The organism is Paenibacillus silvae (genome assembly GCF_014639235.1).
In the GTDB taxonomy this organism is placed as follows: Bacteria; Bacillota; Bacilli; order Paenibacillales; family Paenibacillaceae; genus Paenibacillus; species Paenibacillus silvae.
The window spans coordinates 346029-403699 of record NZ_BMFU01000003.1 but is presented as its reverse complement, the minus strand read 5'-3'; the positions used below and the strand labels follow the sequence as shown (position 1 = coordinate 403699).

The window sequence follows — 57671 nt, the reverse complement described above, 5'->3', positions numbered from 1 at the left end:
CTATATAGTCATTCACACATCAACTAATAATATTAGAAAGTGAGGATTGGCATGTATGGATTAACGAGAGATTTTGTACGAAACGGCGGGGCATTTATGACTTTGGAAAAAGAAAACGGACTTCGCATGCAGGAGCTTAGCAGGGTACAGCTCGGGATGTTATCCTCGAACCGAATCCCGCGTATACTGCCTGTGCACACACGGGAGATCGATCAAAATGTGACGCTTCATTATGACATCTCAGGTTATAAGATGTTATCCCAGATGTTGAGGTCTGGTCAGATTGCTCTACCCGTACTGTACAATCTTTTATTTCAGTTGGCTGATGCACTTGAAGAATGCAGACAGTATATGCTTGAGCCGCAAAATTTGTGGCTTCATGAAGAGTATATCTTTATTCAAGGGTCCATGGAGCAAGGGGAACTAGGTTTGATCTATGTGCCTATGATGGATGCCCGGCAAAAGGATCATACACCGATGTTATTCCGTGAACTGGTCATAAGACTTATGGCGTATGTCCAGGAGCTGCAGGGAGAAGGGATACAACGTGTTTTACAGCTTTGTGCTGACGGACGTTGGGATGTTCGGCAGTTACGTGAGCTGCTGCTGGAATTGTGCACAGGAAGTGCAGCAGATTCAGGAATCGGGGCTGCAGCTCTGATGGATTCAAAAAATGAGTTCAGCTACGGGGTGAATAAATCAGATGTCTTGGAATTACAGGCTCGGCGTCAGCCATGGATGAGGGAGAATGCAGAGATTACGGAGGATGCAAATCCAAATCTGCGTTCAAAGTCTTTTTTACATAGAAGAGCAGCTGAGCCGCCTGTTTCGAACAACTCAATCTCAGACTCTAATGCTATGAATGAGAAACAAAATGCTTCACAAATACAGCAAACCTCGTTTGCTGTGGATTGGGAGGAGAATACGAAAGAAAAACAGAGTGGGTCAACATCTGGCTCTTCAAGAACGACGTACATCTGGCTCGGCTGTATGGTCTCAATAGCATTAGTCTGGAGATTCATCTACATGGAGCAGCCAGGGCAGAACGAAATGATTCTCTCGAGTTCTCTAAGTGTCGGGCTTGCTGCAGCTGCATGCTGGATGTGGAAGCGAAAGGCAGGCTCTCACAGTGAATCAGGCATTCATAAGTCGTTTCTTGTTCCCGGCCTGGGCAGACGAAAAAATCAGCAATCGAGACATGAAGAGGGCATGTATCAGGAGAGCTGGCGCTGGAATGCACCCGAGAAGTCTGGTGAAGCCGCAAAGCTGCATCGAGACTTGTCATCTGCCAGTTCTGAAGCTGAAGCCTCTACATCTTCTCGCCTACGCAATGTGCCTGCCGGGGTCGAAACCGCGATGCCTGCCGACATACCTGCTGGAAACAAGAGTGACACTTTATCTGTTCAGGAATATAAAGCAGGAACAGCTGCGGGTACAAGAGCAGGTATAAATGCAATTGAAAATGCAGGTGTCAGTGAAACTTCAGAATGGAATCGCACGACTGCAGCAGCGGATGCAACCGTGAATCTGCAGCAGTTGACCGCCTCAGGTGCTGAAAGGAATAACGCGGATGTATCCGTATATTATCTGGAACGGATTTCGAAAGAAGGTGCAAGAAGCGAGCGTGTAGATGTGAAGGGGGCTTCTTTTATAATTGGAAGAGCTTTGGATATGGTTCAATGTGTAGATAACTCTAATGGGGTCTCACGTGCACATGTGGAATTGAGCCGAAACCAATCGGGTGGATACGTAATCAAGGACCTGGGTTCGGTCAATGGAACGATGCTTCAAGGGAACCTGCTGGCTCCATACAAGGAATATCCACTGGCGGACGGAGACACATTCATTCTTGCTGAATCGGTTTATGTATACCGAGTGGCAGGATGAATGTATCTGTTCCGTTTACTCAATGGAAATTCAGACTAGAGCGGATGTAAGGTGAGATGGCGTTAGCTTGGTCCAGCCATGTTAGTCAGACAAGCCGCGATGCTTCAGATCCTCGAGAGCTTCAGTCAATGTGGGGAAGGTGAATTGGAACCCGTGATCCAGCGATTTCTGCGGAATGACCCGCTGTCCTTCAAGCAGGACAACAGACAATTCACCAACCAGTGTTTTAATCAAAAACCCAGGAACAGGGAACCAGTGAGGGCGGTGATAGACTTTGCCTACTGTACGTCCAAATTCATCATTTGTCACCGGATGAGGTGAAGATGCATTCACTGGACCTGAGATTTCTTTGTTGTGAATGGTAAAGTCAATTAACCGAACGATGTCCATAATATGAATCCAGCTGGTCCACTGCTTGCCACTGCCGATTTTGCCGCCGAACCCCAGCATATACGGAAGTTTCATCAACGGAAATGCGCCTTTTTTATGCCCTAAAACGAGACTGACCCGGATTTTGACCAATCTCACACCCTGGATCGCATCAGCAGCGATTTCCCACTGTTCCGACACCCGGGAAGGGAAGTTCATCGATTTTTGAGGACTGCTCTCATCAAAGGTTTCATCTGGAGAGGTTCCATAGATTGCCATAGCTGATGCCTGAACCACGACTTCAGGCTTTTGCTTCAGCGCTTCGACAAGCCGGGCAACCCGTGCAACGGTTGTCACCCGTGATTCCACAATCTCAAGCTTGGCCTTGGTGGTCCAGCGCTGGTTCAGCGTTTCACCCGCAAGGTTCACGAGAGCATCGAAACCTTCAAGCTCGTGCGGTGTTTCTTCGAGCTGCTCCCACGATATATATGAGAGATTTTTACTCGGATTATGCAGATCAGGCAGCTTGCGAGTGATTACTTTCACATGGTGTCCCGCTTGAAGCCAATAATCAACAAGAGCGCCTCCGACAAAACCGGTTCCCCCACAAATGGCAATTTTCATAAATAGAACATCCTCTCTAATAGGTCAAAAAGCTCCGCAGGGTAAGTTAAGTGTGTAACAAGACTTACCCGAACGGAGCTGATCTGTATTTAATTTAACCAATTTGGCCTTTCGTCTAACTGCTATTTATTTATTGCTTCCTCCGCCATTGGTTTGATTATTATATCATCTTCACGATGGTTTATCATTTCATCAGGTGGCGATATGGAGTATAGTCGATTTTATTTTTTTCCAAAAACTTCACCAGAAACTTATTGTCCCGTTTGGGTGTTGCAATGATATACCCTTTGATGCAATGATCTCTGGACACTTCGGTGGCATTATCCTCCACTGCAATTTTTCCAATCTCGGCTGCGATGGAATGTTTAGCAATATCACGGAATGGGCCGGGTACAGGCTCAACGAGTTGATCGAGAAATGCTTTGGCCTCATCCGTCCATAAATGACGGCTTGTCTCCACCCAGTAGTTCTGCCAATCCAGCTTGGACTTTCCGTCTGCCTTTGGCAGCACTTTGAGGAATTTGCGCATCATGAAAAATCCACCTATACACATGCTGCCCAGCAGCAAAACTGTCCAGAATGCAATCGTATTCATAAACCAGTTGCTGGGTGCATTGCTCGTCAGAATATGGGTGTATGCATTAACAATCATTGCGGAGTCACCTCGGTTTATTGATTTTTACGGGATAACGAAAAACGCTGCCCGGCAGGGTATAATCAGCTGTCAAAAATAGCCTCTCACCTGAATTATAGCGCATTTCTAGATTTATTTCGATAATCGCGTTATGATAAGGGATAATTCAGAAAAAGGGGGATCAATGATGCTGAAAATCGGCTCCCACGTGTCCTTTTCGGACAAGGGATTATTGAGTGCAACGAAGGAAGCGTCCTCGTACGGTTCCAGTTCGTTTATGATATATACGGGTGCACCGCAGAATACTCGCCGCAAGCCTATTGAATCCATGTTTATTGAGGAAGGCAAGCAGGCGATGCAGGCAGGCGGGTTCGAGGAAATTGTTGTCCACGCTCCCTATATCATCAATCTGGGCTCTTATAAGGACAGCACGTACAGACTCGCCGTGGATTTCCTTCAGGAGGAGATTCGCCGTACCCATGCCATCGGTGTGAAAAATATTGTACTGCATCCCGGTGCGTTTACGGACAAGGATGCTCATTATGGTATTGAGCGTATTGCGCAGGGCTTGAATGAAGTGCTGGATGGCATTCAGGAGACGGATGTGAACATTGCTCTGGAGACGATGGCTGGTAAAGGGACCGAGATGGGCCGCAGCTTTGAGGAAATTGCGCAAATCATTGAGAAGGTAACACATAACGAACGTCTGACGGTGTGTATGGATACATGCCACATTCATGATGCGGGTTATGACATCGTTAATGATCTGGATGGTGTGCTGGATGAGTTCGATCGTACGGTTGGACTAGACCGCATTGCCGTAATGCACATCAACGACAGTAAAAATACTGCGGGTGCACGCAAGGACCGTCATACCCCTATCGGATCTGGCTGGATCGGTTTCGAAGCGATCAATCGCATTGTGAACCATGAAAAATTAAGCAATCGTCCATTCATTCTGGAGACACCTTGGATTGGTAAAGATGCCAAGACACAGCGTCCGATGTATGAGATTGAAATTGCTTTGCTGCGAGGAGACGTAGAGGGCCGCTTCGGTCAGGAATTCCTTACCGACGTTGAACAGCTTCAGCACTTCTTCAAAGGCAAGGACGTGCAATCTCGTTCCTATGTGCTTGATGTGTGGACGCTGCTCAAAAATGATGCCAAAGCCAAAAAAGCCGACCCGCGTGAACCGCTGGAACGTTTGTATGACATGGTAACCGAAGCGGCATTGTTCCCGCATTTGAATGAAGAACAAGTGAATCATCGCTTGATTGCTTGGCTTGCAGGTTAATCCTGCAAGTCTTGCCTTAATTAAAGGAGGAAGATTAACCCGATGGAGATTCATGCAAAACAAGCACGACCAGATAATCAAAACCGCGCCAATCGTGCGCGTATGCTTATTTCCTGTCCGGATGGTCCAGGAATTGTAGCGGCAGTATCCCACTTCCTGCATCAGCATGGAGCCAACATTGTACAGTCTGACCAGTATACGATGGACCCGTCTGGCGGAATGTTCTTTATGCGGATCGAGTTCTATCTTCCGCAGCTGGAGAATAATCTGGAGAAGCTGAAAACGGATTTCGCAGAAGTTGCAGGGCGTTTCCAGATGGAATGGACACTTTCCGCGGTGAGCCGCAAAAAGAGACTGGCTATTTTTGTATCCAAAGAGGATCACTGTCTTGTAGAGCTGCTGTGGCAGTGGCAAGCTGGCGATCTCGATGCCGATATTGCGCTTGTTGTCAGCAATCACCTGGATATGAAGGACTACGTGGAATCATTCGGCATCCCGTATCATCATATTCCGGTTACAGCAGATACCAAAAAAGAAGCGGAGCAGCGTCAGCTGGAAGTGATCGGAAACGATGTGGATGTGATTATTCTCGCACGTTATATGCAAATTATCTCTCCAATGTTTATCGAGCACTACCGCAATCGCATTATCAATATTCATCACTCCTTCCTGCCGGCTTTTGTTGGAGGTAAACCGTATGCCCAGGCTTATAATCGCGGCGTCAAAATCATTGGTGCAACGGCGCACTATGTTACGGAAGAGCTGGACGGCGGTCCGATTATCGAACAGGACGTTCAGCGTGTAAGTCACGGGGATGATGTAACGGAGCTGAAACGGATCGGACGTACCATTGAGCGTGTTGTGCTTGCGCGTGCAGTAAAGTGGCATGTTGAGGATCGTGTGCTGGTTCATGAAAATAAAACGGTTGTATTTTAAGCTTGCGCTTTAATGCTGTGCAAGGTTGATCCGTAACCTTGCGAGAGAATTACTTTCCAGTAAGCCTGTGACATATCGTTAGACCCGTAACCGTAATAGATATCGTTAGACCAGGCGGCACCTGTTCCATTATTGAACCAGGGGCCGCTTTTTGGCGTGCACATATTTTCCGCATAGACCGAGCACTACACCAAACACGATATGTCCGGCACTCCAATAAAGAACGGCTCCTACATCATTAAGGTCAGGAACTCTTGTGGATAAGGGAGCCAGGGGAATATAGAGCAGGGAGGAGACGGCACCGAGACATATCCCTCGACTGAGCGGATGTCCTGAACGATTGATCCACCAGATGTAGAAAATGCCAATGACAACAGACACGCCAAGATGCAGAGAAAATTCAAACCATTCCGGCAGATGTGCGGGAAGACCGGGTACAAAATCAATATTCAGTAGCAGGGTGTATACCTTTTCGCCTGTTAATGCCTGAACAGCCTTGAGAAAGAACCCTAGAAAAACACCGCTAATTAATCCGGTTATGATCCCGGACAACCAGGGTAATGATGATTTTAACGAACGAGACGGGTGCTGTGCGGCATCGTGCATCGCAAATCCTCCTTGGAATGAAGTTGGTTCTGTCATCTGCTTTTGAATCGAGCGGTACAAGTTTAACATGCAAATTTCGCTGTAACCTCTAAAAAGTGTATGGTTTTCGAGTTAAAGGTTATACTTCATGCGATGGATTAGCAAGGTTCAGCCAGACATCAGCCGAATTTTCCGTAACTTTCTAAAAGAAGGTTATGGAAAAGCTTCACGCCAAGTGATACAATACAAAAGTGAATAAGTCAAAATGAAACATTCAAGCGGATTCACTTATTGTTTATGCGGTTTGCTTGTATGATGAGAGGGATTCGCTTGCGCACCCGACTTATCTAAAGACATGAGGAGGACAAACCATGACTGACAAGAACGAAGCGATTCAAAAGGACGAGAACACCACAATCGACAATCTGTCGATTACAACCGTACGTACTTTGGCGATTGATGCAATTGAGAAGGCAAATTCCGGACATCCGGGCATGCCGATGGGCTCCGCTCCAATGGGGTACCAGCTTTTTGCAAAAACGATGACTCATAACCCGGACCACCCGACTTGGATTAACCGGGACCGCTTTGTGCTGTCCGCAGGACATGGTTCCATGCTTCTGTACAGCTTGCTGCACTTGAGCGGCTACGATCTTCCGATGGAAGAATTGAAGCAATTCCGTCAATGGGGAAGCAAAACTCCGGGCCACCCGGAATTCGGACATACAGCAGGTGTTGATGCGACAACCGGACCACTGGGCCAAGGTATTGCAATGGCTGTTGGTATGGCTATGGCTGAAGCTCAACTGGGCGCAACTTACAACAAAGACAACTTCAACGTTGTTGATCACTACACATATGCAATCTGCGGTGATGGCGACCTGATGGAAGGCGTATCTCATGAATCTGCTTCCCTGGCTGGACGTTTGGGCCTTGGCAAACTGATCATGCTGTTCGATTCCAACGACATTACACTTGATGGTAAACTGGATCTGTCTTCTTCCGAAAGCATCGCCAAACGTTTTGATGCGTATGGCTGGCAAGTGCTTCGCGTTGAAGATGGTAACGATCTGCCTGCAATTGAAAAAGCAATCAAAGAAGGTCAAGCAGACACTGCACGCCCTACATTGATTGAAGTGAAAACCGTTATCGGTTACGGAAGCCCGAACAAACAAGGTAAAGGCGGCCACGGCGGTACTCACGGTTCCCCACTGGGTGCAGAAGAAGCTAAACTGACTAAAGAATATTACAAATGGGTGTACGAAGAAAACTTCCACGTACCAGCTGAAGTACGCGACCACTTTGCTCAAGTTAAAGAGAAAGGTATCGCTGCAAACAAAGCTTGGGACGAGAAATTTGCAGAGTACAAAAAAGCATATCCAGAACTGGCTGCTCAGTTCGAAACAGCGATCAACGGCGATCTTCCGGAAGGCTGGGATCGTGATCTGCCTAAATATGCAGCAACAGACAAAGCTTTGTCTACACGTGTAGCATCCGGTAATGCTCTGAACGGTCTGGCGCACAATGTGCCACATCTGACAGGTGGTTCTGCTGACCTGGAAAGCTCCACTATGACTCACCTGAATAACCTGACTAACTTTACTCCAGAAGATTATTCCGGTCGCAATATCTACTTCGGTATCCGTGAATTCGGTATGGCTGGAGCAATGAACGGTATGGCTCTGCACAGCGGTGTGAAAGTATTCGGCGGTACGTTCTTCGTATTTACGGACTACCTGCGTCCGGCTGTTCGTCTTGCTGCTCTGATGAGCCTGCCTGTAACGTACGTCCTGACACACGACAGTATCGCTGTTGGTGAAGATGGTCCTACACACGAACCAATTGAGCAATTGGCATCCCTGCGTATCATCCCGAACCTGACGGTTATTCGTCCGGCAGACGGTAATGAAACTTCCGCAGCTTGGGCTTATGCGCTGGAAAACAAAAAAAATCCGGTTGCGTTGGTACTGACTCGTCAAAACCTGCCGATCCTTGAAGGAACCGTAGAAGGTGCACGCGAGAACGTAAAACGCGGTGCTTATGTGGTGTCCGATGCCAAAGACGGCAAACCGGTTGCACAAATCATCGCTACAGGTTCTGAAGTACAGCTGGCTGTTAAAGCTCAAGCAGCACTGGCTGAGCAAGGCATTCAAGTTCGCGTCATCAGCATGCCAAGCTGGGATCTGTTTGAGAAACAAGACAAAGCTTACAAAGAGTCCGTGCTTCTGCCGGATGTTAAAGCTCGTCTTGCAATCGAAATGGCTCACCCAATGGGCTGGGAAAAATATGTTGGAGATCAAGGTGACATTCTCGGGATCAGCACATTTGGTGCTTCCGCGCCTGGCGACCGTGTAATCCAGGAATATGGCTTCACTGTAGATAACGTAGTTAGCCGCGTAAAAGCGCTGCTGTAATCGCATTGCTATACTAGGCTGTCATGGGCGGAGTGGCTTACGGCTGTTCTGGCCCATGACAGTTGTTATTTCCACAGAGCAAGGGGCGGCATGGCTGCCCTGATCTGTGTTGCCTTTTGTTTTGATTAACTTCAGGGGAGCGGGTACGCATGTCACAATTCGATCAAGTCAGTGTAGTGAAAAAGGCCAACATTTATTATGATGGTCAGGTAACCAGCAGAACGGTTATTTTGGGGGATGGCAGCAAAGTGACGCTGGGCATCATGCTTCCAGGCAGTTATGAATTCGGAACGGACTCTCGTGAAATTATGGAGATTCTGTCCGGAGATCTGAAAGTATTGCTTCCTGGCGAAGAAGAGTGGCAAGAGATTCAAGGCCAAGCTACATTTCATGTGCCTGCCGAATCCAAATTCAAACTGGAGATACGCAGCGTTACCGACTACGTCTGCTCGTACCCGGCGGAATAACACAAGAAGGGGAACCAGAACCGCATCCCTGCGGATTCGGTTTGCCCTTTTTGCTTCTTGCCTGCTAACAGTCAAGTTCGTGCTGCAAGCTTGTCAGCCCGGTGGATTTGAAGTATCCTTAGGCTAAGTTGTTTAGCGTCGAAAACGGAAATAGTATACCGATATCAGGAGGTTTTTGAGATCATGGCAAAAAAAGTGACATTCGATTATAGTACAGCATTGCAATTTGTGAATCAGCATGAAGTGGATTATTTCGCTGAACCGATCCGTCTCGCTCACGAGCAGCTTCATAACGGTACAGGAACAGGCTCCGACTACCTGGGCTGGATTGACCTGCCAACAGCGTACGATAAAGAAGAATTTGCCCGTATTCAAAAAGCGGCTGCCAAAATCCAAAGTGATTCCGAAGTGTTGATCGTTATCGGTATTGGTGGATCATACCTTGGAGCACGTGCAGCGATCGAAATGCTGACACACTCTTTCTATAACAACTTGCCGAAAGACAAACGCAAAACGCCAGAAATTTATTTTGCAGGCAACAACATCAGCTCTACGTATGTAACACATTTGCTGGATCTGGTAGAAGGCAAAGACTTCTCCGTAAACGTGATTTCCAAATCCGGTACAACAACGGAGCCGGCCATTGCATTCCGTATTTTCCGTGCAGCACTGGAGAAAAAATACGGGAAAGAAGAAGCTCGCAAACGTATCTATGCAACAACAGACAAAGAGCGCGGCGCACTCAAAAAGCTGGCGAATGAAGAAGGTTATGAATCTTTCATCATTCCGGATGATGTAGGTGGACGCTACTCCGTACTGACAGCTGTAGGCTTGCTGCCAATCGCAACAGCCGGCATTAACATTGAAGAGATGATGCAAGGCGCTGCGGATGCTTCCAAAGAGTACAGCAATCCGAATGTTGCCGAGAACGAAGCCTATCAATATGCTGCGGTTCGTAACGCGTTGTATCGCAAAGGCAAAGGCACCGAGATTCTCGTGAACTACGAGCCATCCCTGCACTTCGTATCCGAATGGTGGAAACAGCTCTTCGGTGAAAGTGAAGGTAAGGATTACAAAGGCATCTATCCTGCATCCGTGGATTTCTCCACAGATTTGCACTCCATGGGTCAATTCATTCAGGAAGGCAGCCGTAACATCTTCGAGACAGTTATCCAAGTCGCTGAAGTATCCGAGCATATTTCTATTGAAGCGGATGCGGATGACCTGGATGGTCTGAATTTCCTGGAAGGCAAAACGATGGATTTCGTAAACAAAAAGGCATTCCAAGGAACATTGCTCGCACATACAGATGGTCAGGTTCCAAATCTGATTGTGAACATTCCAGATATGACTCCATATTCGTTCGGATATCTGGTATACTTCTTTGAAAAAGCATGCGGCATCAGCGGATATCTGCTGGGTGTGAATCCATTTGACCAACCAGGCGTGGAAGCATACAAGAAAAACATGTTCGCTTTGCTGGGCAAACCAGGCTTTGAAGAAGAGAAAGCAGCGCTTGAAGCGAGACTTTCTGAATAATTCACAGCTGTGCTCATATAGTTAAATAAGGTTGTAACATCCATTCGGAGAACGGTGCTCTGCGGAACACCGCTTCCCGGATGTGATTAAACAGGGCAGTTCATCCGCATGATGCGGGGAACTGCTTTCTTGTAAAATGAATGATGGATGGAAGGTCAGGTTCAGAAGTTTTACAGAAAGTTGGATTGCAATGATGGAACGTTATCGAACGGTTCGGGGATCTGGGCAGCTGGAGATTGTGATCAAAAAATCACGGTTTATCGGTCATATTATGCCAGTCACCACCGAGGAGGAAGCGATTGCTTTTATTGATGATATCAAGAAAAAACATTGGAATGCGACACATAATTGTTCTGCTTACATGCTTGGCGAGCGGGATGAGATTCAGAAGCAGTCTGATGACGGTGAGCCGAGTGGTACAGCAGGCAAACCTATTCTTGAAGTGATCAAGAATCAGCAATTAAAAAATGTAGCGATTGTAGTCACACGTTACTTCGGGGGAATCATGCTTGGCGCTGGAGGTCTGATTCGTGCTTATACGGACGGAGCTGTAGCAGCAATTGAAGCAGGAGAAGTCATTACGAAGGTGCTGCATCGTGAAGTGTTTGTTGAGCTGGATTATACGTGGCTAGGGAAAGTGGAAAATGAATTAAGAAGCCGGGAAGTGCGTACAGGTGAAACTGCTTTCACCGATAAGGTTACGTTGACTTGTCTTCCGCCGGATAGTGAAACCGAGGCTTTCATCGCCTGGATCACGGATTTGACGCAAGGGCAATCCCGGATCACGGAGGGACAGCGGCTTTATTTTATTGAAGGGGAATAAAATATATGGCTAGAAGAGCAGTCGAACAGGAGTTGTCGAGGGAGCGGATACTGGAGGCGGCGAGGCATCTTTTTATTACCAAAGGATACCGCGCCATTTCGATGCGGAGCATCGGCCAGCATCTAGGCTATAGTCATGGGTCGCTGTATTATCATTTTAAAGAAAAAGCAGAGCTGTTTTATGCCATTGTTGTTGAGGATTTTAACCATCTGGGGCATCTGCTGCTGCAAGCCATGGTCAGGCCGGTTGCAGGCGGCGTGAGCAAGGTTGAGCACATTTTGATGGAATTTATTCGGTTTGGTCTGGAGAATCCATATCAATATGAGATCATGTTCATGATTCGGGACGAGGAACTGTTGTCTTACTGTCGCACCGAGCAGGGACGCTGCTTTGAACTGTTTGCGTCGATCATTCGGCAGTACATGAAGGAAGAAGGCTGTTCCGAAGAGGATATACAGCATGTACCACGTACATTGTTTCTCGCTCTGCACGGATTCATTTCGTATTATATTCAAGACCGTTTGACATTTGCGGAGATTGAATCGTCCGCACTGTCTCATGTCAAAGTGTTGTGTCGTAACTTGGGCCAGCAGCCTGGCGTGCAATAACTGGCGCTTTTGCTTGCGTCCCTACACTTCAGGGCGGTGATTTGTCATAACATTAATTCTTTATAACGTTATCTTGCGAAAGCTACAATCCGCAGAAGACGAACACAGGCGGTTCCGATCCCAATGATCGGGAGGACCGCCTGTTTATGTTTTCATTTTTCGAGTTTCGACTAACCTTCCATAATTTTAATGAAATACTCCCGATGACGAGGTCCGTCGAACTCGCAGAAATAAATGCCTTGCCATCGTCCCAGCAGAAGTCTGCCCTCATGAATAATAACAGTCTGTGACGGCCCGGTAGTTATGGACTTCAGATGAGAAGCCGTGTTGCCTTCAGCATGAAGGTACTGTGGATGCTCCCAGGGATATACTTCATCCAGACGTAACAAGACATCATGTTTCACATCGGGGTCTGCATTTTCATTAATGGCAATGCCTGCCGTGGTGTGGGGACAGTAGATCAGCACGGTTCCGTTTTGCACGCCGCTGCGCTCAATGACCTGTTTCACTTCTCGTGTGATATCCTTCATTTCATCGCGTGTAGAAGTAGTTATGCTTTGCGTAAATAACATCATTCATCGCTCCTTAGAATAGGTTTCACTCTACATAATTTTAACGCGAGAGCTTGTAACTTAACCACCAAAATAGTTCGAATAAAAGCATTGACGATTAGTACTGCAAACTGGTAAAGTATCAGATAAGCAAAAATCCAAGTAGACTAATGGGAATAATAATAAAGTAAACTTATCCAACTTAGGCAAATGTCGTATGAAGTCAGGTAGACTGCCGACCGGAGCTAAAGCCGGAGGCTGGGAGGGAACACAGCAAATGAACACCGTTCTTCGTCACAAGGGATGGACTTGGGGATTTCGCAGTACCGTATTGTTATATTTTATCGTGCTCATTGTGCTTCCGATTATCGGGGTGTACGCCAATTCCTTCTCTGAAGGATGGAACAATTTTGCGGAGAGCATTATGGACCCGATTGCATGGAAGGCGGTGCTGTTAACGGTCCGTCTGGCCGTAGTCGCCGCTCTGATTAATGTGATCCTGGGAACCATGATTGCCTGGGTGCTGACAAGATATCGATTCGTTGGCAGATCGTTTCTTAACAGTCTCGTCGATTTGCCATTTGCATTGCCAACCGCTGTAGGCGGTCTAATGATAATGCTGCTGCTCGGGCCGGTGAGCGCTGTTGGCAAGCTGGCTGAGTCGCTCGGCTTCGAGATCGTATTTCATCAGCCTGCCATCGTTATTGCGATGACCTTTGTCACGTTTCCTTTTGTCATTCGCGCAGTGCAGCCACTGCTGGAAGAGATTGATCCTTCCGAGGAAGAGGCTTCATATACGATGGGGGCTTCCAAGGCACGTACATTTATGCAGGTCATTCTGCCGTCCATGGCTCCGGGCATGATTAGCGGCGGCATGCTGGCTTTTTCAAGGGCGCTGGCTGAGTTCGGGGCCGTTGTGCTCGTAGCAGGCAACATTCCGGGCAGAACACTGACCGCTTCCGTTTTTATCTATGGTGAGATTGAAAGTGATAACCCGACAGGGGCAGCCGCAGTATCCGTTCTGCTGCTGACGCTCTCCTTCCTGATCCTCTGGCTGATTAATCTGGTACAGATGCGGGGGAGAAGACGATGAGAAAACTTTTAATCGGACTGACGTTTGCGGTATTTACCCTGCTGCTGATCATTCCGCTCGGACGAATTTTGATTGGCGCATTTGAAGATGGGGCAGGCGGTTTCGTAAAAGGCATTATGCGTCCAGAAGCACTGCACGCGCTGATGATGACCGGACTGGTTGTTCTGGTGGTGACTCTGCTTAATACGCTGTTTGGCATCATGATGGCAATCTATCTGGTTCGCGCGGGCTGGCTAAGTGACAGGGTCAAGGGGCTGCTCAACAGCATCGTTGACCTGCCCTATGCGGTATCACCTGTCATCGGCGGTTTGATGATTGTGCTGCTGCTTGGACCAAACAGCATTATGGGCGGTTTTTTTGAGGGCATCGGATTTAATGTGGTATATGCCTTCCCGGGCATGGTGATTGCCACGCTGTTCGTCACGTTTCCACTGATGGTAAGAGAGGTGATGCCTGTCTTGCAGGAGCTGGGTTCACAGCAGGAGGAGGCGGCGTCCACACTTGGAGCCTATGGCTGGAGAACGTTCTGGAGTGTGACCTGGCCTTCCATTCGCTGGGCTGTGGTCTATGGTCTGGTTTTGACGGTAGCGCGCTCACTTGGAGAATTCGGAGCTGTGTTGGTGGTATCCGGCAATATTATGAACAAAACACAGACAGCAACAACGCTGGTGTATCAGGATGTAGAGAATTTCAATGTGTCGGCCGCAAATGGTGTGGCATTGGTGCTGGTAACCTTCTCCGTAGGGCTGTTGCTCCTGATGGAATGGGCCAAGAAGCGAAAGGAAGTGCATTGAGATGCATGTGGAAGTTCGTGATCTGAACAAACATTTCGGTGATTTTCATGCGGTAAAGGATGTCTCGTTTGATATTGCCAAAGGCCATCTGATCGGTCTGCTTGGCCCCAGCGGCGGCGGGAAGACGTCGATTCTGCGGATGCTCGCAGGGCTTGAAAGTCCGGGCTCGGGAGAGATTCGTTTCCATGGAAAAGTGGTCAATCATCTGCCGCCGCAGGAGCGGGGCATCGGATTTGTATTTCAGAACTATGCGCTGTTCAAACATATGAGCGTATTTGATAATATTGCGTTTGGTCTCAAGGTGAAAAAAACACCCAAAGCCCAGATTCGTGATCGCGTGATGGAACTCGTCGAACTGACCGGGCTGAAAGGGTTCGAACAGCGTTACCCACATCAATTGTCGGGTGGACAGCGTCAGCGTGTAGCCTTTGCCAGAGCGCTGGCGCCAGAGCCGCAGCTGCTGCTGCTGGATGAACCGTTTGCCGCCATTGATGCGAAGATTCGTCAGGAGCTGCGTTCGTGGCTGCGCGAGCTGATTGAGCGTGTAGGAATTACGTCCATCTTTGTTACGCATGACCAGGACGAAGCGATTGAAGTCGCAGACGAGATTATGATTATTAGCCAGGGCAGGCTGGAGCAGAAAGGCACACCTTGGGATATTTATAAAAATCCACAGACCCCTTTTGTAGCGACCTTTATTGGCGAATCTACGGTGGTGGAGGATGCTTCACAGCTGAAAGGCTTCGAACATGCAGTACAGGGCGGGAACACTCGTGCGCTGATCCGACCGGAGTACATCGAGATCGGGTTGAAGAACGAATTCACCATGCTGTCGGCAACGGAAAAAGGCACCGTCAAGCATCTTCATTTCCGCGGCAGTGAGTGGATGGTGGAAGTTGAGGTGCAGGGTCACAAGCTTATTACGTATCGCTCGCTGGAGAAAACCACGCTGGAAATCGGGCAGACCATTCGTGTGCTTGTGCACCGTGCTTATCTGTTTAATGAATCGGAGAGCTGGGTCGTTGAGAATCGTCTCAAGGAAGATCCGATGCCGGTCATGATCTAGAGCCCGTTATTTTAAGGGAAAACAGAAATGAAAGAAGGAGCAGCCATGCAGACGAGCCAAAACAAGAAGAAGTTCATCCCTCTATACGTTATTCTGATGCTTGTGCTTGTCTGTGTGACTGCCGGATGCAGCAAGCAGGAACAGGCGCAGCCAGAGCAAGCCACGGTTTCAAGCGGTGATTCATCTCATACGCTGGTTATCGGTGCATATAGCGTAGCGAAGGATGCCGTGGGAGAGCTGTTGCCGAAGTTTCAGGAGGAATGGAAGGCAAAAACAGGACAGACCATTAACTTTCAGGAGTCATATGAAGCTTCAGGAACACAGGCCAGAGCCATTGTTGGCGGGTTTGAGGCAGATGTTGCCCTGCTTGCGATGGAAAGTGATATTGATAAACTGGTGAAGGCCAAGCTGGTCACTACCGATTGGAAGCAGACCCCGAACGCAGGCATGATTACCCGTTCAATCGTTGTTCTGGGTACCAGAGCGGGTAATCCCAAGGGCATTCAGGATTTTCAGGACCTGACCAAGCCGGGTGTGAAGGTGCTGTACCCCAATCCTAAAACTTCCGGTGGTGCACAGTGGGATATTAACGCCATCTACGGTGCAGGGCTGAAGCTGTCCGAAGAGCAGGAAGGCAAGAAGGACCCTGCCGCAGCCAAGGCATTTCTGGAAGAAGTGCATCAGAACGTCGAATCCCTGGACAAGAGCGGCCGATCCTCCATGGCAGCATTTGAATATGGCGTGGGCGATGTCATTGTGACGTACGAAAATGAACTGCTTGCCCGAATTGCCAAGGGAGTCAAGTATGATATCGTTGTGCCGAAAAATACCATTCTGATCGAAAATCCCGCAGTAGTGGTGGATAAATACGCAGACAAACACGGTAATCGGGAGCTGGCAGAGGCTTTTATCGCTTATCTGCGCACGCCGGAAGCACAGCGGATTTTTGCCAAGCATGGCTTCCGCTCGGTAGACCCGGATGTATTCGCGGAGACCAAAGCTTCGTTTCCGACACCAGCAGGGCTGTTTGATATCAACTATCTGGGCGGATGGGATGAGGTGCGCAACACACTTTATTCCAAACGCGGTGTATGGTACCAGGTGCTTGCAGGGCTGTAGTTCATTGAACGATGAACTATATAAGTTGAACTATTTGTTTACACAATAACGGAGTGGACTGTGTAAACAAATAGTTCCAGATAATATAGGAATGTGAGCCTTCATCTCGCGCTATGTCGGGATGGAGGTTTTTTACTGGGAAAGGTTATAATAGGGAGTATACTAGTGCACATGATGGCATAATTGATAATTGCAGAAAGGCGTGACAGGAATGAGTTCAGAGATCAAATTATCCCAAAGTACCGCGATTCGACTGGAGCAGGCCCGGGGCAAGGGCATGCCGGAAGCAGATATTTTGAAGGCAATTCAGGCCAAGGACGTGTCGGCATTTGACGCTGTGTCCGAGGAGCATTATCGATATGATGAATTTTTTAACTATGCGGACGAGCATGGGGAGAAGCTGGAGGAGGCAGTTCTGAACGGGTATCGTATTACGTTTAATACTCGCGGCGGACTTGGCATCTGGCTGGAAAAGGCATTTCGTCTGAAAGCAGATCAGGATTTCACAGTGGGTGATGGCATCATCACCGGTTTGCAGTTGACGGCTGCCCAGGCAGAGGTGCTGAAGCAGCGTCTGGCGTGGAACTGGGTCATTACCGATGCCAAGGAGATTCCTGCGGGCCTTGAGCTGACCTTGAAACTGCGTGCGCTGGTGTAAGCGAACGCCTTCTTCATGACGTTTGACCACGGATTGCTCAGGTCAGACGACAGACTTTCCCGGCAAGCGGTGATGAGCTGCAGCGGGAGAGTCTTTTTTTTTGCAAAAGCAGAGATAGGAGATTACAATTTACATAGAAAGTTTGAGATCAAGTGTGATGGATTACTGAACAAAAAAAGATAACATCTGAGCTGATTAGGCTTCAGGGATCGAGAGGGGAATGCGGGATGAATCAGCTCACCTTTCTGGGCACTGGCGATGCCATGGGTGTTCCACGGGTGTATTGTGATTGCGAGGTATGTACGGAGGCACGGCAGACAGGTGAGAATCGACGCAAGCGTTCATCTGTTCTGATCCACGGAGGCGATCAGGTTGGGGGTGCAGATGAAGACGGGATGATTATGATTGACTGCGGACCCGACTGGCGTTCCCAGATGGAGGATCAAGGGATACGTATGGTGCATACGCTGCTGATTACGCATGCGCATTTTGATCACATTGGCGGTTTGCCGGAATGGGCGGATGCTTGCCGTTGGCTGGGTGTGAAGGGGAAGCTGTATGCTCCCCGTGAGGTAATTGTCATCATTCAGGCGCAGTTTCCGTGGCTTGCTCGTCATATGGATTTTCTGGAGACGGATAACGGAATTGAACTGGGTGGATGGAACATTCGGTCCTGGAAGGTATGCCACGGGCACAATGGGTACTCCTATGCTTACCGACTTGAACGCGAGGGGTATGCGTGGGCGTACTGTTCGGATGCTATAGATTTGAAACCAGATGAGAAGGCGCTGCTGCATGGACTGGACCTGCTGGTGCTGGGTACAAGTTTTGTTCACGAGCTGGCGGAATTTTCGACGCGTTCGGTCTATGATATGCAGGAGGCACAGGAGCTTTTGCGAGAGCTGCGGCCAGAACAGACATATTTTACACATATGTCCCATGATGTTGATGTGCGTCAGCATTACAAGCTGGATCAAGGCATAACGATAGCTCTGACGGGAATGACGGTGAAGCTGGGTCAGGATCGGAATGGGAAGTAAGGAACAATTACAATTAACATATGAAAAAAATAAAATGAAGAAGAGCGTATCCTTTACAGGAGGTTCTTCGTTTACATAGTGAAAGTCATCTAAATTAGCATCAATCAGGAACCAGCAAAGGGGGGCCCCCGAGATGGCCTTTGTGAAGTCCGTAGATCGACCCATCAACAGCAACAGACAACAGCATAAATGGAGCAGTTCAAGTAGCTACTGCAGGACCGATGAAATGAATGGGAGTAATAGAGCCAGTTCAGCATACGGAACCACGGTAGTTAATGAAACGAACCAAATAAATGCAGCGAAGCAAACACAGGGTATGGACAGAAGTAAGCATGCAGCGGGGGAAAACGTGCCACACTCAACGCTACATGATGTATTGCCTGACCTGATGGGAGCATTGTATGCGTATTGCTTTTCACTGACCAAATCCATGAACGAGGCAGAGGATCTGGTACAGGAAACCTGTCTCAAGGCGTTATCGTCTGCTGCGGCTCACGTCGTGAATCGAACAGAAGCGTTCAATTGGGAGGCTTATCTGATTCGAATCGCACGGAATACGTGGATTGATGGAATCCGCAAGCAGGAGAAGCAGCGATCCATATTGGATGGTCTGAAACCGGTGATGTCAGCGTATGTGGAGGAAGAGCCATGGGAAGAGCTGGAGTCGGCGGTGCGGCTTCTGATTCAAGAGCTTTCACCATGGCAGCGGGCGATTTATATATTGCGTGAAATGATGGGATATACGGCGGCAGAGACTGCGAGCATGCTGAGTACCACCGAGGGAGCTGTGAAGGCGGCTCTGAATCGTGCCCGCACAGCCTTGAGCAAGGTGAAGCAGAAGCTGGGAGAGGGCGGAACGGATGCCATATTTGAAATGAATTCGAAGGAAGGGGCTGCTGATGCAGAACAGGAGCAGCTTCGAACCTATCTGATGGCTTTTCGCGGGGGAGATACAGCTCGTCTGATTGACCTGTGCCTGAATCGGATGCATGATCCGATGGCTGTGGCGGGTACGATCCTGCAGAGCACTTTGCCGTCTCCATCCATGCAGCCAGTGATGATGTACAACGAATATGCTGCTTCAGGTATGAATTCAATGTCTCATCGAAGTGGGTATACAGTCATCCTGGCTGCCTAATGATAAGGAGGCGAGCTAGCATATGAACGTAGTACCTTATGTAGTGGAGCAGACCGCTCGTGGTGAGCGGAGTTACGATATTTATTCACGTTTGCTGAAAGACCGCATCATTATGGTGTCGGGAGAGATTGAGGATCAGATGGCCAATGCCATCGTGGCCCAGCTGCTGTTTTTGAGTGCAGAGGACCCGGATAAGGATATCCAGATGTACATTAACAGCCCGGGAGGCTCGGTGACAGCAGGGTTCTCGATCTATGATACGATGCAGTTTGTGAAGCCGGACATTTCTACGATCTGCACAGGCATGGCAGCAAGCTTCGGCACAATTTTGCTCGTAGGTGGCACCAAAGGAAAACGCATGGCGCTGCCCAACAGCGAGATCATGATTCATCAGCCGCATGGCGGCACGCGTGGGCAGGCATCGGATATGCTCATTCATGCGAATCGTATTATCCAGCATCGTCAGCGTCTGAATCAGCTGCTGGCAGACCATACAGGGCAGCCGCTGGAGCGCATTGAGAAGGATTCCGATCGTGACTATTTCCTCACGGCAGCGGAAGCGGTGGACTATGGACTGGTGGATAAGGTGGTTACAGGTGCCGGTGCATAAATGTAAGTGTACGCTTAAATGTAGGTAAGGGTAGGTTTAAGTTCGATGTGATTGTGAGATAAGTACAGGGATGACAGGAAACTGTCGTTCTTTTTGTTTTGGTTTTAGCCAGTTAAGTTTGTATAGCGTGTTGAAATTGTAAGGTTGACTTAAACCAGGCATAGTGTATATATTATATATATACACTATGCCTGGTTTGTTCGTAAGATGTAAAGGTGATGAGGTGAAAGAACATGAATATTCGGATATCCAACGCATCCAGCGATCCTATCTATATCCAGATTTTATCCCAAATCCGGCAGAGCATTCTGAACGGAGAGCTCACAGCAGGGGATAGTCTGCCTTCCATTCGGCAGCTTGCCAAGGATTTGCAAGTCAGCGTTATTACAACGAAACGTGTGTACGAGGAGTTGGAAAAGGAGCAGCTGATTGATTCCGTAGTTGGCAAGGGGAGCTTTGTATCCGGTGCAAATCAGGATTTTATCCGGGAGAGACGTATGAAACAATTGGAAAGCAAGCTGCTTGAGGTTATTCAGGAAAGCAAGGAACTGGGCATGAGTTCGCAGGATTTGATTCATCATCTTACTTTGCTGTTAGAGGAGGAATAAGCACGATGAACGCTATAGAATTGCGGAATGTGACAAAAGCTTACCCATTATTTAAGGTGCACAACATATCTATGGATGTAAAGGAAGGTTATATCACAGGACTCATCGGCCCAAACGGAGCTGGCAAAAGCACCCTGATCAAAATGATTACAGGGTTAATTCATCCCGATCAAGGAACATTGCGGACGTTGGGCAGTGAAATGCCAGAACAAGATGTGGCTGTCAAGCAGCGCTTGGGAATTGTATCCGATGAATGCTTTTATTACGAACATCTGACAATCCGGGAGATGGCCCGTATGATTGCTCCCTTTTACAGCTGCTGGGATCATGCTTTGTTCAGCAGTTACCTGGAGCAGTTCGAGCTGTCTCCGAAAAAGAAAATTCAGGATTTGTCCAAAGGCATGAAGATCAAATTTTCGCTTGCGGTAGCTCTGTCACATGATGCCGATCTGCTTGTCATGGATGAACCAACATCGGGTCTTGATCCCGTTTTTCGGAGGGAGCTGCTTGATCTGCTAGCGGGAATGATTCAGGATGAGACGAAGTCTATCATTTTCTCGACACATATTACGACAGATCTGGAGCGTATTGCGGATTATATCGCGTTTGTTAACCAAGGCAAGTTGATTTTTAATGAAGCCAAGGACGACGTGCTTGAACGCTACACCATTGTCAAAGGGGACATGGAGTTGCTGGATGCCGATACCCGGCGACATTTCGTTGGCATACGAGAATCAACGGTAGGTTTCGAAGCGTTGTCGGATAATAAAGCGGAGGCACAGCGTCTATTTGGGAGCGAGGCCCTGCTGCACAGGCCTGCCCTGGAAGATCTCATTTATTTCACCGCAAAAGGGGGACGTCAGCATGCTTAATCTGCTTCGCAAAGACTTAATCGTTCTGAAAAGCTCCTTGTGGACGATAGCGCTTTATTTGGTGGTGTTCAGCTTCGCTTTTATTCCAGGCAGTGAAATGTCTATGTATTTTGTGGGCATTTACACCGCTTTTGGCACGATTATGCTGGCCACGATGATTGATATCAAAAACAATAATCATAACTTTCTGGTGACTCTTCCAGTCAGCCGCAAACAGATCGTGAAAGCCAAGTACCTGTCCTCCATTCTTTATGCGCTGTTTGGAGTGTTAACCTCTTACGGAATTCACAAGCTGGTTAAACTGAATTATCCCGAGTTGAACAAACCCCATTATTCGATACTGGATATTGCGATCTCACTCGGCATAGTACTTGTGCTGGTGTCAATCTACATGCCACTCTTCTACGCACTTAGTAAAAAGGGGGCGGGCATCATCAATACTATATTTATGATCTGCCTGATTATTTTGGCCCAGCCTGCTGCGTTTCTTCTCCATGTGGCTGGTAAGAAAGGACTGAGTACAGTGCCAGTTATTTCGGCAGTTTCCGTGGCCATTATAGCGCTGTTTCTCATTTCGTATATCGTTACGATTCGTCTGTTTGAGAGAAAAAATCTGTAAGTGAGAGATTTAAAAAGAAATGACCTCACCGTCTTTAGGAATCCAAACAGAGCCTTCCAGATGTTGTTCCTTTATATACTCGGTAAGCTGATTCTGGCTCAACCTGCAGTGGTTGATGGTATTCAAGTGCACGGCGAGCAGCTTCGTTCTTGGCGATAAGCGAGCTATGCGAGCGACATCTTCACGTGTCATGGTGATCGTAGTCCCCCATATCATTTGGGCTTCTCCTGTATTTAAAACAGCAATGTCCGGATTATACTTACGAAAAACTGCTTCGATCGCAGTTGTATAGATACAATCACCAACGATATAAATAGATCCTTCTTCTATTGCATTGAATATAAAACCGGAAACTGGCCCTAATAGCTTTCCAGAAATTCCCGTAGCATGCTGCCCGGTAATTCGTTTTATTTGAATACCTCCCCACTCCAAAGAATGATGGACGGGTATTGCTTTCAAAAAACCAGAGGATTGTATAGAGGCCTGGTCGTTGGGTTGACAAAATACAGGTATATTTTTATCAAGTATGGAAATGGCCTTTTTATCCCAATGATCGAAGTGGCGATGTGTCAATAGAATGGCATCTACATCCTCAAAAACATGGAGTGGGACAGGTAAGGGGGTTAATGGGTTTCTACGATAATTTCGAGTGAAAGGTACAGGTGAAAGCACTCCGGCATCACTCAACATTGGATCAATCAGTATACGTTTATTTTTTATCGTTAAAATTGATGTTGCGTGTCGAATATGTTGTATTGAAATAGATATGTTAAACAGCTCCCCAATAACTAATAACTACTTATTCCAGAAATTATACGTATATCAACTCAGACGACGGATTGACAGTGGTCTATTGCTAACGATTCCAGGAGACGCTATTTGCTGGATTTCAGGTAGTTTGAAAATGTAACGATTCCAGGAGACGTTATTATCGTATTTTTGATGAAAAACAGGCGTAAATCTAGTGTTTTAGTTGAAATAGCGTTACTGGGAATCGTTACAATTTTTAGTTCGCAAAAAACGCTTAAATAAGGTTGCTGGGAATCGTTAGCGTTAGCGTCCAGTTGGCGTGCTTGAAGGTATTATAGTCAACTTGATGCCAGGAATAAATATATACAGCCCAGTCCTATTTTTTTCTCCAAACTTGCCCTTCGGTTACGAATTGAGCCATTGGCAGCGTTGCGATGTTTCGCTATCCACTCAAGCCTTTGGTAACTCGACTCTCCGAGCTTCCGTGTGTCACCGGTCTTCTGGTATTCCTACAGCTTGCTTGATGCGTTTAGCCTTTCGGCACCACGTGTAACTCTCAGCACACGGTGCCCTGCCTCATGACAAGGTGGTCATCCACAGTCGTTTCGTGCGCATGCTCTCATCCTCACGCTATTTCTGTGTTCCAGTAACCTGTATATCTCCCATCGATGGATGCCTAACTTAATTTTTCGCTGCCAGGGTGATCAGTCTGTGCATTCCCTCTCGAATCTGCTGCTCACGGGCGTAGGAGAAGGAGAGGCGAAGCTTGCGACTGCCGGAAGAATGCGAAGGATCAAATACCGTTCCAGGCACAAAAGCAACCGATTGCTCCATGCTTCGATGTAGCAGTCTGCCTGTATCCATCCCTTCCGGCAGCTCGGCCCAAATGTTGAGGCCACCTTCAGGACGAGTCCATGTCCAGTCGGTCTCCTTCAGACATTGCTCCATGACTTCCATACGAAGCTGAATGGCGGTTCGCAGCTTGGACAGATGCTGATGCATACGTTCGGATTGAAAGTAACGTAGAAACAGCTTCTGATTCAGCAGTGGTGATCCGTTATCCGTTAAAGCTTTGATCGCCTGTAGTCCTGGCGTGAGATGTGAACGGCACATGATAGCTGCAATCCGCAAACCGGGCACAACGTATTTGCTATAGCTGCGAATGTACAGCGTATGCCCGGAAGTGTCGTAAGTAAAGATAGGAGCCGGGGGTTTCTCTTTAAAATAAATATCATAGGTGCTGTCGTCCTCCACCAGAAAGCAGCCGTATTGCTCAGCCAGTTCTGGCAGCTGTTTGCGCTGCTCCACCGAAATGCTGATCCCTGTTGGGTTTTGAAAGGTGGGTGTCATATAGAAGAGCCGAGGCTTCTCCGTTTTCATCAAATGCTCGATCTGTTCCAGATCGTAGCCCTCCGGGTGGATATCGGTGAAGACAAGTCGTGCCCCCTGCTTGCGGAAAATCTCCATGGCAGGGCCGTACGTTGGCCGTTCGATCAATACCCGGTCTCCGGGTTTGACCAGCGCACGGGAGATGACATCTATCGCCTGCTGTGCACCGGAGGTAATCAGCACTTCGTCAGCAGAGAGATAGAAACGTTCCTTGCTCGTCAGATGACTAGCCAGACTGCTGCGCAGTTCCAGATCACCCTGGATAGTTGAATATGTGCCGAGTAACCGAGGATACTGGTCCAGCAGGTCGCGCATTAATTCGCCCCAATATCGGTTGGGCAGCAGGGCAGGATCAATCAATGATTTGGAAAACTGATAGTCAGCCTCGAGGGATTGGACCCGGTCGAGCGTGTCCCAATGAAGCCAGGCAGACACGGACGGATCATCCGCCTGTTCTGCTTCCTCTAGTGGTTTGGCAGGGCTGATATAATAACCGGACTTGTCTTTGACATATACGATCCCGCGCTGTTTCAGCTCTTGATACGCCTTGAAAACCGTAAGCCGATGTACGCCAAGCAGCTCGGACAGGCTTCTCACCGAAGGAAGTTTCTCTTGTTCCGTCCATTCACCTGCTTCAATTCGCACCATGAGATAATGAATGACCTGCTTGTACCGCTTCATGCTGTTATCTGTCATCATGATTGTTTCGCCCACCCGATCCACGCTCCTTTTAAGCTATATTGTAACAGCTAATGGGAGATAACTGTTCTGTTTTATTTATTCTGTTCTGTAGACGATGAGTTATGATGGAGAACAGAAAAAGGAGTGGTTAACATGGTGGGCATTGCATTTACGATTATGTGTCTCGTTTTCGGGACAACGTTTCTGGCGATTAAAATTGGAGTGGAGGCAGGGATGCCGCCGTTTCTGTCAGCAGGACTGCGATTTGTGATCGCAGGAGCTTTGATGTTTACATGGATGTGGATGAAAGGCAAAGTAAATCTGTCTCTCCTGTTCCGCAAAGAAATGCTGATTACGGGGGCGGGTTTAACCTTCGGTACCTTTGCCACGTTGTATTGGGCTGAACAGCATGTCAGCTCGGGTGTGGGTGCGATTTTATCGGCTACAGGGCCGCTGATGATTATGTTAATGCAGACAGCCTTGTTGCGGCAAAAAACATCTGCCCGCATGCTTGCCGGTTGTTTAATCGGTTTTACGGGTGTAGTGCTGGTTGTGCTGCCGGGAGTATCGCTTGGCGCCGGATCACTATTTTTGTGGGGATGTATCGCAGTGCTGGTAGGGGAAGTCTGTTATTCGGCAGGTACGCTGTACTCCAAAAAAGTCATTCACCAATTCAGTGAGATGAGTCCTGTTGCCATCAATGCGGTGCAGATGATGTATGGTGGCGTGTTATTATTCATTCTGTCGGCGCTGACGGAAACCTGGAATATGTCGGCACTGGACGTCCTGCCTGCCGTATCTTCCGTGATCTATCTGACGGTTATCGGTTCGATGGTGGGGCACAGTCTGTTTTACTGGATTATGTCGCGTACTAATCCGCTGTTCCCGGCAACCTGGTTGTATATTTCTCCACCGATAGCCGTCGGACTTGGAGCCATTGTTTACGGGGAGCATGTCAGCTGGGTAACGTGGATTGGCGTCGTGCTGGTCATTTCTGGCCTGCTGGCCATGAACGAAAAGCTGAGCGGCTGGTTGAAGAAAAGAACGGTGACAGGGGTCAGCCAAGCTCCTGAATCTGTTTTGAAATAGAATATCAAGTCATAAAGGTAATGAAATCCACAGGCTCAATCTCGAAATCAACTCCTGATTTTGGATTGGGCTGTTTGTTATTCTAACCTGATGTTCTCGTTAACCAATTGATAGTAATATTCATCCATCTGTTCAGCTGTAATTTCTTCTTCAAAATGAAGTATCCACCACGTTACAAGTAAACTGATAACCCCTGAGTGAAATTCCGCCACAAGTTCTACAGGAAGTGCAAATTGCTTCCCCCTTCGCTTTAATTCCAGAAAATCTTGCTTGAAGAGTTCTCCGATATAATTTCTGAAAAAATCGTTAAATGCTTCATCTTCCTTTTGATTATGAACGATCGTTGTGAGCACGTTTCCAAGCATAATTCCAGACAGACTTTGCAGTGGCTGCTGTAGACGCTTTTCTACATCCATTTGCAGATAATCTCGGAGGCACCAAGTGAGAGTGGAGGACAACAGCGCAAATTTATCTTCAAAATGCGTGTAAAACGTTGTGCGATGAACCATGGCTTGGTCACATATTTCATTAATCGTAATGTTACTGAATCGTTGGCCTTGCCTGGATAACAGATCAATAAGTGCCATCGTTAACAATTTATGAGTTCGGGTAACTCTTAAATCGACCTTCTTACCAACCGTTTTCATCTACATCATTTCCTTATTGTAGTTTATCTGTATACTTATCTCATTTTGTTCCTTACCAAAAAAGAGATTTTAGATATATATTGGTATTATAAGTATATTTTTGATTGATCTACAACCGTAGAAAAATAACCCTCATAGAAAAGGATAGAATTACGATGAAAGGATGGAGTTATGATGACTGATATGAAAAAAGCTATCGTGATTGGCGCAGGAATTGCAGGGTTAATCACTGCAAGAATGTTATCTGATTATTATGAAGAGGTATGCATTATCGAGCGAGATGAATTGCCTGCTGAACCATCGAATCGGCAGGGAGTGCCTCAATCCTTTCATCCTCATCGGGTATTGCCGCGCGGCGGACTCATTCTGGAACAGTATTTTCCCGGATACAATGATGAATTAATTGCATTGGGTGCTATTCCTTCACAGAATGAAAAGTTTGTGATAGCCAATCGTTACGGAACATTAGTCAACAAAGCGAATGCGGCTGCTTCGTCATTCAACATTGCATCGTGCAGCAGAGCCTTGCTTGAATGGGTACTGCGTCAGCGAGTACAGAGCATCGATCATGTAAGCTTTTTAACGAGCACAGAAGTTACCGGGTTAATGGTATCGGAAGATCGCCATTCCATTACAGGAGTATACACTAAAAAAAGAGGCCGGGATCATCGGATAGAAATGCTTGCAGCGGATATGGTGATTGATGCCGCCGGGCGCTCCTCCAAATTGATCAGGTGGCTTGATGAGATAGGAATACCTGTGCCTGAACCGGAGGTGCTGAAGGTATCTCTTGGTTACAGCACCCGTTATTACAACATACCGTCCTCTATTCAAAATGAATGGGGAACGGTCATTGCAGAATCAGACCCGGAGCAAGGAATTCGTGCAGGCATGTTCTGGCGAATTGAAAATGATATTGCGGGAGTATTGCTTTTCAACGCAGGAGGCAATGAATATCCTTCCACCGATCCGGATGAGTTTCAAAAGCAAATCAAGCAGCTGTTTGCTTCACATGAAATCGCAGCATTGGTAGACCAGCTGGAGCCGCTTCAAGGACCGCGAGGATACCGTATTTCCGAGTCTGTCCGTCAACATTTTGAGCTGATGGAGCATTGGCCTTCGGGATTACTCGTGCTTGGCGATGCATTCTGCAGCTTTGATCCAATCCATGGCCAAGGTATGACGGTTGCTGCAATTGAGGCCGAGACGATAGGGAAATGTCTAGAGGCACAGCGAGTGCATCCTGAGCCACAGTTTGAGCGCCAGGTGCTGCTTCGTATGCAGCAGGAGATCGAACCGGCCTGGTGGCTCAGCTCGGTGGCAGACCTGCGCTGGCAAGGTGTTGAGCATGTTGGGCCGTCCCGACTGAAGGGGGTAACCTTTGCTCAGAAATATATCAATTTGTTTGTGAAGCAGGCAATGAAAAAGTCGAGCCAGGAAAACAATAATCGTCTCTTTTTTATGAACTTTCTGATGAATGCCTTAATTCTTCCTCCAAGCGAATTTTTTAAAGGGGACATTCTGAACTTGATTTTGAATGACAATGGCTCCAAAGAAGAACTGGAGTTAAGAGCAGAGCTTGGTATAGAAGATCCAGAGCTTTTCCAGCAAAGAATAGATGAGATTATTCCGTCATTTCAGTTGGAGCCCGATGGTCGTATCCAGAAAATGCTGGATTCTTTACGGCTTGCGATGAGCAAGTAAGGGGAATAGATGAAAAAAATTATATTAAATTTCATAGCCAGCGTTGAACCATTGCTTTAAATCTCAACATCCTTGAGAGATTGGACTAATGTGCTGTAAAACAGAGCTCTTCATCACTTATGAAATGACAACATGTCTTATGAAAGAGTTCTGTTTTTGCTTTGAAAAAAAATACATATCAGACAAATGTGAATATGATATAGTGATTGTTGTAGTTAATTTGATGGGAAGGAGAGAACATAAGCATTTGTTAGTATTGAGGTTATTTAAGTTTCGCTAAGTCTAGACTTAAAAAAGTATTATTAGAAAAGAATGTCACAGAAATTAACCTGATTTGGAGGCTTGCATGGAAGAAGAAATACATATTGTCTCATATTTAATCGGGATTATTCCATTTTTGATTTTTCTACTCTTCTCATTTTCTCATCGTTATTTAGCATTTTTCACTTTATTTTTGTTTTGGGGAGGATTGTTCTACCTTGGGATCGTGTTGGATGTAGATACCTATTTTTTTGAACAGGCTGTTCCAAGTATCCTTGGTAGTATCATTGGTCATTTGTGGGGAGCTGCGGCAGGTGGGATGGATGCTAAGGTAGAAAGAAGAGCGGAAAAGAGAGATCAGCGGGAACGAGCAGTTCGGGCACTGGAACGTATGGCGAACAAGAAATAGTTTAAAGCTTTCATAATCCGAATCATCACAAAACGGCTGGAAACAAAAAGCCCGGAGCCACAATTCATAGTGGCATCCGGGCTTTCTTAAATTAACGAATGATAATTTACTCTGCATTCAGTACAAACTTCTCAATTACCTCTTTGACTCCGTCTTCGTTGTTGCTTGCTGTAATGTAATCCGCCAGCTCTTTCAGGGCAGGGATCGCATTGCCCATCGCTACACCAAGACCAGCCACTTCCAGCATTTCGTGATCGTTCCATGAGTCACCGATGGCGATGCATTCGCTGAGCTGATGACCGAAATGCTCGGCCAGGAACGTCAGCGCGTGGCCCTTCGTGCCTTCTTTATGCATGATTTCGAGGAAATACGGCTTGGACTTCGTAATGTGTACCTCGGGTCCGAGCAGCTCACGAAGCTCGACAGCCACTTGATCCAGATAGTCCGGCTCATCAATGATGAGCAGTTTTGGTGTTGGCTGTTCGATCACTTTAATGAAATCAGACTCGATGTAATATTGTGTGCCGTTTAATTTGGCATAATCAAGCAGCTTTTGATTTTCTTCACGGGCATAAAGCTTGTCGTCGATGTACGTTTGCAGGTGCAGGTTTTTCTCCAGGCAGTAGTCAAACAGCTTGCGGGAAGCCTCCTGCGGCACATAGCGCTCATACAGCACTTTTTCGTCCAGCAGGTTTTTCACCAAAGCTCCTTGATACGTAATGATCGGCACGTTCAGCTTGGTTTGGCGAGCAAGTGCCTGTGCAGAAGCATACGCGCGTCCAGTAGCGAGAGTTACCACGACACCGTGGGCTACTGCTTGTTCCAGTGCAGTTTGGGTAGCGGGTGTAACTTCCTTGTTGTCGTTAATCAGGGTGTCGTCGATGTCAATCGCGATGAGTTTGTAAGTCATGTGTGCGTTTCTCTCCTTTTTTATCTGGCTCTATTTCATTGAACGAAATAAATAGATTACACGAGTCACTCCAAATGCAGATTCATCTTCCGATCACTGTTATCCCCGGATTTTTATTAAAGTTTTACTGGATGGTAAAATCCGGTTCTAAACGTGAGCGCTTCGCTTCTTCATATGAATTCTGCCTTTTCCGTTAAACGTGTAATCCTGAATCCGCTCAAACAATCTATATCCATCTAAATGGCGTATTGCCTTTGTTACTCCTCCAGGAAAATAAGACCGATGAAGTCTTCCAGCTCCAGGTTGCCGAAGTAATGTTTCACATCCAGACCTTCCAGTGCTGAACGCACTTCAGTCTCGTCATAACGCTTGCCGCGCAGCATATCCTCGATATCTGCTACATCGCCAACACCAAAGAAGTCTCCGAAGATTTTGATATCCTCGATGCGTCCATCCTTGATGTTCATGCGCAGGTCGATGATGCCCACCGGGAATTTGCGGGTATGCTTTACATTGCTTTCCGGTGACAGACCGTAGTTCCAGTCCCAGTTGTTATAACGCTCGGCCGAGATTTCCTTGATTTTGTCCCAGTCTTTCTCGGTCAGCTTGTACTGTGGAACGTCCTGCGGCTCCATACGGAAAATGTGACGCAGCAGCTCATCACGGAACTCTTCAATCGTCAGATTAGTGTCAATCAGATCACGAATGTTGGCCACGCGGCTGCGTACCGATTTGGTGCTCTTTGATTTGAATTTCTCGGGATTGACGTTCAGGGATGCCTGAACATGCTCCAGGTTCAAATCAAACATCAGCGTGCCATGACTGAACATACGTCCGCGAGTGGCGAATTGCGCGTTGCCGGAAATTTTCTTTTCACCGACTTGCAGATCATTGCGCCCGGTCAACTCGGCATTCACGCCAAGCTCATGCAGGGCTTCAACGACAGGCTGGGTGAACTTGCGGAAGTTGTGGAAGGATTGACCGTCATCCGCAGTGATAAAACTGAAGTTCAGGTTGCCCAGATCGTGATACACCGCCCCGCCCCCGGAAAGGCGACGTACCACTTGCACTCCGTTATCCTGAACGTACTCGATATTAATCTCTTCAATCGTGTTCTGGTGTTTACCGATAATGATCGACGGACGGTTGATATAAAACAACAGATAGCTGTCATCCTCCATCGGCAGATGCTTCAATATGTACTCCTCAATCGCGAGGTTTACAGAAGGATCTGTAATGCCCTGATTATCTACAAACAGCATGGTCATTCCTCCATTAATGTATATGAGAGGCGTGTAAGCCCCCTATGTAGTGATGCTTGTACAAATGAATCAGAAAACCGAAGTTCCTGAAATTCCTCTTCTATTGTAAACGAATTGCGGTTAGGACACAAAGAAAACACGTAACCTCTTTGTTTACAACTTCTGGCTTTGGCCCCAATCATAAAATGAAAACAATACAGGATTGACCCGTACCTCCCATGCCCTCCATAATAAAAACAACATGCAGAGAGGATGACGGATGAATGACCGGTTATATTGAAGTGTTCGGACATGGCGGAGATGTTGAGACCGCTGCTTCGCGTTTTGGAGGCAATGCCACAGATTATCTGGATTACAGCGCCAATATTAATCCGTTAGGACCGCCAAAGGAAGTGCTGGAGGCTTTGCAGCAGGGGCTGCATTCTGTGCTTCGTTATCCCGATCCAGGGCATCGGGGATTCAAAGCCTTGCTGAGTGAACGACTGGGTGTGACGCAGGAACAAATCTCTGTGGGCAACGGTGCGGCCGAAAGTATGGCGCTGATCCTGCTTGGACTTGCTCCGCGCAGAGTGGGCACTGTAGAGCCGGGCTTCTCGGAGTACCGTGCTCTGGCGCGCCAATTCGGTTCGGAGGTTACACATGCGATGGGGCGGGAAGAGCTGAACTGGCGTGCGAGGCCCGAAGATATTGAATGGCTAATGGAAGAGGTGGACCTGCTTTTCCTCGGACAGCCTAACAATCCAAACGGTGTGCAGTATCCGCTGGAGGTGCTTCACAGGCTCGCACGAAAAGCTGAAGAGAGCGATACGGTGCTTGTCATTGACGAGGCTTTTATTGATTTTATTCCGGCAGCAGAGCGTCAGTCTCTTGCTTCAGATATAAATACGTACCCGAATGTCATCATCATTCGCTCCATGACCAAGTTTTACGCCATCCCCGGTCTGCGGCTTGGATATGCCATAGGCAACCCGAAATATATCCAGGCGATGACAAGGAAACAGGTCACATGGAGCGTAAACGGGCTGGCACTGGTTGCAGGTGAAGCCTGTCTGCGTAGCGGCGAACGTTATGAACAGCAGACGATCACGTTAATTGCGCAGGAGCGTGAACGGCTGGTTGCAGCGCTGGAGAGCTATGGATGCAGTGTAACACCGGGAGAGGCAAACTTCCTGTTGGTACATGTGCCGCATTTCTGGACGGCAGCTTCGATGCAGGAGGCACTGGGGCGGCGCGGCGTTCTGATTCGCAGCTGTGCCATGTATCCGGGCCTCCGTGCAGGGCATGTCCGCTTCGCGGTAAAAGATGCCCGGGCCAATGACAGATTGCTTGAGGTGCTGGGGAGTGTGCTTGAACGAAGCGAGGATCAGAACGAGGATCTGGCAGTTGCCGATCAGGAGAATCAGCAGGAATATACGCAGCATTCCGAAAAAATAAAGGGAGGCAGGCAGTTGTGACACTCCCGTTTTATAATTATTTTACACATGGAAAAAAAGACGAGAACACCTATGTGTCCTCTTCCTGGCCGGGTCTGCTCCTATCTGCACATGAACGGCGTATCAAAGCACAGAGCCTACAACCTGCTCTCGCACTTTCCAGCGCGGTATATGGCGGGGGGATGCTCGAATTAAATCGCGTATTTAACATCTATGTGGACAAGCACTACCGTTGTGATGATCCGCCCCGTGACATTGAGCAGGCGCTGCTCGAATGGCAGGAACGAACGGAGCTGTGTGCCGGATTGTTAACAGCGGTCAGGCTGGAGCACACCTCGATTCAGGAGTATACATGTGATGCTTTCGGGTTGTTGTGCTGTACCACCGCAGGGGTATCGAATGCAGCGCGCGCTGGTTCGGAGAGAACCGTTTTTGATGCCAATGGAGAAAAACATCAAGCGACGGCCTCGACACTGCGAGGGACGGAGGCTGTTTCAGCAGATTACGATCGGCACAGTGGGACGGATATCTCTGATACATCAAGCACATCTTCATATGTCCCGGGTACGATTAATATCATGCTCTGGTTGAATGGGCAGATGACCCCGGGTGCGATGGTTAACGCCATTCAGACAGCGGTCGAGGCCAAGGCAGCGGCACTAGCCGATGCAGGCATCGAGGATTCGGAGAACGGACTGACTGCCACAGGCACAACGACCGATGCCATAGTGCTCGCAGTGCGCCAGACCGAGCATGAGAGCCAGCCGCTGCATACGTACGCCGGTACAGCTACGGCTCTGGGTGCGGTGATTGGCAGACTGGTATATGACACGGTGACAGAAAGCCTGCAGGCTGGACTGCAATGGAAAGAGAGGAGAGGACAGGGCGACAATGACATTTGATGATGGACACTTATGGGCACCATCGTTCTGGGCAGGCATGGCAGGAGCCTGGATCATTATACTTGCGTACATATTGGACCGGTGCATCGGAGACCCACGCTGGATTCCTCATCCGGTGATCGGCATGGGGAAAGCGATCTCGGCGCTGGAGCGTATGATTCGAGCACGCGTGAAGACAAATGAAGGTTTGACAAGAGCTGGTCTGTTATTTCCGCTCCTGATTGCAGGAGGTTCTTTTGCTGTCACGTGGGGAGTGCTGCTCCTGCTGGGCTTGATTCATCCGATCGTGTCCGGCATAGCCGAAGTCATTCTTATTGCCACTACCATTGCTTCCAAAGGACTGCGTGATGCTGGCATGGAAGTATACCGTCATCTGAAACAGCAGGACTTTGCTGCCGCGAGGCGTGCACTCGGCATGATCGTGGGACGTGATACAGCACATCTGGACGAGCCTGAGGTCGTTCGGGGAACGGTGGAGACAGTCGCGGAAAATATTGTGGATGCCATCGTATCACCTCTATTCTATGCACTCATTGGCGGTGCCCCGCTGGCTATGGCGTACCGTGCTGTCAACACACTGGATTCTATGGTCGGGTATAAAAACGACAAATATCTGCATCTCGGCTGGGCTTCGGCCCGTCTGGACGATTGGGCGAACTGGATTCCTGCCCGTCTGACGGCGATGCTGTTAATTACGGGAGCATGGGTCATGAAGCTGGATGCCAAAGGCGCAGCGCGTATGGTTACCCGGGATGCAAGACTGCATCCAAGCCCGAACAGCGGTTTCCCGGAATCGGCCGTTGCTGGTGCGCTGGGCATTCGGCTGGGCGGACATAATGTGTACCACGGCGTTTCCTCGTTTCGTGCGTATATGGGTGAACCAACGCGGCCAATGGAGGCAGAAGATATTGTGCAAACGACACGGCTGATGTTCTGGTCGGCGGGGGCTTTTGTTGTCTTGTGTTTCTTGACCGTGCTTGTTGTACGGCTGACGGGGGGCACGCTGTTATGGCCATAAAGACAGGGAAGCAGCATCAAGCAGAACCTAGTGCAGCACTAGTGGGTGAATCAGAGCAGCTTGGCCCGCAGCGCAGCCTTGTGCTAATCCGTCATGGGACGACGTCCTGGAATGTGGAAAAAAAATATTTGGGACATACCGACATCGCTCTGCTGCCTGATGCAAATGAAGAGCTGGCTATACTGCGCGAGCAATGCCGCGATCTCACATGGGACGCTGTATACTGCAGCGACCTGCTTCGCTGTCGCCAGACGCTTGCGCATATTGCGCCACAGGCAGCTTCAGAGGTGAAGCTAGACCGGCGCCTGCGCGAGAATGATTTTGGAGAGTGGGAAGGTCTGACCTATGAGCAATTGAAGCATAATCCGATCTACCGGAGCTGGATTGATCATCCGCAGGAGGTTACACCACCGGGGGGGGAAGCGTGGTCGTCTTTTGCCGAACGCATGGATTCATTTCTGGACGAGCACCTATCGTTGGATGAAACCGTATCGCCTGCGGGAGAGAATTACAAGCCAGGCCCGAGGACTGCACAAAGAATACTCATTGTGACACATGGCGGGGTCATTCGTTATATGCTTTCCCGACTTCTTGACGGCGTTGGCTTCTGGGATACTCACGTAATTCCCGGTCAAGCCATTCAGGTTCATCTGCAAAAGCAGGGCGAGAGATGGCTGGGTCGAAGGGGGGCTTTTCCGCCAATCGGGTTGTAAGGTCGTTCAATATACCCTATAATCACAACAGAAGTATGCTCGGTATGGACAGGTTGTACGGGGTGAGATGTGCTACCTGAGCTGACGTGTTCTGTGCCGAATACTACAGCTGTGTTAGATTGGTTTTAATTCATTATTAACGACCAAGGGTCCCGTGTGTAGAGAGGTTAGACATGATAAGGAAACACAAGGTCATGGTCTGCATAAGGGTGAAATGGGGAAGCCGGTGCAAATCCGGCACGGTCCCGCCACTGTGAAACAGGAGTATTCCTGTAAGTCAGATTACCAGCCCTGGACGTACAAGCCGCTGTTCCTTCGAGGAAAGGACAACGTTTCGGGCCATTCTATGCGCATGGACAGCCTAGGGCTGCACATGTACAGATTGCCGTAAGCGAGACGTTCTCCCTGATCCTTCATAAGAGGGTCGGGGATTTTTCATGTTGTACACGATACAGTCAAGTAATCCTATACACGTTTAACGGAGAGTGCAGAACCAATTTGGAGAAACGAAGTGCTCGCATTTATAACCGGATTTTTCCCGCTAATTAAAGGAATCAAAAAAATTCGGGAATAACAGCGATCGGAAAATGGTGCTGCAATCGGAGTGGCTCGTGTATAACAAAAGCAACAACAATAGTACAGATAAAGAAGGGGAGTTTAAATCAATGATTAAGAACTGGAAAGCACTATCTTCTCTGCTGAGTGCAGCGATGCTGGCACTGGCGCTGGCTGGATGCGGCAATGCAGCAACCAAGGAAGGTACAGGCAGTTCACAACAGCCTGCGCAGGAGCAAGCTCAGGAACAAACACAAACGGATCTGAAAACTCAGTATCCACTGACGGTTACAGATGCAACAGGTGAATCATTCACGTTCGAAAAAGCACCAACCAAAATCGTATCGGTGTCACCTGCCGAGACAGAGTCTCTGTTTGCCCTTGGGTTGGACAATCAGATTGTAGGTGTATCCGATTATGATGATTATCCAGAAGCAGCAAAAAGCAAAACGAAAATGGGCGGTATCACCAAGCCAAACGAAGAGTCCATTATTGCAGCAGATGCGGACATCGTGTTCACGGGCATATCTATGAGTGAGGATGCGGTGAAGAAGCTGCGCGAACTGGGAATTACCATTTTCAAAACCGATCCCAAGTCCATTGATGATGTAATAAACAATATCGAAACCTTCGGAAAAATTACGGACCATCAGGAGCAAGCTCAGAAGCTTGTCACACAGATGAAGCAAGATGTAACAGATGTAACAGAAGCGGTAAAAGCCGTGAAACCAGAAGAGAAGAAAAAGGTTTATGTTGAGTTCTCTCCAGGCTGGACCGTAGGTAAAGGTGAATTCATGGATGAACTGATCACGGTTGCAGGCGGAACCAATATTGCTGCAGACAAAGAGGGCTGGTATGAAATTAATGAGGAGAACGTCATTGCCTCCAACCCGGATGTTATTTTGTACGCCAATGATGTAGTGGAGGACTCCAAAACGCTCGATCAGATCATCAAGGCACGTAGCGGCTGGGATCAAATCACAGCGGTGAAAAACAATGCCGTGATTGGTCTGGATGCCAACTTGCTGAGCCGTCCGGGACCTCGTGTAACCCAAGGGTTGAAAGAAGTAGCCAAAGCAATCTATCCTGACCTGTTCAAATGAGCAGGAAGCTGATGCTGTTCGGAACGATGGGCATGGCGCTGCTGGTTTTTACCGTGCTCATCTGCACGGGCATCGGTTCAGTGGCGCTGCCGATCCGGGACATCGCAGGTATTCTCGTTCATAAACTGCCATGGGTGGGGGACTGGATTACACCTGATTGGAGTAAGGCTGCCGAACAAATTATTTGGAAAGTGCGGTTCCCGCGTGTATTGCTTGCCATGCTGGTTGGAGCTTCACTTGCCATAGCGGGAGCGGGCTTTCAAGGTGTGCTGCGCAATCCGTTGGCCGATCCGTTTACACTCGGAGTATCGTCAGGAGCCTCGGTAGGGGCTGCATTTCTGATCTTTTTCGGGCTGCAGTACGCTTTAATCGGCATTTGGACGTTGCCGCTGGTTGCTTTTTTGACCGGGGTTATTACATTATGGTTTGTGCTGTCGCTGGCTCGTGAAGGACGTAAAATACCAACGCACAGCCTCATTCTGGCAGGTGTAGTCATGCAAAGTTTTCTGGGTGCTGTTGTTTCGTTCCTGTCGACCATGTCCAAGCAGACGATTAATGAAATTATATACTGGACGATGGGAAGTCTGGCTTTGCGCGGGTGGTCGTATACGGCCATCCTTTTCCCGTATTTCCTGCTTGGACTGATCTTTCTGTGGAGCCGTGCACGTTCACTAAATGTCTTGGCATTGGGTGAACGTCAGGCTGCACATATCGGTGTTGGCGTGGACAGACTCAAGCTGTCCGTGCTTGCTGCGGGCACGCTGCTTACAGCCGCGGCTGTCTCTGTGTCTGGAGTCATCGGCTTTGTCGGATTGGTTATCCCGCACATGCTGCGCCTGCTGGTAGGGCCGGATTATCGACTGCTGGTGCCTCTGTCTGCTATTGGTGGCGCAATCTTTATGGTGTGGGCAGACACGATTGCCCGCTCCTTGCTTGCACCGACGGAAATTCCGCTCGGCGTTGTCACTGCGTTTGTGGGCGCTCCGTTTTTTGCCTACTTGCTGCATCGGAACAAAAAGCTGCAGAAGGGGATGATGCCGTGAAGAAGCAGATGAAACAAAGCATGAGGCGGCATGAGAAGCAGAGCGCTGGACAGCCGGTGGACGCACGCTCCAACGGTTCTTCCAGAGCGAGTTCAAGCAATTCGGTCAGTGCTTCCTCCACGATGCGGGTGTCTCTTGCAGGGGCAGGCAAATCATATGGAGAGCATCGTGCATTACAGGATATAAACTGGCAGATTGCGGAAGGAGAATGGTGGGGCGTCGTTGGGGCGAATGGAAGCGGGAAGTCAACCCTGCTGCAGCTTATAGCCGGAACGGAAGAACCAAGTACAGGTCAGATTACGATAGATGGTCGCAATATCGGCTCTTACAGCCGGAAGGATCTGTCACGGATGATTGCCGTTTTGCAGCAGGATGGCTTACCCGCGATCTCGTATCCTGTTCGGGATGTTGTGGAGATGGGACGCTATCCTTACCAGAACTGGTTAGGTCGTGAATCGGCAGAGGGAGCCCGTGTGGTGGACAGAGTGCTTGAAGAGCTGGGACTGACGGAGCTTGCAGAGCGGCCGCTGGATACGCTGAGCGGTGGACAACGGCAGCGAGTAGCCCTAGCCAAGGTAATGGCACAGGAGCCGCGCCTGCTGCTGCTGGACGAACCAACGACGTTTCTGGATATTAAATATCAGATGCAATTCATGGAGCTGCTGGCTGCATGGCGGCAGAAAAACCACATCACTATAGTAGCTGTGCTGCATGATTTGAATCTGGCTGCATTGTTTTGTGATCGGATTCTGGCACTGAGGGAAGGTGTAATGGTCGGGAAGGGCACACCTCACAGCCTGATGACGGAAGAGCAGATTCGGGACGTTTTTCGCGTTGAACCTGTGATGGTGTCCCATCCGAGCCATGCTGTGCCTCAATTGCTGCTGCGTCGGGAGAAGTAAAAGTGCGCGAGTTAATCAAGTAAATGCAGGCGTGGTAACGGAAATAAATGCGTATGTTGGTTTTAATGAAGCATGTGTGTGACATCTAATCAAGTGGACGTAGGCGTTGTTTAATTAATGTAAGTGCTGCGTGAGCAACGGAGTGAACGAAGCGGGAGAACCCCCTATTTTGATGAAGGAAGTGCTGGTTTGATGAAGAATGAACAGATATTGGAACAATGGCTGGCAAAAATTACGGCTCCTGACCTGAACGTGGCTGCGGAAACGTCGGCTCATGTGGATGTACTCACGAAACCGCCCGGAAGTCTAGGGAAATTGGAAGAGCTGGTGATTCGTCTTGCAGGTATGACGGGGAAAGCTCGCCCGCGGTTTGATCGCAGAGCGGTGATTGTGATGGCTTCGGATCACGGTGTGGTCGCAGAAGGCATTAGTGCTTTTCCAGCGGAGGTAACACCGCAGATGGTGATGAATTTCCTTGCTGGCGGAGCTGCTGTGAATGTGTTGGCCCGTCAGGCGAAAGCAGAGGTCATCTGTGTTGATATCGGTGTCAATGCTGATCTGCAGCATGCAGATCTGTTCTCCCGCAACGTTCGTAAAGGTACAGCCAACATGGCCCAAGGGGCGGCGATGACTCGTGATGAGGCGATTCAGGCCATCTTGACAGGTGTGGAGGTGGTCGCCGAAGAAGTGGCAAAAGGTACACATCTGTTTGTCACTGGAGAGATGGGGATCGGGAATACCACGGCAAGTGCTGCGGTGATGAGTGCACTCACCGGCATAGCACCTGCTGCTGCGGTTGGACGCGGAACGGGGCTGGACGATGCGGGTCTGCAGCGTAAAGCGGCTGTTGTCAGCCAGGCGCTGAGTGTGAACCAGCCTGACCCGGACGATGCGCTTGATGTGTTAAGCAAGGTGGGCGGGCTGGAGATTGCCGGACTCACCGGGGTTATCCTTGCCGCTGCAGCTCATCGCTGCCCTGTCGTTATAGACGGATTTATCTCCACAGTTGCAGCGCTGATTGCGAGACAGCTGGCTCCTCTGAGTACAGCCTATATGATCGCTTCGCATACCTCTAATGAGAATGCACATGCAGCGCTGCTGCGTGAGCTTGAACTGAAGGCGATGCTTGATCTGGATATGCGTCTTGGTGAGGGCACCGGCGGGGTATTAAGTCTGCATCTGATTGATGCGGCTTGCCTCATTCTGAATGAGATGGCAACCTTCACAAGTGCTGGTGTGTCCGATGGATCAGGAGATGGCTCCCGATGAGTGTACTGGTCACAGGCGGGGCGCGCAGCGGTAAAAGCTCGTTCGCCGAGCGTCTCTGTATGCAGCGTTCCTCAGAGGCGTGGTATGTGGCGACAGCCCAGGCATATGATGACGAGATGCGTGAACGCATTGCGATGCATCAGAAGCAGCGCGAGGACTCGGGTTACCTCTGGCGAACGATGGAGGAACCACTGGCTTTGCCTGCGCTGATAAAACGTATGGGCGAAGGACATACGGGTACTTCTGCACCGACAATTCTGGTCGATTGCTTGACTCTTTGGCTAACCAATGTGCTGTTAGCACATGAACACGACGAGAGCCATGTACTTCAGGGGCAGCTGGATGCGCTGGTGGAAGCGATTCGAACCTATCCGGGTCTGCTTGTGCTTGTCACGAATGAAGTAGGCGATGGAATCGTGCCTGAGTACAAGCTGGGCCGCATTTATCGTGACCTGGCGGGGGTACTCAATCAGCGAATCGCAGCGATCTGCGGCGAAGTATTTCTCGTCACCGTGGGCATCGCGATTGAATTAAAAAGCAAGGAGTATCGTTTATGAAGCAGGGTGCATCCAGCTCAGCCGTTCCGCAGCAGAAACATGCGGCTGCAGCCGCATTTCAATTTTTGTCCCGTTTTCCTGTGAAAATGCAGCTTGATTTTGTGCCGCCACTGCTGCGTGAAAGTGTAGTGTATTATCCGCTTGTCGGTGCGGCAATTGGTCTATGTGTCTGGCTAGTTGGCGCACTGAGCGGTCAACTGCTGCCAGCTTTTCCAGCAGCGGTTCTGACCTTGACGTTATGGGTGTGGCTGACCGGAGGGCTTCATCTCGACGGATGGATGGATACGGCGGATGGACTGCTCAGTTACCGCAGCCGCGAACGTATGCTGGAGATTATGAAGGACAGCCGGGTAGGAGCTATGGGGGTTATAGCCTGTGTGCTGCTACTTATGATGAAGGCTGCTCTGATCGCGGACTTTATTGCCCGCGGTAGCTGGGTGTACGGCGCTTTGCTGATTCTGCCCATGATCTGGAGCCGCTGGTTCATGGTGTACGCCATGTCGGCCTGGCCTAATGCACGCGAGGATGACGGGCTCGCTGTATTATTCAAAGGGCTTGGCGAGCGCAGGGAGGTCCAGCGATCACGTCGTGCTGCGCTCATGCTTACGCTGATTGCAGGCGTTGTCACGCTGGCTGCGGTAGGGCTGTTTAAACCGGATACAGCGATTGCGGATGTGATGGTCAGCGGGTTTGGAACCTTACGGTTGTGGTGGCTGTATCCTGTATCGGCTGTTATTGTCCTGCCTGTCGCATGTTATTATATTGGCCGCTTGGTGGCTTCGCGGATCAGTACACGACTTGGAGGGCTTACCGGGGATACATATGGTGCCATGAATGAACTTCTGGAGGCCGCTTTGCTGACGGTGTTAAGCGTGCTGCAAGGACTATTTTGGCTGTAACGATCGTTGTAAAGAAAGCAGATGCAGACAGGGGGGAGCAGCGTGCGAGAGAAACCAAAACAACCGGCGGCCGTACTGATGCTGCAGGGAACGGCTTCGGATGTAGGAAAAAGCGTCATTACTACGGCGTTATGCCGGATTTTCAAGCAGGACGGCTTCAGGCCTGCTCCGTTCAAATCACAGAATATGGCGCTGAATTCCTACGTCACAGCAGATGGCAAGGAGATTGGGCGAGCGCAGGGGGCACAGGCTGAAGCCTGTGGAATCGAGGCTACAACCGATATGAATCCGATTCTGATCAAACCTGTGCGGGATATGCATTCCCAGATTGTGGTGCATGGTGTTCCTTTTGCGCAGATGAGTGCGTCGGATTACCGTCAGCATTTTCTGCCGGAAGCCAAGCAGACCGTAATGGATGCCTTGAACCGTCTTCGTGCTGCCTACGATATCGTTTTAATGGAGGGAGCGGGCAGCCCGGCTGAGATCAATCTGAAGGACCGGGATATCGTGAACATGAACCTGGCCGGATGGGCGGATGCACCGGTGATTCTGATCTCCGATATTGATCGCGGTGGTGTATTTGCATCGATTGTCGGTACGCTTGAATTGCTGGAGCCCCATGAGGCAGCCCGTGTCAAAGGCTTCATTATCAACAAGTTCAGAGGGGATCTTTCCTTGCTGCAGCCCGGTCTGGACTGGCTTGAGGAACGCACAGGCATTCCTGTCCTGGGTGTGCTGCCATACATAAGAGATATACAGATTGAAGCAGAGGATTCGGTGGTGCTGGATTCCCTGCGTTATGGCAAAAACGGGCAAACGGAGCTGGATATTGCTGTTATCCGATATCCGCGCATTTCTAACTTTACGGACTTTGATGCGTTGCTTCGCGAACCGGATGTGAATGTGCGTTATGTGACCTCTCCAGAAGAACTGGGCAGGCCGGATGCAGTTATTTTGCCAGGTACAAAGGATACAATCGGTGATTTGATTTATCTAAGGGAGTCGGGCCTGGAGCGGGCGATCCTGAACGATGTGGAACAAAAGGCGGTGCAATTGGTTGGCATATGCGGCGGATATCAGATGCTGGGACGGCATTTGAAGGACCCGTTTGCAGTGGAGGCCAATCAGATTCAGGAAGCCGAGGGCATCGGATTGTTACCGCTGTCCACGACATTTCTTCAGCACAAACAGACGGTGCGGGCATCGGGCAAGGTACAGCCGTTTCATCCGTTCCATCTTAGTGGCATGACGAATTCAGACGTCAAAACAGACCAGGAAGCACACACAAGCACAGCTTCTGTACCTGTAAACGGATATGAAATCCATATGGGGGTCACCGAGTGCCATGAGCCCGAGCAGGTGACTGCGCTGTTTAAAATTGCTCATGCAGGAGGAGAACCCTTTCTGGAAGGCTGGGGCACTTCGGATGGAAGCGTATGGGGCACATATTTGCACGGTTTGTTCGAAAGCGACCGATTCCGGCGCTCCTGGTTGAACGGTCTGCGAGAAGCGAAGGGACTTGCTCCGCTGGAGGAAACTTACAGCGCTCATGAGCGTAAGGAGATGGAATTTGATCGGGTGGCTGATTCTTTGCGCTCGTCACTGGATATGAAACGAGTATACGAGATTATGGGTGTAATGCAGCGAGAATAAATAAAAGGTCTTCTGTAAGCCGACTTCTATTGTATTAGGAATAATTATCTAATCATCATTGTATGTTCAACTTATATCGAATCTAATCCAAAGAACACCCCCAAGGGCGGGCAGCCAGTTCGGTATGAACGAAGCTGCTGCTCTATGGGGGTGTTCTTTATCATTCAATCATGTTCTCTTGTTTAAAGCTTCTGATCATGTGTTCTTGTTTAAATCTTTGGAAGCAAGGTTATAGATATTTGTTCGTGCCCGGTTCTCGTATGTTCCAGTTGAGATTGGAGCATCAAGCGCGTCCTCTAGTTGATCGTGAACTTCTTCATTGCCGTTTGCAGTTCGACAGCCAGCTCATGCAGGTGGCGAACCGTATTGGAGTGAGAATCCATCTCACTTAGCTGCATTTCTGCCGTAGCAGCAATCTGCTGCATGCTCTCACGTGATCTGGATGTAATCTGTGCTGTTTCTTCCACCGAAGCGCTGACCTCTTCTGCACCAGCAGACACCTGCTGTGTGGATGAGGACACGGTCTGAATGGTGAGATTAACATTTTGAATGAGCTCATTCAGCTGCTGGAACGCCGAACCAGCCTTCTGCACAACCTCGGTTCCAGAACCAATCTCCTGCGTTACACGGTTCATTGCACTTACGGAGCGCTCGGCGTCTTCGCGAATGGTGCCGAGGTAATCAGCGATTTCCTCTGTTGCCGTCTTGGATTGTTCTGCCAGCTTGCGGACTTCTCCGGCGACGACAGCAAATCCGCGTCCGTGTTCACCGGCACGTGCGGCTTCGATGGAGGCATTGAGCGACAGCATGTTAATTTGTTTCGTGATTTCAAAGATGGAATTGACAATTGTACCGATCGCAACGGAACGTTCATTCATCGTTTCAATGTAACGCAGTGATTCGCTGGCAGTTGCGCCGACACGCTCCATCTGTTCAACTGCATTCTGTGCAAGCTGATTGCCGTTTGTTGCTTCTGTTGCGGCTTCGCTAATCTGTTCCGAGACTTCTGATGCAGATGAAGCGATATGCATAATGCCCTGCGTGATCTCTTCCATGGCTCTTGCATTCTCGGATGCACTGGAGGCAATGCTGACGCTGCCTTTTCCGGCTTCTTCTGCGGCCTGGCTGGAGTTCTGTACCATGCCGGACATGGATTCCACCCGCTGCAGCAGGTCATTGGAGCCAACCACCACTTCATTGGAGGTAGACAGCGCGTGGCTGATCATTTCTTTGAGATTATGCGTCATGGTCTGGAAGCTTGCGGCCAGCTGGGCAATTTCGTCCTTGCCTTTCATCTTGAGCTCCGTGGTCAGATCACCTTGAGAGATTCGCTTGCTGTGCTCAACGAGTGTGCTGATTGGTCTGGTAACTCTTTTGACCATACTGGTAGAGATGAGCCAGCCAAGTACAAATACCAAAGCAGTGATACCCAGGCACAGCCAGAAAATCTGGGCAATTTTATCCTGAATAAACTTGGCATCCATACTGACGGCCATGAGCATATTACTTCCTGAAATCGGGATGAATACAGCTTTATGTACACCATAGGCATCTGCATAAACCGAACTGATCGCAGCTTGTTTCTTCTCGCCTGCCTCTGTCATTGCAGGGTTGATGTCTACGACATCTCCGGCTTTCATGCCTGAGTTATTGCTTGCAACAACGACGCTGGCCTGATCATCCTGAAGGGCAACAACGTAGACCGCATCCAGGCTGTGTTCTTTGGCTTCATCGGACAGGGAGGATTCTAACGTCATGGCAGCACCTTCGGCGCCTGCTCCGCCACTTTGTACCTGTAAAATTTTGGATGCAGATGTGTTTTTGTATATATCCTGAATGGATGTGCTCAGGACTTTATCGAATTGTGGAAGCACATAACTTTGAATAATATTCATGGATACAGCGTAGAAACTGATACTGAACAACAGGGAGGCAACCAGCAGCACAAGGAACAGCGTACCCCTGATCTTGCCGGCAACGGTTCGTTTGCGAAACATACAATCATCCTTTCACGTCATATTCGTTAACATTATCCCTTTTCTTTTATCGTATGGCCTTTTTACCAACGAACAAAGACCTAGTTTTCATGTTTATAAAACTTGGGAATAAGCGGATATACCTATTTTACAAAATTAACCGCGGGTTGAATACAACTTTTTTCATAAAACTGCAATTATTTTCATGAAACGTGCATCCATTACACAAATATTACATAATATCAATTAATACCTACCAGAATAGTTTGATATGTGTTATATTGTTCATTGTCCCTTTTGTGGGAAACCTATAAATAGAGAAATCGGTTTGATCACCGGTTAAACATGTCTGAGGAGGATATGAGGTAATGAATACATTTCTAGTGATTGTGAATGTAGTAGTTATGCTGGCACTGCTGGGTGTGCTCTACTGGATGCAGAAGAAACACATCTCCTTTACGAAGCGTGTATTTGCGGGGCTTGGTATGGGCGTTGTGTACGGTGTAATTCTGCAATTGATCTATACATCAGGTTCGGATGTCATTGTGAAATCAGTCGATTGGTTTAATCTGGTCGGCTCAGGATATGTTCGTTTGCTGCAAATGGTCGTGATTCCGCTCATCATGGTGTCGATTATTTCGGCGATCATGAATCTGAAGGGCAAGCAGAACCTCGGTAAAATGAGTGTTTCGATTATTGCAATCCTGTTGATTACGACAGCTATTGCTGCCGGGGTCAGCATTGTGACCAGTCTGGGCTTCAACCTGACTTCCATTGAGATTCAAGGAGGAGATCGGGAGACTGCACAGATTCAGAAGGTGGAGGAGCGTCTGGCTGATGTGAAGGATCAGACGATTCCGCAGCAGGTGCTGGAGTTTATTCCGACAAATCCGTTTGCGGATATGACAGGTGAACGCCGTACCTCGACCCTTGCGGTTGTTATTTTCTCAGCCTTTATCGGAGTAGCGGTACTGGGACTGGATCGTAAAAAACCACAGCAGGCTGAGACGTTCCGCGGTATGGTGAATGCCGTCTATGCCGTTGTGATGCGGATTGTTACGTTGGTGCTGAGGCTCACGCCTTACGGGATTTTAGCACTGATTACAAAGGTAACGGCGACTACCAATGCGGAAGAGATATTAAAGCTCATCAAATTCGTGATTGCGTCTTATGTCGCGCTGGCAATTATGTTTATAATTCACCTTATTATCATCACTTTGTCCGGCTTCAACCCGATTACGTATTTGAAGAAGGTGCTGCCAACGCTGGTGTTTGCCTTTACGTCCCGTTCAAGTGCTGCGGCCATTCCGCTGAATGTGGAGACACAGACGAAGAAACTCGGCGTATCGGACGGGATTGCGAACCTGTCTGCAAGCTTTGGGGCTACGATTGGGCAAAACGGCTGCGCCGGGGTATATCCGGCCATGCTGGCGGTCATGATTGCTCCGACGGTTGACATCAACCCGCTGAGCTGGGACTTTATTGTCACGTTGATCCTCGTCGTGATGATCAGTTCGTTTGGTGTGGCTGGCGTCGGCGGCGGGGCAACCTTCGCCTCCCTGATCGTATTGTCCACCATGAATCTGCCTGTGGCTCTTGTTGGACTCCTCATTTCCGTGGAGCCGCTGATCGACATGGGTCGTACAGCGCTTAACGTGAACGGGTCGATGACCTCAGGACTCGTGACGAGCAAAATTTTGAAGGAAAACGATCGGGATACGTTTAACGATCAAAGCCGTGAGCTGGATTCTGCGGCTCACGCGTAAGCTGGGGCGGGGCCTTGCGCCCCAGCTCTTGCAGGAAATAAGCAGATGCTCGGCAAGGTGAGCGTTCTGCAATAGATGGTGCAGAGCCGTCCTTCGAAGAACTTCGAAGGACGGCTTTTACGTGTGTAATTACGCCGGAGCGTGCGGTCAGGCACGAGGGCGGGAGTCTTTTTTTCCAATAGACAAGGGGGGAGGAGATGTGATAGAGTATTCATGTTTTGGCCCTGCGCCAAGCCGCGGTTCGTAACCATCCCGCGTAATCAAAACTAGGAAGGCAGTGTATGTATTCATGTTTAATTTAGGCTTTGGAGCGGTATTTGTTCTCGTGACGTATGGATTTTTCCTCTTGTGTTACCGCTTGTTTGGCAAAAAAGGTCTGTATGCCTGGATTGGTGTAGCTACCGTCATCGCTAACATTCAGGTGACCAAAACGATAGATATTATGGGCATTGTGCTGACGCTGGGCAACACGATGTATGTCAGTATGTATCTGACGAGTGACCTGCTGAATGAGAAGTATGGATCGGGTGAAGCGCGGAAAGCAGTGTGGTTTGGATTTTTCACGCTGATCATGACAACGATTCTGATGCAGATGGTATTGTTCTTTGATCCGGCACCGACGGACTTTGCCCAGGAATCCATGGAAAAATTGTTTGGTCTGCTGCCACGACTGGCGCTCGGCAGTTTGTCTGCGTATTTCATCAGTCAGTTTCTGGATGTACGTCTGTTCAGCTGGCTGCGCAAGGTAGCGCCCGGACGCAATCAGCTGTGGATTCGCACAAACGGCAGCTCGATTATCAGCTCCTTTGTGGATACACTCGTGTTCTGCACGGTTGCCTTTGTCTTCATCTATCCATGGGACGTATGGCTGGAGATTTTCCTGACCACGTATCTGATCAAGTTTGTGCTGACTGCGGTAGGAACGCCGTTTCTGTATGCTGCACGCAGCTTCAAGTTCAAAGATGAGGCTTGATTAATATTCAAAAAGGATCATGTTAAGATTTCCCTCTGCGCAGCCACTGCAATTGGACTGTGCAGGGGGATTTTTAATAGACAGCATATTTTATCGAAACGAGAAATAATGCTTTTTACATTTTTATGGAAAAGTTATAATGGAAACACCTGTCGTTGTGAGCGAACGTGTGGCATTCATGGACAATGACTTCATACCAAGAGCAAAGGGGAATCACACATGTACTCAACACTGCGTTATACATTGGAAAGCAATGGCACAACCTACGAGAATGATAGCATTAATGCCTCGTTATTGGTGGAGTTAATTACGAATCTGGAATTGCAGGATTATGTGGTGCTTGAACCTTCGGAGCTGGTGGAGGGGAGTATGTATATGCAGGCTGCTGCGCTTGAGGAACCCGGGCAAATGGTGGCGGAGATTCGTTTGCAGGAAGGAGCGAGCGGTTTCCGGCATTACAGTTATACTACGGCAGATCCGACGGTGATCATTCAATGGATTCTGGATTACTGGGGGAAGCAGCAGCTGCCACAACTGGCGTCCTGGAAGGATATTACGCATGAGTTGGGTTAATTGTAAGTGAGAAAATTAAAATATTAAAATCCCGCAAACCATGAGGTCATGGAATGCGGGATTTTTTTCGTTTGCGTGTGTGTCCGTGGCTTGTTCTGTATACAGACTAGTCTGTCAGGATTTGCAGTTCTTTCGAATAGGTGGTCAGCACCTCTACACCTGTCTCGGTTACGAGAACATCATCCTCAATTCGCACGCCGCCTGCTGCCGTATAAATTCCCGGCTCAATCGTAAACACGGTTCCAGCCTGAAGCAGGTCCGTATTCTCGCCGTGAAGTGAAGGATATTCGTGCACATCAATGCCGAGTCCATGTCCAACACGGTGCATAAAGCGCTCGCCGTAGCCTGCATCAATCGTTACCTGACGGGCAGCATGGTCCACCGAAGCACAGGTAATGCCTGGTTTAACGACCTGAATAGCGGCTTCGTTGGCTGCAAGCACCGTGTTATAGATAGTACGCAGCTCTGGCGAGATATCTCCAAATGCAAACGTTCGCGTAATATCGGATGCATATCCTGCGGCGTACACGCCCATATCAAACATCAGCAGGTCTCCATGCTGAAGCTTGCGGTCACCAGGCGTGCCATGCGGCAGGCCGGTTTTGGGCCCGGTCAGCACCATTGTGTCAAAGGAAGGGCCATCTGCTCCAAGCTTTTTCATCTGATATTCCATCTCGGCCACAAGTTCGATCTCCGTTACCCCTGCACGCACATGTGTAAGACCTTGGCGCAGTGTTTCTTCAATAAGATAGATCGCGTGGCGAATACGAGCGACTTCATCCGGTGTTTTGTTGACACGCAGCGCGCGCAGCAAAGGACCGACATCTTCGAAGCTCGCACTACCAAGCGCGGAGGTCAATTGCTCATAACGGGAGACGGTGACGTATTCTTTTTCCAGACCAACCCGGCCCAGGCGTCCCTGATATCGGTCAAACAAGGCATAAGGATTATCGGTGTCCGAATGCGTCGCAATGTTGGATACGGAAGAAGCAGCAGCCGCAGCGTCGGCGTCCAGTGCGGGTACAATCAACAGCGGGTCTTCGCCGCGCGCCAGCATCAGACCCATAAAGCGTTCATGCGGATTGCTGGCATACCCGGTCAGGTAATAAATATGTTTGGGATCGGTAATGAGCATGGCGTCCAGCCCCTGCCCGGACAGATCGGCCTCGAGTCTTGATAAGGGAGTTTGATTCATGATTGGATGTATCCACCTTTCCATATGTGCTGCATAGGTTCGTCATTCGTTGTGCTGTTTCTATTATAGAAGATATTCATGGATTTCCCAATCACAAGATAGTCGTAGGATGCTTAATATCGTTTAAGCGAGGGGTGGCAAGGGTAATACAGGGCGAAACGTTTTATCTTATAAATGCCGTTGTGCATCGAGCAAGAAATAAGCAGGAATAAACACATAGACATGGAGCAATCGAAGTCATCGAAGCCATCCGAGCATCCGAGCCATCGGAGACATGGAAGCCTTTTCAATATCGATACGTTATAATGATTCCAGACAGAGCTGCGATGTGGGAGAGAGGCCAGACATATATTATATCAATGAGATCAGAACGAAAGGAGAATTCAATCTGCTATGAACAATCGATTAACCGTGCCGCTGTATGCATCATTACTTAGTATGGCTTTGTTGACCGCGTCCTGTACACCGGGCAATCCGGCATCAAGCTCACAATCGTCTTCGCAGGGAGAGGGAACGGGTCAAGGGCAGACTGCAAAGGGGAGTAATTCTGGAGCTGCTGCTGGAGCTGGAAAGAGTGAAGAGCAAGGCAGCGTCGTTGTGCCTTATCAGGTGTCTGTGCTGGTGGAGGGGCTGAATGCACCTTGGGAGATGGTAACAGCTGCAGATGGGCAAATGTTTGTTACGGAGCGCCCGGGAACGATTCGTGTCATTACGGATGGAAAGCTGGAGTCTGAACCGCTGATTGAATTTGAGGCCCCTTTTAACGAAGAAGGAGAAGGCGGGCTGCTGGGGCTGGAGATTGATCCGAACTTCGAGAGTAACCGATATTTGTATGTGTACCACTCCTATCTGGACGGGCAGGATATCGCCAATCGGGTGCTGCGTTTGAAGGTGAATGGTGGAAAAGCGGTGATTGACCGCGAGCTGCTTGCTGATATTCCTGGCGGGGTGAATCATAACGGTGGACGTATCAAGATTGGCCCGGATGAACGGCTTTACATTACCACTGGCGAGCGTTACGAACCGGAGCTGGCACAGAACCAGAACAGTCTTGGTGGAAAAATACTGCGCATCGGTCTCGATGGCTCGATCCCTTCAGATAACCCTTGGCCGAATTCCCCTGTATACAGTATCGGGCATCGGAACGCTCAAGGGCTGGCATGGAACCCGGATAACGGGTATCTCTATGCGACCGAGCACGGACAGCGCAATCATGACGAGCTTAACCGGATTATTGCCGGGGAGAATTACGGCTGGCCCGAAGTAGAGGATGACGAAGATGGTGGCGGCGCATATCAGGCCCCGCTAGCGCATAGTGGCAATGAAACTTGGGCGCCTTCGGGCGTAGCTTATATTACAGAAGGCCCGTGGGCCGGGTCGCTGGTAGCTGCCAACCTGAGAGGGGAGCAGCTGCTGCGGGTGATATTATCCGAAGACGGTACAAAGGTCGAACAGGTAGTCCCTTTTTTCAAAGGGGAATGGGGACGCATCCGCAATGTGAGTGCCGGTGAAGACGGCAAGCTGTACGTGCTCACGAACAATCGCGATGGGCGCGGTTCGCCGCGTGACGGGGATGACAAATTAATCGTGCTTACTCCGGAAGCGTGAGATGAAGAGAAAGTAACGATCAGTAGAGACGCGTAAGGAGAAACTTCAGGTTGAGGGAACGAGAAAAGCCGTGGTAAAAGAGCGTCAGGAGAGGGCGCACTGAAGGACAGAGTGGATGAAGTGACTCGGTTATTCTAACGATTCGAGGGAAGCTTATTTGGTGGATTTTGAGCGTTTGAAAAATGTAACGATTCTCAGGAACGCTATTTTGCTGAAAAGGAGCATAATTGGGAGATTCCAGAGGTATTTCGAGCAAATAAGCTCTCTAGGAATCGTTAAAAAATAAAAAGTGGCGAATCAGGCCAAATAAGGCTTCTGGGAATCGTTAGAATTCTGCGGAGGTCGGAGGTTGGAGCAAACCGCGAAAGGCGAGAAGATAAAGCACAAGTACGAAAGGACAAGAGCGCAAGGCAAGCGTCAGATACTCTCTCATCGTATAAAATGAAAACAAAAGCAGCTGCCCTCCGCCAATGTTCTGACGTGGGACAGCTGCTTTCAAGAAAGTTGGAACGGGCTAGAGAACGAGCGATCATTACGATTGATGCATCATTTAGCCATAGTATAACCATCCAATCGCAATTATCCAGTGGTGAACATGATCTCGCAATCAATATCCCCTATCCGCACCATGCTCAAGCTTCTTCGGGATTCTCCGCAAGCTCGGCAATGCGTTTCTCAGGGTTCTGCGTATATTCTCCCCCGTGGTAGCAGAGGACTTTATTCAGCTTCAAGCCTGTGAGCTTTTTCAGACTGCGCAGCGCTTCGGGCATGTCGGGGGTTGCTGGTGGTGCGGGGCCGACCAGTACGTCGTCAACGACACGCAGCTCATCGGCAGCAAGCAGGAATTGCTGCTCGCCAAAATACAAACAGAGATGCCCAGGTGTATGCCCAGGTGTATGAATGACTTGTGTCCCGCCTTGCAGCGGCAGGATATCTCCGTCGGCTAACGTTCTGCTAATGTTAATCTCAGGCAGCTGCATCAGCAGTTGATCGGCAAGCGCCAGGACAGGGGCGGGCAGCATGGCCCGGCGCTCCGGCGTGAATTTGATCAGAGGCTGTGCACCCGTAACATACGGGATCTCATCCGCATGAGCCCAGACCTCCAGACCCGGGATGGCATCCAGCAGGGCGCCCAGATTACCGATATGGTCCATATCCTGATGAGTCAGGATCACACGTTTGATATCGGAGAGCGATACATTCAGGTCTTCGAGTGTGGCCTCCAGCTCGGCAAATTGACCAATCATGCCTGTGTCAACAAGGGTATAGCCGTCTTCGTCACGAAGCAGGACGGGATGGATCGGGTTCTTGCCTGTTGGTGTTGGAATATGCAGCTGTAACACGGTGATGGATGGGATCGGTTGGTTCATATATTTTTCCGGATATGAATCCGGAACACCTCCTTTAATAAATGTAGTTTTTCAAGATAACGACATGAGGCATTATTAATCTTTCACAGATTCATTTATGCCAAGCCTTCATACTTGAGATGTTTCCTGTATTTTTTCACCGCATGCAGAATCCATTCAAACGTCTCTTCCTCATTACTTCCGTCCTTGACGACAGCTACGAACGAAAAGTTTTCGTGAATCAGCCGGTTCCTAGTCTGGAATGCCTGATGAAGTGCGGTGCTGCATTGCTCTTTGCCCGCCTTCAGAACGATATGCTGTTTGCCAAGCTCGGCCTCAAGTATTTCCATGTTAGTGCGTGCCCTGTATGCAGGAGTTTTCATGAGCTGGGTCGAATTAAACCTTTTCTGGTACGTACGTTTGTAGAGCTGCAGCAGCATCTGCTCCATAATCGAGCATAATTCCACGGTGAGCGAAGCGTATCTTCTGTTTTTTCGTTTACGGACAAGCTCGCTCGTTTGTTCTTCATCCAGCCATTCGACGTGTTCATATATAGCGAAATCGACATGGTTCAGAATATTGTGATATTCCTGTTCGAGCAGATGGATCTCAAGCTTGGCGAGTTTCTTCACGTGTTTGAATTCCTCTTGGGTCAGCATACGACTTGTCCTCCCATGAATACCGAGATGTGAATGGATAACGATCTGATGATAGGTGTAAAAAAGATGACCTTAATTATGCTCATTAAAGGATTGCGATAACTCCGGTTCATCGAGAAACCGCTATGACGAAAGCTTTTAAATGGATTACTATGATAATAGTTGCTAAAGATCGTCATAGCTCCGGTACATCATCAGGGGTTCACTATGATGCTGGTTGTTAAAGAGATCACGATAATGAGCTATATAAGTTGAACTATTTATTTACACGTGAACGGAGAGGACAGAAAAAACCTGAAAAAGCGGAGCTAAAAGCTTTCTGCTAGAAAGCTACATCGGAAGCATAAGCTTCGCCTTTATCACCGGATTTTTCCAGTTGTAAAAGGGAATCGAAAAAATCTGGGGATAACCGCTACTCTCCAGGTTGTTCTGTCATCGGAGGATTGTGTAAAATCTTTAGTTCAACACTTATATATTAAAGTATCGCTTTATTATCTCATATTTTGGAACAAAATTCCGCACACGCTTTCGGGGCAAAAACAATTCACGGAACCTCCGGTTCAGAAGGGAAGAACCATATGTCTATTCAGACTGCAATTGTTACGGGAGCCAACTCAGGCATGGGTTTGGCAACTACCATCGAGCTTGCAAGGCAGGGGTATCATGTCATTATGGCCTGCCGTAGCGAAAAGAGAGGGCAGGAGGCGCTTCAGCAGGCTTTGCGCCAGTCTGGCTCTACCCGGATTGAGCTGATGCTCTGCGATCTTGGTTCGCTGGACAGCATACGCCAGTTTGCCCGCAGCTTCCGCGAGCGGCATAAGCAGCTCGATGTACTTGTGAACAATGCAGGTGTAGTGATGATAAAACGCAAGGAGACATCGGATGGCTTCGAGCAGAGCATCGGCATTAACCATTTGGGACATTTTCTGCTCACGTTGCTTCTGATTGAACCGCTGAAGGCAGCGAAGCAGGGGCGTATTGTAAATGTTTCGTCCGGTGCGTATAAAGCAGGAAAAATTCATTTTGATGATCCGCATTTCCACAAAGGATATAACCCGATCAAAGGTTATGCCCAGTCCAAGCTCGCTAACGTATATTTTACCCGTTCGCTTGCCCGCAGGCTTGCGGGAACCTCCGTTACAGCCAATTGCCTGCATCCGGGTGCGGTAGGCACCAGCATCGGGGTAGACCGCAACACCGGATTCGGTACTCGCATTATGGCTTTTGCAAGCAAGCTTCCCTTTTTCCTGACGCCGGAGGAAGGGGCCCGCACAGCGATCTATCTGGCGACAAGTCCGGATGTCGTCGGAGTGACCGGACGTTACTTCTACCGGCAGAAGGAAGAGCGCCTGAAGAACCACGCTCTGGATGATGCGGCTGCTGAGCGGTTATGGACGTGGAGTGAAGAGCAGGTCGGACTGCAACCTGAAGAAAAGTTGTAATCTGACCTGGCAACATCTCAAGTCACGCCTGATCACTACAAGCATGTCTGGTCATACCACATGACTCACGTCACGTTGCGCTAACAGCCTGCAAGAAGCTTCTTTGTTCAAGCCTTATTCTTCACAGTCTGCAGAATCTCCTCAATTAAAGCATCAACAAGCTTCATGCCTTGATCTCCCTGACCGTAAACACGGACAGAGACGGACGAGGCTTGTTTCTCTTGTTCCCCGAGCACCAGTGAATACGGAATCTTCTGCAGCTGGGCCTCGCGAATTTTGTATCCGAGCTTTTCACTGCGCAAATCTGTCTCTACACGTATTCCGGCTGCCCGCAGCTGCTTTTGTACCTGAAGTGCATATTCTGCATAATGATCCGATACGGGGATCAGCTTCACTTGCACAGGAGCGAGCCAGAGCGGGAATGCGCCTGCATAATGCTCCGTGAGAATGCCGATAAAACGGTCGATGGAGCCGTAAATGGCTCGGTGGATCACGACCGGGCGATGCCGGAGGCTGTCTTCACCGATGTATGTCAGATCGAATTTTTCGGGCATTTGAAAATCAAGCTGGATTGTTCCGCATTGCCAGCTGCGCTTGAGCGCATCGAGAATGTGGAAGTCAATCTTGGGACCGTAGAACGCACCGTCGCCCTCGTTAATGCGGTATTCCACACCGCGGGCATCCAGCACGTTCCGCAGCGCCTGCTCCGCCTGATCCCACAATTGTTCCGAGCCCATGGAATCCTCCGGGCGTGTAGACAGCTCTATTTTATAGTCAAATCCGAAAATGTCATACATCCGTCCAATCAGGGAGATGGCCCGGTTGATCTCCTCTTCAATCTGTTCGGGCATTACATAGAGATGGGCATCGTCCTGACAAAAAGTTCGCACACGCATCATGCCATTCAGGGCACCTGAATATTCATGACGGTGAACCTGACCAAATTCCATCATGCGAATGGGTAATTCGCGATAGGAATGCAGTGTGTTTTTGAAAATCAGCATATGTCCCGGGCAGTTCATCGGTTTCAATGCAAAAGTAGCGTCATCCACATCCGCAAAATACATGTTGTCCTTGTAGTGCTCCCAGTGACCGGACTGCTCCCACAGACGGTTGTTCATCATGAGCGGAGTGCGGACCTCCTGATATCCTTCCTGCAGCTGCAGCTCTCGTGAGAACTGCTCCAGCTCTGTACGGACAGTCATGCCTTTGGGCAGATAGAAGGGCATGCCGGGTGCTTCTTCCGAGAACATAAACAGCTCCAGCTCTTTGCCGAGCTTGCGGTGATCCCGCTTTTTCGCTTCTTCGAGCAGATGAAGATGCTGCTCCAGCTGGGCTTTATTTGGAAAAGCAGTGCCGTAGATGCGTTGCATCATTTTGTTGTCCGAATTGCCGCGCCAATATGCACCTGCCACATTCAGCAGCTTAAACGCCTTGATGCGGCCAGTGGAGGGTAGATGAGGGCCGCGGCACAAGTCGAAAAATTCACCCTGCTCATAGATTGACAGTTCAGCATCCTCCGGCAGATCCCGGATGAGCTCCAGCTTGTAAGGGTCCTGAATGGCTTCGAATAACTCCACAGCTTGCGCCCGGCTAACCACCTTGCGGTGAATCGGAAGATTTTCCTGAATGATCTTGTTCATTTCCCGCTCAATCGCTTCAAGATCGCTGATGGAGAGGGACTGCTCCAGATCCACATCGTAATAAAATCCATCCTCGATGACAGGACCAATGCCCAGCTTCACCTGGTCTGCCCCATACAATCGTTTCAGTGCTTGTGCCAGCACATGGGCTGTGCTGTGACGATACCTGTACACACCTTGCTCGCTGTCCAAAGTCACGATGATCAATTCGCAGCTCTTCTCCAGCTTCTCGCTCAGATCAACATGTCGATCATTCACAATACCGCCGATGGCCTGCTTGCCAAGACTTGTGCTGATCGAAGAGGCAACCTCACCCACAGTGATGCCCGCATCATAAGAGCGGATATCTCCACCTTGCAGCCGAACTTCGATTAACGCTGCTGGTACTTCAGACTGCGGATTGCCCGGGGGCACAATGTTGTTTTCAAATTTTTGTTTGTTCTCTTGACTCATGTGAACCACTCTCCAATATGTGTGATGGAAGCGCAAAAAACACCCGTCCCGGAAAAGGGACGAGTGCGCTTGGCTCGTGGTTCCACCCTAATTTGGTTATGGTGCAGCCATCCTCGGCCAGCCGCCGGGAATAGAAACATCATAACCCTCATTGGAATCCGTTAACGGGGATCAGGCGGTGAACTCTACTGACCGTTTGGACTCATGGTATCCCGCGAAGGCGCGGCAGCAGTTAAACGGAGGTTCGAGACCACGGCTGCAGAGGGGTAACTTCGGTCCGTTCGCTGAAGAAGGTCTCACCAATCCCTTCTCTCTCTGGGCAGCACGCAAACGAAATCATGTCTCTGGTCATTGCCAAATATGAATGGACCATGCGAAACGAATTCTTAAGGAAAAATTCAGATACGTTGATCCAGAAATGTTCAACATTCATATTACTATTTGGAACAGGTGTTACTTGAGTGTCGATTATATAGACTGAAAATGGAAAGGTCAAGTGGAATGTCCAAATACGGATTAACTACGTTCCTCTGTACT

53 protein-coding genes and 1 riboswitch (1 of these 54 only partly in view) are annotated in these 57671 nt (G+C 49.0%); of the genes, 38 read left to right on the top strand and 15 right to left on the bottom strand.

The annotated features are described in order from the left end of the window. The first annotated feature begins 51 nt into the window (after nt 1-51). Nucleotides 52-1887 (top strand): DUF6382 domain-containing protein, encoded by a 1836-nt coding sequence (locus IEW26_RS12730; RefSeq protein ID WP_188592687.1) that lies wholly within the window; start codon nt 52-54, stop codon nt 1885-1887. Nucleotides 1888-1968: 81 nt separating this feature from the next. On the opposite strand, the gene IEW26_RS12725 is transcribed toward IEW26_RS12730, so the two are convergent. Together IEW26_RS12725 and IEW26_RS12720 are read right to left on the bottom strand one after the other, a co-directional pair. Next, nucleotides 1969-2880 (bottom strand): TIGR01777 family oxidoreductase, encoded by a 912-nt coding sequence (locus IEW26_RS12725; RefSeq protein WP_145403382.1) that lies wholly within the window; start codon nt 2878-2880, stop codon nt 1969-1971. A 184-nt stretch (nt 2881-3064) separates the two neighbouring features. Then, a complete protein-coding gene (locus tag IEW26_RS12720) occupies nt 3065-3532 on the bottom strand; it encodes a DUF2621 domain-containing protein (RefSeq protein WP_188592686.1) in 468 nt (155 codons plus the stop codon). 169 nt (nt 3533-3701) lie between these two features. On the opposite strand from IEW26_RS12720, the gene IEW26_RS12715 reads away from it, so the two are divergent. Both IEW26_RS12715 and purU read left to right on the top strand, forming a co-directional pair. Further along, on the top strand, nt 3702-4808 hold the full coding sequence (locus IEW26_RS12715) for a deoxyribonuclease IV (protein WP_188592685.1): 1107 nt from the start codon (nt 3702-3704) through the stop codon (nt 4806-4808). Nucleotides 4809-4850: 42 nt separating this feature from the next. Beyond that, the gene (gene purU, locus IEW26_RS12710) at nt 4851-5744 is read left to right on the top strand and encodes a formyltetrahydrofolate deformylase (RefSeq protein ID WP_188592684.1); all 894 of its coding nucleotides are present in this window, start codon (nt 4851-4853) and stop codon (nt 5742-5744) included. A gap of 129 nt (nt 5745-5873) precedes the next feature. On the opposite strand, the gene IEW26_RS12705 is transcribed toward purU, so the two are convergent. Then, nucleotides 5874-6350 carry a hypothetical protein gene (locus tag IEW26_RS12705; RefSeq protein ID WP_188592683.1) on the bottom strand — a complete coding sequence of 159 codons (477 nt, stop codon included), beginning with the start codon at nt 6348-6350 and terminating at the stop codon, nt 5874-5876. 350 nt (nt 6351-6700) lie between these two features. On the opposite strand from IEW26_RS12705, the gene tkt reads away from it, so the two are divergent. From tkt to IEW26_RS12680, 5 genes are all read left to right on the top strand, one after another. Continuing rightward, on the top strand, nt 6701-8743 hold the full coding sequence (tkt, locus tag IEW26_RS12700; protein WP_188592682.1) for a transketolase: 2043 nt from the start codon (nt 6701-6703) through the stop codon (nt 8741-8743). A gap of 149 nt (nt 8744-8892) precedes the next feature. Then, nucleotides 8893-9210 (top strand): pyrimidine/purine nucleoside phosphorylase, encoded by a 318-nt coding sequence (ppnP, locus tag IEW26_RS12695; RefSeq protein ID WP_110898659.1) that lies wholly within the window; start codon nt 8893-8895, stop codon nt 9208-9210. A 183-nt stretch (nt 9211-9393) separates the two neighbouring features. Continuing rightward, nucleotides 9394-10749 carry a glucose-6-phosphate isomerase gene (locus IEW26_RS12690; RefSeq protein WP_090918059.1) on the top strand — a complete coding sequence of 452 codons (1356 nt, stop codon included), beginning with the start codon at nt 9394-9396 and terminating at the stop codon, nt 10747-10749. 190 nt (nt 10750-10939) lie between these two features. Then, entirely contained in the window at nt 10940-11572 is a 633-nt protein-coding gene (locus tag IEW26_RS12685; protein WP_145403378.1) for a YigZ family protein, read from the top strand. A 5-nt stretch (nt 11573-11577) separates the two neighbouring features. After that, nucleotides 11578-12180: a TetR/AcrR family transcriptional regulator gene (locus IEW26_RS12680; protein WP_110898661.1), complete on the top strand. Its 603-nt coding sequence runs from the start codon at nt 11578-11580 to the stop codon at nt 12178-12180. A gap of 170 nt (nt 12181-12350) precedes the next feature. On the opposite strand, the gene IEW26_RS12675 is transcribed toward IEW26_RS12680, so the two are convergent. Further along, nucleotides 12351-12752 carry a secondary thiamine-phosphate synthase enzyme YjbQ gene (locus tag IEW26_RS12675; protein WP_184190299.1) on the bottom strand — a complete coding sequence of 134 codons (402 nt, stop codon included), beginning with the start codon at nt 12750-12752 and terminating at the stop codon, nt 12351-12353. Nucleotides 12753-13008: 256 nt separating this feature from the next. On the opposite strand from IEW26_RS12675, the gene cysT reads away from it, so the two are divergent. The 11 genes from cysT to IEW26_RS12620 all read left to right on the top strand — a co-directional run bounded on the left by cysT (nt 13009) and on the right by IEW26_RS12620 (nt 22348). Further along, nucleotides 13009-13824, top strand: a complete 816-nt coding sequence (gene cysT / locus IEW26_RS12670; RefSeq protein WP_188592681.1) for a sulfate ABC transporter permease subunit CysT — start codon at nt 13009-13011, stop codon at nt 13822-13824. After that, nucleotides 13821-14618 carry a sulfate ABC transporter permease subunit gene (locus IEW26_RS12665; RefSeq protein WP_111270508.1) on the top strand — a complete coding sequence of 266 codons (798 nt, stop codon included), beginning with the start codon at nt 13821-13823 and terminating at the stop codon, nt 14616-14618. Before cysT ends, IEW26_RS12665 begins: the two co-directional genes overlap by 4 nt. Nucleotide 14619: 1 nt before the next feature. Beyond that, complete coding sequence (locus IEW26_RS12660; protein ID WP_111270509.1) at nt 14620-15684, top strand: sulfate/molybdate ABC transporter ATP-binding protein; 1065 nt, start codon at nt 14620-14622, stop codon at nt 15682-15684. Nucleotides 15685-15729: 45 nt separating this feature from the next. Further along, nucleotides 15730-16803 carry a sulfate ABC transporter substrate-binding protein gene (locus tag IEW26_RS12655; protein ID WP_145403375.1) on the top strand — a complete coding sequence of 358 codons (1074 nt, stop codon included), beginning with the start codon at nt 15730-15732 and terminating at the stop codon, nt 16801-16803. 211 nt (nt 16804-17014) lie between these two features. Then, complete coding sequence (locus IEW26_RS12650; protein ID WP_188592680.1) at nt 17015-17461, top strand: hypothetical protein; 447 nt, start codon at nt 17015-17017, stop codon at nt 17459-17461. Between the two features lie 227 nt (nt 17462-17688). Further along, a complete protein-coding gene (locus tag IEW26_RS12645; RefSeq protein ID WP_188592679.1) occupies nt 17689-18501 on the top strand; it encodes an MBL fold metallo-hydrolase in 813 nt (270 codons plus the stop codon). Between the two features lie 349 nt (nt 18502-18850). Further along, nucleotides 18851-19639 (top strand): RNA polymerase sigma factor, encoded by a 789-nt coding sequence (locus IEW26_RS12640; protein ID WP_229729831.1) that lies wholly within the window; start codon nt 18851-18853, stop codon nt 19637-19639. 22 nt (nt 19640-19661) lie between these two features. Beyond that, nucleotides 19662-20249: an ATP-dependent Clp endopeptidase proteolytic subunit ClpP gene (clpP, locus tag IEW26_RS12635; RefSeq protein ID WP_145403372.1), complete on the top strand. Its 588-nt coding sequence runs from the start codon at nt 19662-19664 to the stop codon at nt 20247-20249. A 233-nt stretch (nt 20250-20482) separates the two neighbouring features. Continuing rightward, nucleotides 20483-20857: a GntR family transcriptional regulator gene (locus IEW26_RS12630; protein ID WP_188592678.1), complete on the top strand. Its 375-nt coding sequence runs from the start codon at nt 20483-20485 to the stop codon at nt 20855-20857. A 5-nt stretch (nt 20858-20862) separates the two neighbouring features. Next, on the top strand, nt 20863-21729 hold the full coding sequence (locus tag IEW26_RS12625) for an ABC transporter ATP-binding protein (RefSeq protein ID WP_188592677.1): 867 nt from the start codon (nt 20863-20865) through the stop codon (nt 21727-21729). Continuing rightward, nucleotides 21722-22348: an ABC-2 transporter permease gene (locus tag IEW26_RS12620; RefSeq protein WP_188592676.1), complete on the top strand. Its 627-nt coding sequence runs from the start codon at nt 21722-21724 to the stop codon at nt 22346-22348. The genes IEW26_RS12625 and IEW26_RS12620 overlap by 8 nt, the downstream gene beginning before the upstream one ends. Nucleotides 22349-22357: 9 nt before the next feature. Here the strand turns inward: IEW26_RS12620 and IEW26_RS12615 are convergent, their stop codons facing one another. Together IEW26_RS12615 and IEW26_RS12610 are read right to left on the bottom strand one after the other, a co-directional pair. Then, nucleotides 22358-23095: an MBL fold metallo-hydrolase gene (locus tag IEW26_RS12615; RefSeq protein ID WP_260866378.1), complete on the bottom strand. Its 738-nt coding sequence runs from the start codon at nt 23093-23095 to the stop codon at nt 22358-22360. Nucleotides 23096-23779: 684 nt separating this feature from the next. Then, nucleotides 23780-25186 (bottom strand): aminotransferase-like domain-containing protein, encoded by a 1407-nt coding sequence (locus IEW26_RS12610; protein WP_188592887.1) that lies wholly within the window; start codon nt 25184-25186, stop codon nt 23780-23782. A 135-nt stretch (nt 25187-25321) separates the two neighbouring features. On the opposite strand from IEW26_RS12610, the gene IEW26_RS12605 reads away from it, so the two are divergent. Then, nucleotides 25322-26257, top strand: a complete 936-nt coding sequence (locus IEW26_RS12605; protein WP_145403367.1) for a DMT family transporter — start codon at nt 25322-25324, stop codon at nt 26255-26257. Between the two features lie 77 nt (nt 26258-26334). Here the strand turns inward: IEW26_RS12605 and IEW26_RS12600 are convergent, their stop codons facing one another. Then, nucleotides 26335-26904: a TetR/AcrR family transcriptional regulator gene (locus tag IEW26_RS12600; protein WP_188592675.1), complete on the bottom strand. Its 570-nt coding sequence runs from the start codon at nt 26902-26904 to the stop codon at nt 26335-26337. 174 nt (nt 26905-27078) lie between these two features. Between IEW26_RS12600 and IEW26_RS12595 the strand changes: the two genes are divergently transcribed. Both IEW26_RS12595 and IEW26_RS12590 read left to right on the top strand, forming a co-directional pair. Continuing rightward, complete coding sequence (locus tag IEW26_RS12595; RefSeq protein WP_188592674.1) at nt 27079-28608, top strand: FAD-dependent oxidoreductase; 1530 nt, start codon at nt 27079-27081, stop codon at nt 28606-28608. Nucleotides 28609-28954: 346 nt separating this feature from the next. Next, a complete protein-coding gene (locus IEW26_RS12590) occupies nt 28955-29278 on the top strand; it encodes a hypothetical protein (RefSeq protein ID WP_188592673.1) in 324 nt (107 codons plus the stop codon). Between the two features lie 106 nt (nt 29279-29384). Here IEW26_RS12590 and IEW26_RS12585 read toward each other — a convergent pair whose 3' ends face one another. Beyond that, entirely contained in the window at nt 29385-30188 is an 804-nt protein-coding gene (locus IEW26_RS12585) for a Cof-type HAD-IIB family hydrolase (protein WP_111270518.1), read from the bottom strand. 257 nt (nt 30189-30445) lie between these two features. Further along, complete coding sequence (gene lplA / locus IEW26_RS12580) at nt 30446-31450, bottom strand: lipoate--protein ligase (protein WP_145403365.1); 1005 nt, start codon at nt 31448-31450, stop codon at nt 30446-30448. A gap of 263 nt (nt 31451-31713) precedes the next feature. Here lplA and cobD point away from each other — a divergent pair, with 263 nt between their 5' ends. From cobD to IEW26_RS12525, 11 genes are all read left to right on the top strand, one after another. Next, on the top strand, nt 31714-32904 hold the full coding sequence (gene cobD, locus IEW26_RS12575; RefSeq protein WP_188592672.1) for a threonine-phosphate decarboxylase CobD: 1191 nt from the start codon (nt 31714-31716) through the stop codon (nt 32902-32904). After that, nucleotides 32901-33785, top strand: coding sequence for an adenosylcobinamide amidohydrolase (locus IEW26_RS12570; protein ID WP_188592671.1), 885 nt, complete (start codon nt 32901-32903; stop codon nt 33783-33785). The genes cobD and IEW26_RS12570 overlap by 4 nt, the downstream gene beginning before the upstream one ends. Nucleotides 33786-33822: 37 nt before the next feature. Continuing rightward, nucleotides 33823-34803: an adenosylcobinamide-phosphate synthase CbiB gene (gene cbiB, locus IEW26_RS12565; protein WP_145403810.1), complete on the top strand. Its 981-nt coding sequence runs from the start codon at nt 33823-33825 to the stop codon at nt 34801-34803. Further along, nucleotides 34794-35516 (top strand): histidine phosphatase family protein, encoded by a 723-nt coding sequence (locus tag IEW26_RS12560; RefSeq protein ID WP_188592670.1) that lies wholly within the window; start codon nt 34794-34796, stop codon nt 35514-35516. Before cbiB ends, IEW26_RS12560 begins: the two co-directional genes overlap by 10 nt. 172 nt (nt 35517-35688) lie before the next feature. Beyond that, nucleotides 35689-35824: riboswitch (cobalamin riboswitch) on the top strand. Between the two features lie 357 nt (nt 35825-36181). Further along, the gene (locus IEW26_RS12555; RefSeq protein ID WP_188592669.1) at nt 36182-37174 is read left to right on the top strand and encodes an ABC transporter substrate-binding protein; all 993 of its coding nucleotides are present in this window, start codon (nt 36182-36184) and stop codon (nt 37172-37174) included. Next, nucleotides 37171-38217 (top strand): FecCD family ABC transporter permease, encoded by a 1047-nt coding sequence (locus IEW26_RS12550; protein ID WP_188592668.1) that lies wholly within the window; start codon nt 37171-37173, stop codon nt 38215-38217. The genes IEW26_RS12555 and IEW26_RS12550 overlap by 4 nt, the downstream gene beginning before the upstream one ends. A 122-nt stretch (nt 38218-38339) precedes the next feature. Further along, nucleotides 38340-39119: an ABC transporter ATP-binding protein gene (locus IEW26_RS12545; RefSeq protein WP_188592886.1), complete on the top strand. Its 780-nt coding sequence runs from the start codon at nt 38340-38342 to the stop codon at nt 39117-39119. A 192-nt stretch (nt 39120-39311) separates the two neighbouring features. Continuing rightward, nucleotides 39312-40388: a nicotinate-nucleotide--dimethylbenzimidazole phosphoribosyltransferase gene (gene cobT / locus IEW26_RS12540; protein WP_188592667.1), complete on the top strand. Its 1077-nt coding sequence runs from the start codon at nt 39312-39314 to the stop codon at nt 40386-40388. Next, on the top strand, nt 40385-40945 hold the full coding sequence (gene cobU, locus IEW26_RS12535) for a bifunctional adenosylcobinamide kinase/adenosylcobinamide-phosphate guanylyltransferase (RefSeq protein ID WP_111270525.1): 561 nt from the start codon (nt 40385-40387) through the stop codon (nt 40943-40945). Before cobT ends, cobU begins: the two co-directional genes overlap by 4 nt. Next, complete coding sequence (gene cobS, locus IEW26_RS12530; RefSeq protein ID WP_188592666.1) at nt 40942-41844, top strand: adenosylcobinamide-GDP ribazoletransferase; 903 nt, start codon at nt 40942-40944, stop codon at nt 41842-41844. The genes cobU and cobS overlap by 4 nt, the downstream gene beginning before the upstream one ends. 21 nt (nt 41845-41865) lie before the next feature. Further along, on the top strand, nt 41866-43497 hold the full coding sequence (locus tag IEW26_RS12525; protein WP_373288465.1) for a cobyric acid synthase: 1632 nt from the start codon (nt 41866-41868) through the stop codon (nt 43495-43497). A 296-nt stretch (nt 43498-43793) separates the two neighbouring features. Here the strand turns inward: IEW26_RS12525 and IEW26_RS12520 are convergent, their stop codons facing one another. Further along, on the bottom strand, nt 43794-45494 hold the full coding sequence (locus IEW26_RS12520) for a methyl-accepting chemotaxis protein (protein WP_188592665.1): 1701 nt from the start codon (nt 45492-45494) through the stop codon (nt 43794-43796). Between the two features lie 347 nt (nt 45495-45841). Here IEW26_RS12520 and IEW26_RS12515 point away from each other — a divergent pair, with 347 nt between their 5' ends. The 3 genes from IEW26_RS12515 to IEW26_RS12505 all read left to right on the top strand — a co-directional run bounded on the left by IEW26_RS12515 (nt 45842) and on the right by IEW26_RS12505 (nt 48785). Continuing rightward, nucleotides 45842-47239: an L-cystine transporter gene (locus tag IEW26_RS12515; protein ID WP_188592664.1), complete on the top strand. Its 1398-nt coding sequence runs from the start codon at nt 45842-45844 to the stop codon at nt 47237-47239. 289 nt (nt 47240-47528) lie between these two features. Next, nucleotides 47529-48212: a queuosine precursor transporter gene (locus IEW26_RS12510; RefSeq protein ID WP_111270530.1), complete on the top strand. Its 684-nt coding sequence runs from the start codon at nt 47529-47531 to the stop codon at nt 48210-48212. 219 nt (nt 48213-48431) lie between these two features. Continuing rightward, complete coding sequence (locus IEW26_RS12505) at nt 48432-48785, top strand: hypothetical protein (protein WP_188592663.1); 354 nt, start codon at nt 48432-48434, stop codon at nt 48783-48785. 106 nt (nt 48786-48891) lie between these two features. On the opposite strand, the gene IEW26_RS12500 is transcribed toward IEW26_RS12505, so the two are convergent. Then, nucleotides 48892-49980 (bottom strand): M24 family metallopeptidase, encoded by a 1089-nt coding sequence (locus IEW26_RS12500; protein WP_188592662.1) that lies wholly within the window; start codon nt 49978-49980, stop codon nt 48892-48894. 393 nt (nt 49981-50373) lie between these two features. On the opposite strand from IEW26_RS12500, the gene IEW26_RS12495 reads away from it, so the two are divergent. Next, nucleotides 50374-51588, top strand: coding sequence for a PQQ-dependent sugar dehydrogenase (locus IEW26_RS12495; protein ID WP_188592661.1), 1215 nt, complete (start codon nt 50374-50376; stop codon nt 51586-51588). Between the two features lie 632 nt (nt 51589-52220). On the opposite strand, the gene IEW26_RS12490 is transcribed toward IEW26_RS12495, so the two are convergent. Together IEW26_RS12490 and IEW26_RS12485 are read right to left on the bottom strand one after the other, a co-directional pair. Then, nucleotides 52221-52958 (bottom strand): MBL fold metallo-hydrolase, encoded by a 738-nt coding sequence (locus IEW26_RS12490; protein WP_188592660.1) that lies wholly within the window; start codon nt 52956-52958, stop codon nt 52221-52223. Nucleotides 52959-53053: 95 nt separating this feature from the next. Beyond that, nucleotides 53054-53596, bottom strand: coding sequence for a hypothetical protein (locus IEW26_RS12485; RefSeq protein ID WP_188592659.1), 543 nt, complete (start codon nt 53594-53596; stop codon nt 53054-53056). A 578-nt stretch (nt 53597-54174) separates the two neighbouring features. Between IEW26_RS12485 and IEW26_RS12480 the strand changes: the two genes are divergently transcribed. Continuing rightward, nucleotides 54175-55038 carry an SDR family oxidoreductase gene (locus IEW26_RS12480; RefSeq protein WP_188592658.1) on the top strand — a complete coding sequence of 288 codons (864 nt, stop codon included), beginning with the start codon at nt 54175-54177 and terminating at the stop codon, nt 55036-55038. A 107-nt stretch (nt 55039-55145) separates the two neighbouring features. On the opposite strand, the gene thrS is transcribed toward IEW26_RS12480, so the two are convergent. Beyond that, nucleotides 55146-57134, bottom strand: a complete 1989-nt coding sequence (thrS, locus tag IEW26_RS12475) for a threonine--tRNA ligase (RefSeq protein WP_188592657.1) — start codon at nt 57132-57134, stop codon at nt 55146-55148. Between the two features lie 516 nt (nt 57135-57650). Continuing rightward, nucleotides 57651-57671: the 3' portion of a sensor histidine kinase gene (locus IEW26_RS12470; RefSeq protein ID WP_188592656.1), read on the bottom strand. The gene runs 1743 nt beyond the window's last position; only the last 21 of its 1764 coding nucleotides appear in the window; the start codon falls outside the window, past its right edge; the stop codon is at nt 57651-57653.

What these genes read in the sequence shown, in the direction of transcription:
- IEW26_RS12730 (WP_188592687.1), top strand. Translation starts at nt 52, where the DNA reads ATGTATGGATTAACGAGAGATTTTGTACGAAACGGCGGGGCATTTATG.
- IEW26_RS12725 (WP_145403382.1), bottom strand. Translation starts at nt 2,880, where the DNA reads ATGAAAATTGCCATTTGTGGGGGAACCGGTTTTGTCGGAGGCGCTCTT.
- IEW26_RS12720 (WP_188592686.1), bottom strand. Translation starts at nt 3,532, where the DNA reads ATGATTGTTAATGCATACACCCATATTCTGACGAGCAATGCACCCAGC.
- IEW26_RS12715 (WP_188592685.1), top strand. Translation starts at nt 3,702, where the DNA reads ATGCTGAAAATCGGCTCCCACGTGTCCTTTTCGGACAAGGGATTATTG.
- purU (WP_188592684.1), top strand. Translation starts at nt 4,851, where the DNA reads ATGGAGATTCATGCAAAACAAGCACGACCAGATAATCAAAACCGCGCC.
- IEW26_RS12705 (WP_188592683.1), bottom strand. Translation starts at nt 6,350, where the DNA reads ATGCACGATGCCGCACAGCACCCGTCTCGTTCGTTAAAATCATCATTA.
- tkt (WP_188592682.1), top strand. Translation starts at nt 6,701, where the DNA reads ATGACTGACAAGAACGAAGCGATTCAAAAGGACGAGAACACCACAATC.
- ppnP (WP_110898659.1), top strand. Translation starts at nt 8,893, where the DNA reads ATGTCACAATTCGATCAAGTCAGTGTAGTGAAAAAGGCCAACATTTAT.
- IEW26_RS12690 (WP_090918059.1), top strand. Translation starts at nt 9,394, where the DNA reads ATGGCAAAAAAAGTGACATTCGATTATAGTACAGCATTGCAATTTGTG.
- IEW26_RS12685 (WP_145403378.1), top strand. Translation starts at nt 10,940, where the DNA reads ATGATGGAACGTTATCGAACGGTTCGGGGATCTGGGCAGCTGGAGATT.
- IEW26_RS12680 (WP_110898661.1), top strand. Translation starts at nt 11,578, where the DNA reads ATGGCTAGAAGAGCAGTCGAACAGGAGTTGTCGAGGGAGCGGATACTG.
- IEW26_RS12675 (WP_184190299.1), bottom strand. Translation starts at nt 12,752, where the DNA reads ATGTTATTTACGCAAAGCATAACTACTTCTACACGCGATGAAATGAAG.
- cysT (WP_188592681.1), top strand. Translation starts at nt 13,009, where the DNA reads ATGAACACCGTTCTTCGTCACAAGGGATGGACTTGGGGATTTCGCAGT.
- IEW26_RS12665 (WP_111270508.1), top strand. Translation starts at nt 13,821, where the DNA reads ATGAGAAAACTTTTAATCGGACTGACGTTTGCGGTATTTACCCTGCTG.
- IEW26_RS12660 (WP_111270509.1), top strand. Translation starts at nt 14,620, where the DNA reads ATGCATGTGGAAGTTCGTGATCTGAACAAACATTTCGGTGATTTTCAT.
- IEW26_RS12655 (WP_145403375.1), top strand. Translation starts at nt 15,730, where the DNA reads ATGCAGACGAGCCAAAACAAGAAGAAGTTCATCCCTCTATACGTTATT.
- IEW26_RS12650 (WP_188592680.1), top strand. Translation starts at nt 17,015, where the DNA reads ATGAGTTCAGAGATCAAATTATCCCAAAGTACCGCGATTCGACTGGAG.
- IEW26_RS12645 (WP_188592679.1), top strand. Translation starts at nt 17,689, where the DNA reads ATGAATCAGCTCACCTTTCTGGGCACTGGCGATGCCATGGGTGTTCCA.
- clpP (WP_145403372.1), top strand. Translation starts at nt 19,662, where the DNA reads ATGAACGTAGTACCTTATGTAGTGGAGCAGACCGCTCGTGGTGAGCGG.
- IEW26_RS12630 (WP_188592678.1), top strand. Translation starts at nt 20,483, where the DNA reads ATGAATATTCGGATATCCAACGCATCCAGCGATCCTATCTATATCCAG.
- IEW26_RS12625 (WP_188592677.1), top strand. Translation starts at nt 20,863, where the DNA reads ATGAACGCTATAGAATTGCGGAATGTGACAAAAGCTTACCCATTATTT.
- IEW26_RS12620 (WP_188592676.1), top strand. Translation starts at nt 21,722, where the DNA reads ATGCTTAATCTGCTTCGCAAAGACTTAATCGTTCTGAAAAGCTCCTTG.
- IEW26_RS12610 (WP_188592887.1), bottom strand. Translation starts at nt 25,186, where the DNA reads ATGATGACAGATAACAGCATGAAGCGGTACAAGCAGGTCATTCATTAT.
- IEW26_RS12605 (WP_145403367.1), top strand. Translation starts at nt 25,322, where the DNA reads ATGGTGGGCATTGCATTTACGATTATGTGTCTCGTTTTCGGGACAACG.
- IEW26_RS12600 (WP_188592675.1), bottom strand. Translation starts at nt 26,904, where the DNA reads ATGAAAACGGTTGGTAAGAAGGTCGATTTAAGAGTTACCCGAACTCAT.
- IEW26_RS12595 (WP_188592674.1), top strand. Translation starts at nt 27,079, where the DNA reads ATGACTGATATGAAAAAAGCTATCGTGATTGGCGCAGGAATTGCAGGG.
- IEW26_RS12590 (WP_188592673.1), top strand. Translation starts at nt 28,955, where the DNA reads ATGGAAGAAGAAATACATATTGTCTCATATTTAATCGGGATTATTCCA.
- IEW26_RS12585 (WP_111270518.1), bottom strand. Translation starts at nt 30,188, where the DNA reads ATGACTTACAAACTCATCGCGATTGACATCGACGACACCCTGATTAAC.
- lplA (WP_145403365.1), bottom strand. Translation starts at nt 31,450, where the DNA reads ATGCTGTTTGTAGATAATCAGGGCATTACAGATCCTTCTGTAAACCTC.
- cobD (WP_188592672.1), top strand. Translation starts at nt 31,714, where the DNA reads ATGACCGGTTATATTGAAGTGTTCGGACATGGCGGAGATGTTGAGACC.
- cbiB (WP_145403810.1), top strand. Translation starts at nt 33,823, where the DNA reads ATGGCAGGAGCCTGGATCATTATACTTGCGTACATATTGGACCGGTGC.
- IEW26_RS12560 (WP_188592670.1), top strand. Translation starts at nt 34,794, where the DNA reads ATGGCCATAAAGACAGGGAAGCAGCATCAAGCAGAACCTAGTGCAGCA.
- IEW26_RS12555 (WP_188592669.1), top strand. Translation starts at nt 36,182, where the DNA reads ATGATTAAGAACTGGAAAGCACTATCTTCTCTGCTGAGTGCAGCGATG.
- IEW26_RS12550 (WP_188592668.1), top strand. Translation starts at nt 37,171, where the DNA reads ATGAGCAGGAAGCTGATGCTGTTCGGAACGATGGGCATGGCGCTGCTG.
- IEW26_RS12545 (WP_188592886.1), top strand. Translation starts at nt 38,340, where the DNA reads ATGCGGGTGTCTCTTGCAGGGGCAGGCAAATCATATGGAGAGCATCGT.
- cobT (WP_188592667.1), top strand. Translation starts at nt 39,312, where the DNA reads ATGAAGAATGAACAGATATTGGAACAATGGCTGGCAAAAATTACGGCT.
- cobU (WP_111270525.1), top strand. Translation starts at nt 40,385, where the DNA reads ATGAGTGTACTGGTCACAGGCGGGGCGCGCAGCGGTAAAAGCTCGTTC.
- cobS (WP_188592666.1), top strand. Translation starts at nt 40,942, where the DNA reads ATGAAGCAGGGTGCATCCAGCTCAGCCGTTCCGCAGCAGAAACATGCG.
- IEW26_RS12525 (WP_373288465.1), top strand. Translation starts at nt 41,866, where the DNA reads ATGCAGACAGGGGGGAGCAGCGTGCGAGAGAAACCAAAACAACCGGCG.
- IEW26_RS12520 (WP_188592665.1), bottom strand. Translation starts at nt 45,494, where the DNA reads ATGTTTCGCAAACGAACCGTTGCCGGCAAGATCAGGGGTACGCTGTTC.
- IEW26_RS12515 (WP_188592664.1), top strand. Translation starts at nt 45,842, where the DNA reads ATGAATACATTTCTAGTGATTGTGAATGTAGTAGTTATGCTGGCACTG.
- IEW26_RS12510 (WP_111270530.1), top strand. Translation starts at nt 47,529, where the DNA reads ATGTTTAATTTAGGCTTTGGAGCGGTATTTGTTCTCGTGACGTATGGA.
- IEW26_RS12505 (WP_188592663.1), top strand. Translation starts at nt 48,432, where the DNA reads ATGTACTCAACACTGCGTTATACATTGGAAAGCAATGGCACAACCTAC.
- IEW26_RS12500 (WP_188592662.1), bottom strand. Translation starts at nt 49,980, where the DNA reads ATGAATCAAACTCCCTTATCAAGACTCGAGGCCGATCTGTCCGGGCAG.
- IEW26_RS12495 (WP_188592661.1), top strand. Translation starts at nt 50,374, where the DNA reads ATGAACAATCGATTAACCGTGCCGCTGTATGCATCATTACTTAGTATG.
- IEW26_RS12490 (WP_188592660.1), bottom strand. Translation starts at nt 52,958, where the DNA reads ATGAACCAACCGATCCCATCCATCACCGTGTTACAGCTGCATATTCCA.
- IEW26_RS12485 (WP_188592659.1), bottom strand. Translation starts at nt 53,596, where the DNA reads ATGCTGACCCAAGAGGAATTCAAACACGTGAAGAAACTCGCCAAGCTT.
- IEW26_RS12480 (WP_188592658.1), top strand. Translation starts at nt 54,175, where the DNA reads ATGTCTATTCAGACTGCAATTGTTACGGGAGCCAACTCAGGCATGGGT.
- thrS (WP_188592657.1), bottom strand. Translation starts at nt 57,134, where the DNA reads ATGAGTCAAGAGAACAAACAAAAATTTGAAAACAACATTGTGCCCCCG.